Source organism: Bacillus sp. CGMCC 1.16541 (assembly GCF_003184905.1).
Classification (GTDB): Bacteria; Bacillota; Bacilli; order Bacillales; family Bacillaceae_H; genus Priestia.
This window is the reverse complement of sequence record NZ_QFRU01000011.1, coordinates 57672-115342: the sequence shown is the minus strand read 5'-3', so window position 1 is coordinate 115342 and position 57671 is coordinate 57672. Positions and strand designations below refer to the sequence as shown.

Genomic DNA, 57671 nt, shown 5'->3' with positions numbered 1-57671 from the left:
AAAAAGAATTTACGTTTACTAACGGTAAAGTTTGATGAAGCCCCAACCAAAGAAGCCTTCCTTACATCTGTTAAAGGTGGTGTGTTGATACAAGACGAAGATGTCTTTGGCTTTGAAGAGGCAAACATTACGGTTCCAACAAAGCGTGAGCCAACAGAAGAAGAGTGGGCGAACTTAAAGTTAGCTTGGCGCGTTGTGAAAAACGTGAAGTCAAATGCCATTGTGCTAACAAAAGATAACATGACCATTGGCGTTGGAGCAGGGCAGATGAACCGGGTAGGAGCAGCAAAGCTTGCGATTGAACAAGCGGGTGAAAAAGCACAAGGTTCAGCATTAGGGTCTGATGCATTCTTCCCAATGGACGATACGGTTGAAGCAGCAGCAAAGGCAGGTGTGACTGCGATTATTCAACCAGGTGGGTCTATTCGTGATGAAGACTCAATTAAAAAGGCAGATGAATACGGGATTACAATGGTATTTACAGGGATGAGACACTTTAAGCATTGATGAGGTGATAGGTGTGAATATATTAGTCATTGGAAAAGGTGGAAGAGAGCATACAATTGCTTGGAAAGCAGCGCAAAGTACATTGGTGAAGAACGTATTTGTCGCTCCTGGTAACGTTGGTATGACTAGTATTGCAACGTGTGTAGAAATTGAGGAGCACGAGCAAGAAAAACTTATTCGCTTTGCGAAAGAAAACAAAGTTGGCTTAACAATTGTAGGACCAGAAGTTCCATTAATGGAAGGAATTGTTGATGCTTTTGAGCGTGAAGGACTCATGATCTTTGGTCCAAGAAAGCAAGCCGCAATGATTGAAGGAAGCAAAGCATTTGCAAAAGAACTAATGGATAAATTTCAGATTCCAACTGCTTCATATGAAACGTTTGAATCGTATGAAGAGGCCAAGGCATATGTTGAAGAAAAAGGCGCTCCAATTGTGATTAAAGCAGACGGCCTTGCTGCTGGAAAAGGTGTAACGGTTGCTCTCTCTGAAGAGGAAGCAATCGAGACTCTTCGTGACATGTTGGTCAATAAAAAGTTTAATGAAGCAAGCCAGCAAGTCGTGGTAGAAGAGTTTTTAGAGGGAGAAGAATTTTCGTTAATGGCTTTTGTACATGGAACGGACGTTTATCCAATGGTCATTGCACAAGACCATAAGCGTGCCTACGACGGAGATAAGGGACCGAACACCGGAGGGATGGGAGCTTATTCCCCTGTTCCTCAAATTAGTGAATATATTGTAGAACAAGCGATTGAGACCATCTTAAAACCAATGGCTAAAGGGCTCGTGCAAGAAGGATGCTCTTATACAGGAATTTTATATGCAGGATTAATTGCCACAAATGAAGGGCCGAAAGTGATTGAGTTTAACGCTCGTTTCGGGGACCCTGAGACACAAGTGGTATTACCACGCATGAAGAGTGACTTAGTTGAAGTATTGCTAAATATTTTAACTAATCGCTCTGTGAACATTGAGTGGGCAGAGGAAGCGGTTGTTGGGGTGGTAGTAGCATCAGCTGGCTATCCAAATGACTATAAAAAATATGCGCCGATTAAAGGGTTAGAAAATGTAAGTGCTGATACACTTGTTTTTCATGCTGGAACGGAGTTAAGAGACCATCAGTATGTATCAAATGGTGGGCGTGTGTTGCTTTTTGCTCAAATAGCACCTACAATTGAGCAAGCACAAAAGAGTGTGTATGAGCAGCTCTCTCTTATTGATACAGAAGAAAACTTTTTTTATCGATATGACATTGGAACAAAAGCGTTCGTCAATACTGTTAAGTAAGCAAAAGCCTCATGCTACCACTGGCATGAGGCTTTCGTTTTAGGTGAGAGTAATAATCTCAACAGGACCATGGTCGTCGCAATGACCATCATGAACGTGGTGCAAACGTCCATTTACCAAGTAATCAAAGTGATCACCGTGAGGTACAAGTTCATGTCCACATTCTTCATCGTGATTGCAACCGCAGTTCATCGGTCGACATTGATCTGGGTTTGTTTCGTTTACTTCTAATTTGCACTCATCCCAGTGACCTTCATGTTCGTGATGTAAATGGCCGTTGTGAATATAGTCAATATGGCTTCCATGGCGGATTTTTGTATGTCCACAGGCGATACTATGTTGGTGTGAGTGATTTTTGTGTATGTCATGTTCCATAGCTAACAACTCCTCTACTTAACTAAGATGGATTATAAGTCATTTCTTCATGCTCAGTTGACCGATGTTGTTCATGTTGATACTTATCAAATGCAAATGTTAAAGGACAAAAACGAGTAATTCCTTCTGCGACTTTCATAGCTGCAAGTAGGGCCATCAATAAATAAGAGTCACGGTAAGGGCGTTTGACTAATTTAGCTGTTACCCAAGATAAGAGTGCAAAGCCGATCGTCATACGAACGAGTGCATTAATGATGCCGATGTTTGGTTTCATGTTTTATCACCTTTAATTAATAGAATTTTTACATAATCTTTAATGCTTTAAACTAGCTAATATGGTACGATTGTAGCAACAGGAAAATAAAAGGGGAGATGTTCATGCCTGAGCAACGTTATCGTTGGAAAAACAGACAAATACGTGAACAAATTGAGATACTAAATGGTCAAAAATCTCCAACTACTGTATTAACAAATGCTACTTATTTAAATTCGTATAGAAAAGCATGGATGAACGCCAACATTTGGATTGCTGAGGATCGAATTGTGTATGTAGGCGATGCAATGCCCGAGTTACTAGATGAAAAAGCCGATGTAATTGACTGCCACAATCAATTTTTAGTACCAGGCTACATTGAGCCTCATGTTCACCCATTTCAATTATATAATCCCCATACGTTTGCACAATATGCATCTGAACATGGAACCACTACACTAATCAATGATAATATGGTGCTTGCTTTACAACCAGAAAAAAAGAAAGCGTTTTCTTTCTTAGAATCGATGAAGAGCATTCCATCCACAATGTATTGGTGGAGTCGATTTGACGCTCAAACGGAGATTATCAATGAAGAAGCGGTATTTTCTCATCGAAATGTTACGTCGTGGATTGAACATGATGCCGTTTTACAAGGAGGAGAGCTAACTGGCTGGCCGAAGTTAATCGATGGAGACGATTTAATGCTTCATTGGATACAAGAAACGAAACGCATGGGTAAAAAAATAGAGGGTCACTTTCCAGGAGCTTCTGAGATGACATTGGCTAAAATGCTTTTATTTGGGGCGGACTGTGACCATGAGTCAATGAGTGGAGAAGATGCATTGCGTAGGCTTTCGCAAGGATATACCGTTTCGTTGCGCTATTCATCAATTCGACCAGACTTGCCATCTATTTTAAAAGAGTTAAAAGAATTGGGTATTGAGCATTATGATCGTTTTATGATGACAACAGATGGATCACCTCCTTCGTTTTACAAAGAAGGGGTATCGGATATGCTAATAAAAATTGCGATGGATCAAGGGGTTACGCCAATTGATGCTTACCATATGGCGAGTCATACGATTGCCAAGTATTACAACATGGAACACTTGCATGGAAGCATCGCGCCAGGTCGAATTGCCAATATAAATTTCTTGAAAGCCATTGACCACCCTACTCCTCAGTCTGTTTTAGCAAAAGGGAAATGGGTTTTAAAAAGTGGTGAGAAGCAAGTACACGCTGCTGAATCGTTTCCGTGGACCACACATGGATTTGCACCGCTGAGATTGGAGTGGGACTTAAAGATAGACGATTTACAGTTTTCAATGGCATTAGGAATGAAGATGATGAACTCTGTGATTATGAAGCCGTACTCGGTTAATCTAGATGTATCGGTTGATGAACTTTCAGATACTCATGATGAAAGCTTTTTAGTCTTAATGGACCGTCATGGGAAATGGCGAGTCAATACAATTTTGAAAGGGTTTACAAATGGAGTATCAGGGTTTGCGAGCTCGTATTCAAATACGGGAGATATTATTTTAATTGGAAAGAAAAAAGAAGACATGATGGCTGCTTTTAACCGAATGAAAGCGCTTGGTGGTGGTATTGTGTTAGTCGAAAACAATGAAGTTGTTTATGAAGTCCCAATGTTACTAAATGGAATTATGTCAGAAAAGCCTTTAGAGGAATTGATGGAGGAAGAATTGACCTTAACATCATTACTTCGTGAGCGAGGTTACAAGCATAATGATCCTATTTATTCTTTGTTATTCTTTTCATCTACCCACCTTCCTTATGTCCGAATTACACCAAGGGGAATTTATGACGTGATGAATAAAAAGGTACTCTTTCCGTCAATAATGCGTTAAAATATAAAAGAAAAAGGTTGGGTCAAGGCATGCGATTTCTTTTATTATGTTCGGTTGTTACGCTAGCACTCACAGGTTGTCAGAAGAAAGAGAGTATACCTGTTGAGGAGTCGTTAGAAGTAGTGGAAGAAGTAAAGGTAGATGAACCAACGAAAGAAAAGCAACAAGAAATATCACCGTTAACAGGTTTATCGACAGAATCAAAAGCAAATGAACGACCAGTAGCTGTGATGATTAATAATGATCCAAAAGCTCGTCCACAATCCGGCTTAAAAGAAGCAGATATTGTCTATGAGTTGCTAGCAGAAGGATCCATTACACGCTTTATGGCTATCTATCAAAGCGAAAAGCCAGAAGTGATCGGGCCTGTTCGAAGTGCGAGAGATTACTATGTTGAGCTCAGTAAAGGATATGATGCTTTTTACGTATGTCATGGCTGGAGTCCAGACGCGAAAGCCATGCTTGAAGCAGGAGAAGTCGATTCGTTAAATGGGTTATTTTATGATGGCACTCTCTTTAAACGTTCAAAGGACCGAAAAGCACCACACAACTCGTATATTACATACGAAAACATTAAAAAAGGTGCAAAAGAAAAAGGGTATTCGATGGAAGAGGAAATCAGCAGGCTATCATTTGTTGAAGAAGCATCCCTTTCAGGTATGGAAGCAACGGATGTAACTGTTAAACATATGAATACGGCTTTAGCAACAGTTGTGTACACCTATGATAAAGAAAAAGAGAAATACACTCGTTCTGATGGAAAAACAGATACAATTGATGCTGAGTCTCAGGACTTAATTTTAGTAGATAATGTACTTATTGTTGAGGCAAAGCATAAAATCGTTGATAATCAAGGTAGACGAGATATTGACTTAACATCGGGTGGTAAAGGCTATTTATTACAAAAGGGTGTAGCTCAAAAGGTTGAATGGAAAAACGTTGATGGGCGTCTTTTGCCATATCAAGACGAAACCGTTATCCCTTTTGTGAAAGGAAAAACATGGATTAATGTGATCTCTACTTCTCCTGGTGTCGACGAGGGAGTATTAATAGAAAGTTAACAAGAAGGAGTATGAACTATGCAAATTGATAAACTTCGCGGTAAAGAACTAAATCAATTATTCGAAGCGATTTTGTCTTTAAAAGATGTAGAAGAATGCTATCGATTTTTTGATGATTTATGTACAGTCAATGAAATTCAATCATTAGCACAACGCTTAGAAGTAGCCAGAATGTTAAGAGAAGGGTTTACGTACCATAAAATTGAAACGGAAACAGGTGCCAGTACAGCAACTATTTCACGTGTAAAGCGTTGCTTGAACTATGGAAGCGATGCGTATCAATTAGTATTAGAGCGTTTAGATACAGATAAATAAAAGAGACGAAGCCGAGCAGCTTCGTCTCTTTTTCATTAAAATTGTGTTGCTTCTTCAATGAATGCTTTTAATTCACTGATTGGCATACGCTTTTGTTCCATTGTGTCGCGGTCACGTACCGTTACTTGCTTATCTTCTAATGAATCAAAGTCAAATGTGATACAGAATGGTGTACCGATTTCATCGTGACGGCGGTAACGTTTTCCGATCGAACCAGCATCATCATAATCAACCATAAAGTATTTTGCTAGGTCGCCGAATACTTCTTTTGCTTCTTCAGAAAGCTTTTTAGAAAGTGGTAATACAGCTGCTTTAAATGGTGCTAAAGCAGGGTGTAAGTGCATCACTGTACGAGATGTACCGTCTTCTAAAGCTTCTTCTTCATATGCATCAATCATGTACGCCAGGGTTACACGGTCTGCACCTAATGATGGCTCGATGCAATAAGGAACGTAACGCTCGTTTGTTTCTTGATCAATGTATTGGAAGTCTTCACCAGAGTGCTCCATATGTTGCTTTAAGTCGTAGTCTGTACGTGAAGCAACACCCCAAAGCTCACCCCATCCAAATGGAAATTTGTATTCAAAGTCAGTTGTTGCGTTACTGTAGTGAGATAACTCATCATCAGAATGGTCACGAAGACGAATGTTTTCTTCGTTCATGCCAAGAGAAAGTAACCACTTGTTACATGTTTCTTTCCAGTATTCAAACCACTCAAGCTCTTGACCTGGTTTACAGAAGAATTCAAGTTCCATTTGTTCAAACTCACGCGTACGGAACGTAAAGTTACCAGGTGTAATTTCATTACGGAAACTTTTACCAACCTGAGCGATACCGAAAGGAAGCTTTTTACGCATTGAACGTTGCACGTTTTTAAAGTTAACAAAAATACCCTGAGCTGTTTCAGGACGAAGGTGAATTTCGTTCGTTGATGATTCTGTTACACCTTGGTGTGTTTTAAACATTAAGTTAAATTGACGGATTTCCGTGAAGTCGGCAGAACCACAATCAGGACAAACGATGTTGTGTTCTTTAATTAAGTTTTCCATTTCAGAGAATGGCAGACCGTCCACAACCATTTCGATGCCTTTTTCTTCTAACTTCGCTTCAATTAGTTTATCAGCACGGTGACGCGCCTTACACTTTTTACAGTCAATCATTGGATCATTGAAGTTTCCGATATGTCCAGAAGCTTCCCATGTTTTTGGGTTCATTAAAATCGCTGCGTCTAATCCAACGTTGTATGGAGATTCTTGAACGAATTTTTTCCACCATGCTTTTTTAATGTTGTTTTTTAATTCAACACCTAGTGGACCGTAATCCCAAGTATTTGCTAGACCACCGTAAATTTCTGAACCTTGAAATACAAATCCACGATGTTTCGCATGTGATACAATTTGATCCATTGTTTTTGCCATGTTTATTCCTCCTATTAATAAGGGTTTTATACAATAAAAAATCTCTCGTCCCTGAACATAGATTACGCTATGTTCAGGGACGAGAGATGAATTCCCGCGGTTCCACCCTGATTGGTACAAAGAATGTACCCACCTTGATCGATATATACTCCAGATTGCCGTTTCTCTAAACCTTTCTCTAGGCTCTCACTATTCCTAGATCGCTATTGTTGTGAAGAGGGTTTAGATACTATTGATCTTTCACTGTATAGATATAAATTTTGTAGCTATATATTAGCATAACCATCGAGAGGAAACAATAACCTTGTTGGTATTGTCGTGAAATTGGGTTTCTTTTTCAGAGAAAAAGATAGGTTTTACTTTCGTCTGTGTGGACGAGTTTTGTTATAATGTACAAATGGAATAACGAATGGAGGACAACACTATGTACGATATTAAAGAGTGGAAACACGTCTTTAAATTAGATCCTAATAAAGAAATAACAGACGAAGAGCTTGAGCAAATTTGTGAATCTGGAACGGATGCCGTTATCGTTGGCGGTTCAGATGGTGTCACATTAGATAATGTATTAAGCTTGCTCGTTCGTATTCGTCGTTATACAGTACCTTGTGCGTTAGAAGTATCAACGATTGATTCTGTTACGCCAGGTTTTGACTTTTATTTTATCCCAACGGTTCTTAATAGTAAAAGTTCAAAGTGGATTGTCGAGTTACATCATGAAGCGATGAAAGAATACGGAGAGATTATGAACTGGGATGAAATTTTTGTAGAAGGCTATTGCATTTTAAATAAAGAGTGTAAAGCGGCAAGTGTCACAGAAGCAAACACAGAATTAGAAAGAGACGATGTGGTCGCTTATGCACAAATGGCAGAGAAGATGTTTCGTTTACCGATTTTCTATTTAGAGTATAGTGGTACATATGGTGATCCTGCAGTAGTAAGTGATGTGAAAGATGTACTAGAAGAAACACAATTGTTTTATGGCGGCGGGATTGAAACGCTTGAACAAGCAAGAGAAATGGCCGAGTTTGCCGATACCATTGTTGTTGGTAACGCATTGTATACCAATTTAAGTGAGGCATTAAAAACGGTAGATGCAATTAAGCGATAAATAAGATAAAATAAGAATATATGTTCGTACAAGGCGGTGGTTTTTTGAATTTTTTAAGTGAGAAGTTGTTAACTGGTTTAAATCCTCAACAACAAGAAGCGGTAAAAGCAACAGATGGTCCACTTTTAATTATGGCAGGAGCAGGAAGTGGAAAAACGCGTGTGCTTACTCACCGAATTGCGTATTTAATGGCAGAAAAAGAAGTAGCACCTTGGAATATTTTGGCAATTACCTTTACAAATAAGGCCGCTCGTGAAATGAAAGAGCGTGTTGCTAAAATTGTGGGTGGAGCAGCGGATGAGATTTGGATTTCGACGTTTCACTCCATGTGTGTACGTATTTTAAGAAGAGACATTGATCGTATCGGGTATAACCGTAATTTTACGATTTTAGACACAACTGATCAGTTATCAGTATTAAAAAGCATTTTAAAAGACAAAAACATTGATCCAAAGAAATTTGACCCTCGCTCTCTATTAGGGACGATTAGTTCGGCTAAGAATGAATTAAAGAATGCAGAAGACTTTTCTAAAACAGCAGCAGGTCCATATGAAGACATTGTCAGTGATGTGTATAAAGAGTATGAAAAGCGTTTAAAGAAAAATCAAGCGTTAGATTTTGACGATTTAATTATGTCGACAATCTTATTGTTTAAACGTGTGCCAGAAGTACTTGAGTATTATCAACGCAAGTTTCAATACATTCATGTAGATGAGTATCAAGATACGAACCATGCTCAATATATGCTCGTTCGTTTGTTAGCAGCTCGTTTTCAGAATGTTTGTGTCGTTGGTGATTCTGATCAATCGATTTATCGTTGGCGTGGCGCTGACATTACAAATATTTTATCGTTTGAAAAAGATTATCCGTCTGCGACGATTATTTTGCTTGAGCAAAACTATCGTTCCACCAAAAATATTTTAGCGGCGGCAAATGAAGTGATTTCAAACAACATGAACCGTAAAGCAAAAAATTTATGGACAGAAAACAATGAAGGACAAAAGCTTTATCAGTATGAAGCAAATAGCGAACATGAGGAAGCTCACTTTGTAGCGCGTAAAATTAAAGAAGCGGTGGAAAGTGGAAAGCGTAAATATAGTCAATTTGCCATTTTATATCGTACGAACGCTCAATCTCGTGTGATGGAGGAAGTTCTTTTAAAATCAAATATTAACTATACGATTGTGGGCGGTATTAAGTTCTATGATCGTAAAGAGATTAAAGATCTTCTTGCTTACTTACGTTTAATTGCCAACCAAGATGATGACATTAGCTTAGCGCGTATTGTGAACGTGCCAAAGCGTGGTGTGGGGGCAACATCTGTTGATAAATTGGCAAATTACGCGACGACACATGATATTTCTATGTTTAAAGCACTTCGTGAAGTAGAGATGACAGGTGTAAGTGGAAAAGCCATTAGTGCATTAAAAGATTTTGAGGCGATGATTGCGAATATCGCACAAATGCAAGACTACTTATCAGTAACAGAGCTTGTGGAGCAAGTATTAGAGCGTACAGGTTACCGTGAAGCATTAAAAGCCGAAAAAACGATTGAAGCACAAAGCCGATTAGAAAACATTGATGAGTTTTTATCGGTGACACAAGAGTTTGAAAAAAGCAGTGAAGATAAAAGTTTAGTTGCCTTTTTAACAGATTTAGCGCTTGTTGCGGATATTGACAAGCTTGAAGAAGACGAAGAGGAAGCAGAGCAAGTTGTATTAATGACATTGCACTCAGCCAAAGGACTAGAGTTTCCGGTTGTTTTCTTGATTGGAATGGAAGAAAGCGTATTTCCACATAGCCGCTCTTTATTTGAAGAAGAAGAGATGGAAGAGGAGCGTCGCTTAGCATACGTAGGGATTACACGTGCAGAAGAAGAGTTGTACTTATTAAATGCACAAATGCGAACACTATTTGGTAAAACAAATATCAATCCGAAATCACGTTTTATTGGCGAAATTCCAAGTGAGCTTATTGAGTCTCTAAACGAAAAGAAACCATCTCCAATGAACAGTGGTGCAGCTACTTCACCATTTGCAAAGCGTCGTCAAGCGGCTGTTGCGCGTCCAAATCTTGTATCCACAGGTGGGGAAGCAATTGGTTGGAATGTTGGAGACAAAGCAGAGCATAAAAAGTGGGGGATTGGAACGGTTGTGAGTGTAAAAGGTGATGGAGATTCAAAAGAACTTGATATTGCGTTCCCAAGTCCAGTTGGGGTTAAGAGGTTATTAGCAAAATTTGCACCGGTGACAAAAGTATAGTGGTGAAAAGGAGTCAAAATAATGGATCTTGAAACAATTAAATCACGCGTTCATGAGTTGCAAGAGCAACTTACTCGTTACAACCATGAATATTATGTTCTTGATAACCCAAGTGTTCCGGATGCTGAGTACGATCGTCTTATGAAAGAGTTAATTGACTTGGAGACGCAGTATCCACAGTTTCGTACGACGGATTCTCCTTCACAGCGTGTGGGAGGGACAATTTTAGATGCCTTCCAAAAAGTAGAGCATAAAACACCGATGTTAAGCTTAGGAAATGCGTTCGATGAGCAAGACTTACGTGATTTTGATCGTCGCATCCGTCAAGCTGTTGGAGAGAATTATTCGTATGTATGTGAGCTGAAAATTGATGGGTTAGCAGTATCTCTTCGTTATGAAGATGGCTATTTTGTACAAGGAGCCACACGTGGTGACGGGACAATTGGTGAAGACATCACAGAAAATTTAAAAACGATTCGCTCTATTCCATTACGTATTAGTGAGTCTTTATCGATTGAAGTGCGAGGCGAGGCCTATATGCCTAAGCATTCATTCGAGTCATTAAATAAGGCAAAAGAAGAACGAGGAGAAATGCTATTTGCGAACCCTCGTAATGCAGCAGCAGGTTCACTGCGTCAGCTTGATCCAAAAATTGCTGCGACTCGTAACCTGTCCATTTATGTCTATTCTATTGCTGATGCCGGAAGTACAGGTGTAGAATCGCACAGTGAAGGTCTTAATCTGCTTGATACACTTGGATTTAAAACGAACAATGAACGTAGAACGTGTGAGACGATTGAAGAGGTATTAGCTTACATTCAAGAGTGGCAAGTGAAGCGTCCAGATTTAGCCTATGATATTGATGGAATTGTCATTAAGGTTGATTCTTTTGATCAGCAAGAGGAACTTGGTACGACTGTGAAGAGTCCAAGATGGGCTATTGCATATAAGTTTCCTGCAGAAGAAGTAGTCACGAAACTTCTTGATATTGAATTAAGTGTAGGTCGCACGGGTGTTTTAACACCTACAGCCATTTTAGAGCCTGTCCAAGTAGCTGGTACGACGGTGCAACGTGCTTCACTGCATAACGAAGATTTAATTCGTGAAAAAGACATTCATATCGGGGATTACGTGGTGATCAAAAAAGCGGGAGATATTATCCCTGAAGTTGTAAACGTCATAACAGAAAAGCGAACAGGTGACGAGAAAGAATTTAATATGCCGACTCATTGTCCAGAGTGTGAAAGTGAATTAGTTCGCTTAGAAGATGAAGTGGCGCTACGTTGTATTAATCCGAGTTGTCCAGCCCAAATTCGTGAAGGACTCATTCATTTTGTATCACGTAATGCCATGAACATTGATGGACTAGGTGAAAAGGTTATTACTCAATTGTTTAAAGAAAAGTTGATTGAAGATGTAGCAGATCTTTATACGTTAACGAAAGAGCAACTCATTCAACTAGAGCGGATGGGTGAAAAGTCAGCTGATAATTTAGTTCATGCAATTAGCCAATCAAAAGAAAATTCACTAGAAAAGCTTTTATTTGGACTTGGAATTCGTCACGTTGGGGCAAAAGCCGCAAAAACATTGGCCCAGCACTTTGAGACCATGGACAAGTTAAAAGAAGCTACGTATGATGAGTTAGTGGCAATTAACGAAATTGGGGATAAGATGGCCGATTCAGTTGTGACCTATTTTTCACAAGAAGAAGTCATGACTTTACTAGGAGAGTTGTCTCAATACGGTGTGAATATGGCTTATAAAGGCCCTAAGTTAGTAACAGTGTCTGATAGTAATTCCTATTTTGCTGGAAAAACGGTTGTTTTAACAGGGAAGTTAGAGCAATTGTCGCGTAATGATGCAAAGGCACAGATTGAAGCTTTAGGTGGAAAAGTAACAGGCAGTGTGAGCAAGAAAACGGATCTCGTCGTTGCTGGGGAAGATGCAGGGTCAAAGCTTACGAAAGCACAAGAGCTAGAAATTGACGTATGGGACGAAGAAAGACTGCTTGAAGAATTAAATAAATAAGAGGTGTATATCGGTTGAAAAAAGTATTGTTACTTTCTCTTATTGTCGTGTTAGTGACCTCGGCATGTGCACCTAGCTTTTCAAAAGAGGAAGAAGTTGTACAGCAAACAGATAAAAATGCAGAAAAAGCGATTATTCCGAAGTTTAGTATTTCGGAAGAGTATTATCGTACGATTCTTCCTTTTAAGCCGGGAGAGGCAAGAGGCTTAGTGGTTGGAAATATGAATAACCGTCTTGATATTCAAGAATTTGAATCTGGATTAATGCGCATGGCACAATCCGACTTTTCACCAGATAAATATTTGTTCCAAGAAGGTCAATATTTAGATGCAACAACGATTCGTTCATGGTTAAGTCATAAGCAAACGGATGAACAATTTGCAGCAACAAAGAAGAAAAATGCAAAAGCAAAGAATGAAGGGTTAAATCCAGTCGTGGTGAAAGCGGGCTCGTTGACAGAGCAAAACGAGAAGAGTCCAAAATACTTAGGGCATATCTTAGAGCAAAACTATTTAATTAAAGATAGTGATGACAAGGTACAACTTGGCGGTGTCATGATTGGATTAGCGATGAATTCAGTTCACTATTACAATCAAGAGCAAGGTTATCCACGTGAAGTGGCGATTGAGCAAGAAGTACTTGAAAAAGAAGGAAAAGAAATGGCAGATGAGATCATTAGCCGTATGCGCCAAATGGATGAATTGAAGGATGTACCTATTACGGTTGCACTGTTTAAACAAATGCCAAAGTCTTCGATTACCCCAGGCAACTTCTTTGCATTAGGGAAAGCAGGCAAAGGTGATTCGAAAGTTGGGAAATGGGAAAAGGTTGATGAGAAATATTATTTATTCCCATCTCAAAAAGCAACAGCTGATCACCGTGACGATGCTATGAAGTTCAATGAGTTTAAAGCACGTATTGAAGATTACTTCCCTAACTTTACAAGCGTCATTGGAAAAGGATTTTATAAAGATGGTCAACTGCAACAACTTTCTATTGAAATTCCGATTCAGTTTTACGGTCGAGGTGAGGTTGTTGGATTCACCCAATATGTGACGGGATTGATGCTTGATCACTTCCCTCCATACATTGAAACGAAGGTATACATTAATTCAGTCGGTGGTCAAGAGGCTGTTATTGTTCGAGAGCGAGACAGTGAAAAGCCATTTGTTCATATTTATGAATAATTGCATAGGGAAAGTATGACCTAGGTAAGCGATGGTTAGATATTATTCTAAATCGATTATTATGATAAACCTTGTTAAAGCAATGGTTTTCGTAATAATCGATTTTTTTTGTATAAACCCTTATGGTTTATTAGATTCACAAGAATACGATAAAGTTGGATAATTATAATATAGGTATTATAAAAATGTTTCTTGAATAATTTTTTTTACACAAAAAACTATTTTAATGTTTGAAGAAGTCTGTATATTCGGTTAAAATAAAAATTGTGAAATGTATACGCTTTAATAGGGAAGGGGAGGCTTACAACATGGTAACACCTTACAAACACGAACCATTTACAGACTATTCTACAAAGGAAAACCAAGAAGCTTATCAAGAAGGTTTAGCTTTAGTAGAAAGTTATCTTGGACAAGATTATGATTTAGTAATTGGTGGAGAGCGAATCTCGACTGAAGATAAAATTGTATCAGTTAACCCAGCGAACAAAGAAGAGGTGATTGGTCGCGTATCAAAAGCGAGCCAAGAGCTGGCTGAAAAAGCGATGCAAGTCGCAGATGAAACGTTCAAGACATGGCGTAAAGTAAAGCCGGAAGTAAGAGCAGATATCTTATTCCGTGCTGCTGCAATTATTCGTCGTCGTAAACATGAGTTCTCGGCGTTATTAACAAAAGAAGCAGGTAAGCCATGGAACGAAGCAGATGCAGATACAGCGGAAACAATTGATTTCCTTGAGTATTATGCTCGTCAAATGCTAAAAATCAAAGATGGTATGCCAGTTGAAAGTCGTCCTGGTGAGTATAACCGTTTTAACTACATACCACTAGGAGTAGGAATTGTTATTTCTCCATGGAATTTCCCATTTGCGATTATGGCTGGTACAACTGTAGCGGCAATCGTAACGGGTAATACCGTGTTATTAAAGCCAGCTTCAACAACACCAATCGTTGCAGCTAAGTTTGTTGAAGTAATGGAAGAAGCAGGTCTTCCTAAAGGGGTATTAAACTTCGTTCCAGGTAGCGGTGCTGAAGTTGGAGATTACTTAGTTGACCATCCACGTACACGCTTCATTTCATTCACTGGATCTCGTGATGTAGGTGTGCGTATTTATGAGCGTGCATCAAAAGTGAATGAAGGCCAAATTTGGTTAAAGCGTGTCATTGCTGAAATGGGTGGAAAAGACACAATTGTTGTTGATAAAGAAGGCGATTTAGAATTAGCAGCACGTTCAATCGTCGCATCTGCTTTTGGTTTCTCAGGTCAAAAATGTTCAGCTTGTTCACGTGCAGTCGTTTTAGAAGATGTGTATGACCAAGTATTGAATCGCGTAGTAGAATTAACAAATGAATTAACAATTGGAAACCCAGTAGATCGTTCAAACTACATGGGCCCTGTTATCGATCAAAGCGCTTATAATAAAATCATGGAATATATTGAAATCGGCAAGCAAGAAGGTAAGTTAGTTGCGGGCGGTGAAGGTGATGATTCAACAGGGTACTTCATCAAGCCAACTGTATTTGCTGACTTAACACCAGATGCTCGTCTGATGAAAGAAGAGATATTCGGACCAGTTGTTGCATTTACAAAAGCAAAAGATTTTGATCATGCAATTGAAATTGCAAACAACACAGACTATGGTTTAACAGGTGCAGTTATTACAAATAACCGCGACCATATTGAAAAAGCACGTGAAGATTTCCACGTAGGAAACTTGTACTTTAACCGTGGTTGCACAGGCGCAATTGTTGGCTACCAACCATTCGGTGGATTTAACATGTCAGGTACAGACTCTAAAGCAGGTGGACCGGACTACTTACTTCTTCATATGCAAGCAAAAACAACATCTGAAACGCTTTAATGCCAGAAGAAGCTGAGATAAAAGGGGGTAAAAACCTCCCTTTTTGGCTCAGCTTATAACATCCCTTGCTGTTACAGTCTAATCTTACAATGGATAGACAGGCAAGGGATGTTGCATGTAAATCTACTTTTTAGGTTTATTGACGGATGTTTATTTAAAGCGATTAAGGGAGAGAGAGTTCAAAGAGAGCTAAATGGCTTGCTTTGAGGCTCTCTTTTTTAGGTTTTCATGACTATATTTATATCTTTTAAGTGTTTGCTTAGCAAAGTGAAAGGCATCTTTTTCAATTAGTCGTTGTTCATAAGGTAAGTGTTTGTCGACTTCAAAACGGTCTTTGAATTCAGGAATGTTTTCTTGCATGACGTGACGAAGTTCGTGAAAGATGGTTTCTAGCAACGGTAAGTAGTCGTCAAAACGAAAGATAAAGATTATACCTACTTCTCTCCAATAGATGCCTGAAGCGAGTTGTAAATACTCAGCTTCTTCTTCTCCTAACTCACTTACAATCTTATTCGCCTCGCACGAATCACAAAACACGATGGGGGTATGAATCTCTTCATCCATACATTGAAATACCGTTTGTTTTAACGTGGATACATCCCATTGAAACTCTTTATCTAATACATACCAAGAATCTGCTTGTTGATAGATGGTTCGTTTATTTAATGTTTGATTAATTTTCATACGGTTCCTCCTGTACAGGCATCCGCCTGCTTACTAGCAGTGTCGGATTTTTTGGTGTTTCCCATACATAAGAACTAATTAAACATGCTTTAATCCCATTCGATAAACGTCTCTCTAACATTCTGTTGAACTTTTACGTGTCTTATATCGATTCCAACAAAGAGTGGTAGTTAAGGTTCTCTATAGTAAGAATATTTACATATGCATTTATTTATGCATAGTGAGGGGGAGATGAGCCACGGACTTGATTGTGTCATCAATGTTATTTCTTCTATTCACTATGCCACTAGTCATTGTATCGTTTACAGGCTAAATTATGTATGATAACGCTTGCTTTGATTGTTGTTATCAGTTTAGTAACAAAAGCACCTAATCAAGAGAGGTTACAAGAGTTTGGTAAAATGGAAAATGGTATAAAATAGAATTGTCTACCTCTTGCCCTGCCTGCACTGACAGGGTGTTTTTAATTTTAGATAACTCCTATTACAAATGTTGCTTGATGCTACTGTTCTTTGGTATTATCAGTATATTGCAATGGGACGAATACTCGGAGGTGAAAGAAAATGTCAAGAATTTCTGTTGATCAAGTAAAACACGTTGCACATTTAGCAAGATTAGCGGTAACAGAAGAAGAAGCTCAAATGTTTGCGAAGCAATTAGATGCAATCATTACATACGCTGAACAATTAGATGAATTAGATACATCGAATGTAAAACCAACATCACACGTATTAGATATGAAGAATATTATGCGTGAAGACAAGCCTGGTAAAGGTCTTACAATCGAAGAAGTAACAAAGAACGCACCAGATCACAAAGATGGTTACGTTCGTGTACCATCCATTTTAGAGTAAGGAAGGAGGCTTTACGATGTCATTATTTGATCGTAAAATTTCTGAGCTGCATAAGCTTTTACATAGTAAAGAAGTTCGCGTACAAGACCTAGTAGATGAGTCGTACAAGCGTATTAACGAGGTAGATGATAAAGTAGGCGCATTTTTAGCACTAAACGAAGATAAAGCGCGCGCTTACGCAAAAGAATTAGATGAAGCGTTACAATCGAAAGATGAGTTTGGCTTATTATTCGGGATGCCAATTGGTGTGAAAGATAACATCGTAACAAAAGACTTAACAACAACATGCTCAAGTAAAATTCTAGCAAACTTTGATCCAATTTATGATGCGACTGTTGTGAAAAAGCTTCAAAATGCTGAAGCAATCACAATTGGTAAATTAAATATGGATGAATTTGCGATGGGGTCTTCCACTGAAAACTCAGGTTTACAGTTAACGCGCAATCCATGGAATCTTGATCATGTGCCAGGTGGGTCTAGTGGTGGTTCAGCAGCGGCTGTTGCAGCAGGTGAAGTGCCATTCTCATTAGGTTCAGATACAGGTGGTTCGATTCGTCAACCAGCTGCTTATTGTGGAGTTGTGGGATTAAAACCTACATATGGCCGTGTATCACGTTTTGGTTTAGTTGCATTCGCTTCTTCTTTAGACCAAATTGGACCGATTACACGCTCTGTTGAAGATAATGCGTATTTACTTCAAACGATTGCTGGGTTAGACGAAATGGATTCAACATCAGCAAACGTAGAGGTGCCAGATTACGTTTCTGCATTAACAGGCGATGTAAAAGGATTAAAAATTGGGGTTCCTAAAGAGTATCTAGGCGAAGGTGTAGACGAGGAAGTACGTCAATCAGTATTAGATGCATTAAAAGTGTTAGAAGGCTTAGGCGCAACTTGGGAAGAAGTATCTCTTCCACACTCTAAGTATGCACTTGCTACTTATTACTTACTATCTTCTTCAGAAGCATCTGCAAACCTTTCGCGTTTTGATGGTGTACGTTACGGTTACCGTACGGACAACGCTGAAAACTTAATTGAGATGTACAAACAAACACGTAGCGAAGGCTTCGGAGATGAAGTGAAACGCCGTATTATGCTTGGTACGTTCTCATTAAGCTCTGGTTACTACGATGCTTACTATAAAAAAGCACAACAAGTACGTACGCTAATTAAGAAAGACTTTGAAGACGTATTTGAAAAATATGATGTCATTATTGGACCAACAACACCAACACCAGCGTTCAAGATTGGTGAGAATACGAAAGATCCATTAACGATGTATGCAAATGATATTTTAACAATCCCTGTCAACCTTGCTGGTGTACCAGGTATCTCTGTACCTTGTGGGTTATCAAACGGATTACCATTAGGTCTACAAATCATCGGGAAGCACTTTGATGAAAGTACAATTTATCGTGTTGCTCATGCATTTGAACAAGCAACTGAGCATCATAAAGCGAAACCAGCACTGTAAGGGGTGAGATAAAAATGAACTTTGAAACGATTATTGGTCTTGAGGTGCACGTGGAACTGAAGACACAATCAAAAATTTTCTCTGCTAGTCCGAATGCATTCGGAGCAAATCCAAATACAAATACAAGCGTCATTGATTTAGGTTATCCAGGAGTTCTTCCTGTCCTAAACAAACAAGCGGTTGAGTTTGCGATGAAGGCGGCAATGGCATTAAATTGTGAAATCGCAACAGATACAAAGTTTGACCGTAAAAACTATTTTTATCCAGATAATCCAAAAGCCTATCAAATCTCTCAATTTGATAAACCAATTGGAGAGAACGGTTGGATCGAAGTTGAAGTAAATGGTAAAACAAAACGTATCAGAATTAACCGCCTGCATTTAGAAGAAGATGCAGGTAAATTAACGCATACAGGTGACGGCTACTCATTAGTTGACTTTAACCGTCAGGGAACACCTCTTATTGAGATTGTATCTGAAGCAGATATGCGTTCTCCTGAAGAAGCGTATGCGTACTTAGAGAAATTAAAATCAATCATTCAATATACAGGCGTATCAGATTGTAAGATGGAAGAAGGTTCTTTACGTTGTGATGCGAATATTTCTTTACGTCCATATGGTCAAGAGAAATTCGGTACAAAAGCGGAATTAAAGAACTTAAACTCATTTAACTTTGTACGTCGTGGTTTAGAGCACGAAGAAAAAAGACAAGCACAAGTTCTTCTTTCAGGTGGAGAAATTCTACAAGAAACACGCCGTTTTGATGAGTCAACAGGGAACACAATCTTAATGCGTGTAAAAGAAGGATCTGATGATTATCGTTACTTCCCAGAGCCAGATTTACTTGCATTACACATTGATAGCGAGTGGAAAGAGCGTATCCGTGCTGAAATTCCTGAGCTTCCAGATGCTCGTAAAAAGCGCTATGTAGAAGAATTAGGTTTACCAGCGTACGATGCGATGGTACTAACACTGACAAAAGAAATGTCAGATTTCTTTGAAGCGACGATTGCAAAAGGCGCTGATGTGAAATTAGCATCGAACTGGTTAATGGGTGAAGTATCAGCTTACTTAAACGCAGAGCAGAAAGAGCTTGAAGATGTTGCGTTAACACCAGAAGGCTTAGCCGGCATGATTAAGTTAATTGAAGCGGGTACCATTTCTTCGAAGATTGCGAAGAAAGTATTTAAAGAATTAATTGAAAAAGGTGGAGACGCAGAGAAGATTGTCAAAGACAAAGGTCTTGTTCAAATCTCTGATGAAGCGACATTACGTAAGTTTGTAACAGATGCGCTTGATGCGAACCCTCAATCAATTGAAGACTTTAAAAATGGGAAAGACCGTGCAATTGGCTTCTTAGTTGGTCAAATTATGAAGGCGTCAAAAGGTCAAGCAAACCCACCGATGGTAAACAAGATTTTACTTGAGGAAATTAAACAACGTTAATGAACGAGTGCCCTCTTTATGATAAGAGGGTACTTTTTACGATATGATATTGGAAGAATTTTCTTTGCTAATTCGTAACAAGATGATGACGAAACGATTAAGTTTTAAATTTTAGGTGTGACATCATAGATGGATGATTGTATATTTGTGTTGTTTTCTTTATAATATGTTTTTGTTAGCCCTCTTTAAGTCGTGCTTACTTCGGTTTGGAGAGGGTATTGCTATTCTAAAAAAAAGAATTAATAAATAGGTTTGAAACAACATAGAGTATACGATACTAACAACTAGTGAAAAATTATCATTATTAGGATGATGACGATGAAAAGAGCAAGAATTATTTATAATCCGACGTCTGGTCGTGAGTTATTTAAAAAGCATTTGCCAGAAGTTTTACAGAAGCTAGAGAAAGCCGGTTATGAAACCTCTTGTCACGCTACAACGTGTGCTGGAGATGCAACTGAGGCGGCTAAAGCCGCCGTTGAGCGCCGATTTGATGTTGTAATCGCAGCTGGTGGAGACGGTACCATCAATGAAGTAATTAATGGAATTGCTGGACAAGACTACCGTCCGAAGCTTGGAATTATCCCGGTTGGTACGACGAATGATTTTGCTCGTGCCATTAATGTACCACGTACAATTGACGCGGCGTGTGATGTGATTGTCGGCGGTATTACGAAACCAATTGATTTAGGTTGTGTAACGAATGATGGCAATACTCATTATTTTATTAACATCGCAGGTGGCGGCCGCCTAACGGAGTTAACATATGAAGTGCCGAGTAAGTTAAAAACCATGTTAGGTCAACTCGCTTATTATTTAAAAGGGATGGAAATCTTACCTTCTATTAAACCAACTTCTGTTGAAATTGAATACGATGGAAAGTTTTTTGATGGTGAAATTATGTTGTTTTTAGTTTCCCTTACCAATTCAGTCGGTGGCTTTGAAAAGCTAGCACCAGATTCATCACTTGATGATGGAATGTTTGATTTAATTATTTTAAAGAAAGCTAACTTAGCTGACTTTATTCGTATTGCGACACTCGCTCTTCGTGGTGAGCATATCAACGATCCACATATCATCTATACGAAGGCAAATCGAGTGAAGGTAAATACGAAAGAGAAAATGCAGTTGAATTTAGATGGCGAGTTTGGCGGGTTATTGCCTGGGGAATTTGTCAATTTATATCGACATGTGGAGATTTTTGTACCAAAAGAAACAGCCGAATTAATGGAGAAAAATGAGATCGCCTAATCGCGGTCTTTTTTATGTGATGTTTTTGAAGGAAGATCACAATATGGTACAATCAGTTCACCATGTTTAAAAAAAGGATGTAATGAAATGAAGATAAATCAACCACCTGTAGAAAAAAATGAGTTTATTGATGTATATATTGAAGATTTAACGCATGACGGTGCTGGTGTCGCTAAAGTAGATGGATTTCCTTTGTTTATTCAAAATGCACTACCAGGTGAAAAAGCGAAAGTAAAAGTCATGAAAGTCAAAAAAGGATATGGATTTGCCCGTTTAATCGAACGAATAGAAGATAGCCCATATCGTGTAGAAGCGCCTTGTCCTGTTTATAAGCAATGTGGTGGCTGTCAGCTTCAGCATATGAACTATGAAGGTCAGCTTTTATTTAAGCAAAAGCAAATGAAAGAAGTGATGACACGCATCGGTCAGCTCAAAGACGTACTTGTTCATCCTGTGTTAGGGATGGAGGATCCTTGGCGTTATCGTAATAAAGCGCAAGTCCCTGTTGCAGAGCGTGAGGGTGGGCTTGTAGCTGGTTTTTACCAACAACGTAGTCATGACATTATCGATATGAATGAATGTCTCATTCAACAAGCTGAGAATGACAAAGTCGTACAAGAAGTAAAGGGCATACTTGAAAAGTATGGCGTACGTGCCTATGACGAGGCGAAACACCGTGGGGCTGTTCGTCATATTATGGCTCGTTACGGACTTGTGACTGGTGAAATTATGGTTGTCGTTGTGACAAGAACAGCGGAGCTTCCGCATAAAAATCAATTGATTGAAGAAATCACAACCGCAATCCCGGCTATTAAGTCGATTGTTCATAACATTAACCCTAAGAAGACAAACGTCATTTTAGGAGATGAAACGAATGTTATCTGGGGCGAAGAATATATTTATGATTATATTGGCGATGTAAAATTTGCGATTTCGGCTAAATCATTTTATCAAGTGAATCCTGAACAAACGAAAGTGCTTTATGACAAAGCACTCGAATACGCAAATTTAACAGGTGAAGAAACCGTTATTGATGCGTATTGTGGCATAGGGACAATTTCATTGTTCTTAGCGCAGCAGGCGAAGAAAGTGTACGGTGTAGAAATTGTGCCAGAAGCGATTGAAGATGCAAAGCGTAATGCAGTGTTAAATGGGATTGAAAATGCTGAGTTTGCCGTAGGGGAAGCAGAAGTCGTCATTCCAAACTGGTATAAAGAAGGGATTACAGCAGATGTGATGGTCGTGGACCCACCACGTAAAGGCTGTGATGAAGCACTTTTAAACACGATTATTGAGATGAAACCAAAGCGTGTTGTGTACGTATCTTGTGGACCAGCAACATTAGCTCGCGACTTAAAAGTGTTAGAAGAAGGGGGCTATAAGACGGTTGAAATTCAACCTGTTGATATGTTCCCTCATACGACGCATTGTGAAGCGATCGCAAAGTTAGTGCTAAAAGATAGTGAATAAGATTCTGGTAGAAAGGGTTGATCTAGATGTACGTAACGATTACGGAACTTGCAGAATATCTATCTTTACCAGAATCTTATCTTGAAACATTGATTCAACAGAAAAAAATTCGCGCAGTGCATGACGGAGATCAATATTTAGTTAACAAAGAGCAGTTCAACACGCATTTAGAGCAAGTAGAGAAGTATCGAAAGCTCATTGAAGAAATCTTAAGTGAGCCCATTCCGGACGATATTGATGTGAAAGATGAAGACTAGGGTATAAAGTAAGAGAAAAAACCTCTGCATCTCATCCGTTGGACGGTATGCAGAGGTTTTTGTATTACAGGGTATTAAGCCACTTCTGATTCTTTTGAGTGAACTTTTTTCATGAATTCATTTACATCAGCAGGTACTTGACGATCAAGTTTCGATACGATGTAAACAGATAAGAATCCAATTGGTACCGTGATTAAACCTGGTACTCTAAACTGTAGAAATTCAGGTAACGTCGTAGGTAAGAAAATCATGTACATTGAGCTAAGTAGACCGATGACCAATCCGGCAATAGCTCCTTTTTCTGTCATGCCTCTCCACCAAATACCTAAAATAAAGATTGGTGTAAACGTACTTGCTGCTACGGTAAAGGCAAGTGCCACTAAATGACCGATTGAAGCTTCTTTTACCATTAGACCAAGAACGCCGTATAAAACACCTAGTATAACGATTGCTATTTTTCCAGCGACAACACGTTCTTTTTCAGTAATGTTTTTACGTAAGAACGTTGCATATAAATCATGTGCTAAAGCACCAGAGCTTGCAATGAATAGTCCTGAAAGGTTTGAGAATACAGCTGCGAAAGCACCTGCGATAACAAGACCTAGTAACCATTCTCCACCTAAAGCTTGCGCAGTAGAAGGAACAACCATGTTGTTACCACCTGAAACTAAATCTTTCATAACAGCACCTTCAGCTGTTCCGCTTAAGAAGATAGAGCGACCTACTACACCAAGGTATACTGCGAATAAAAAGAAAACGCTTGCAATTCCAATCGCCATAAGAGCTGACTTACGAGCTGCTTTTGCGCTTGGATTTGTGTAGAAACGAAGAAGGATGTGTGGAAGACCAATCGTTCCTAATGAAAGACCGATTGTCATCGAAATAGTTTGCCAAAACGATGGGAAGTAGTTCCCTGTACCTGTCCATGTGTCACCGTCAAATGCTACATCTTTTCCATCTGCTGCGTACTGACCTGTACCCGTGATCACACCTTTGAATTCATTAATTGATGCTAAGATCTCTTGATAGTGTAGGCCACCATAAATTGCAGCTCCTACCATCAGAACGAATGCACCAAGACGAATCCATAATTCAAGTGCTTGGTTGAGAGTTGTTCCTTTCATCCCACCAACACCAACATAGAAAATCATAACTGAACATGTAAAGATAATTCCGAATTCATAGCTTGTTCCAAAGAACATGCTTAAGATCTGTGCAGCTCCTAGAAGCTGTGGTGCTGCATAGAAACCAGAGATCGCTAATACAACGGCAACCGCTGCAAGTCGAGCACGTTTACTATGGAAGCGATAAGCGAGGAAGTCGGCTACTGTGTAAGCGCCAAATCGACGAAGTGGACCCGCCACGAAAATCGCAAGTAATGTTAAACCGATTGAGAAACAGAATGCGTAATAAGCGCCATCGTATCCGAGTTGATACGTCAAACCTGCAATACCTAGGAAAGTAGCAGCACTTAAATAATCCCCGCCAATTGCTGAACCGTTCGTAAACCAACCGAAGCTACGACCACCTACGAAATAGTCAGAAGCAGTTGTATTTCGCTTTGTTAAATACGTAATATAAACGATTGTTCCCATTAATAAAATCGTTAGTAGCATTTTTGGTTCAAGTAGCGTTTCTAACATTAGTTAATGCTCCTTTCCTGCGGAGGTGAAGAAAGTTCCGTTTGGCTTTGGTATTTTTTTAAGCGCTTTTCATAGAGTGACGTGTGGATATAAGCGATGATAAAAGCCATGGCCATTGCCACAATACTCGTAAAGAACCAAGTAATTGTCATGCCTCCCCACATATCTGAAAACATAAAATCACTTGCAAACCAGTTTAAGATAGGAATAGTCAAGATAAAGACATAATAGAAGATTGTGAGCTTAAAACCTGTGCTAAATTCACTTTTCATAATTTCACTTGTTTCGGAATCGAGTGGTTCTAGGTCACGCACATCGATTGTCCCTGATTCCACATATTCATATTCTTTGTATTCAGCAGCCATTCATTTTCCCCCTTTGTATCCCTTTAAGCGTTGCCGTTTCTCTTAATTCCTCCTTTCTTACGGCTAAGCTCTATACTATAAAATTGATTGTACGTTATAATGGAAAGAGATACCTTACAGAAAATTATCAGAAATGTATAAATATTTAACCTACTCTTGTATCTTTCTCTTCTAGGAGACGGAATAAGAATAGGAAAAGCTTTAGGGGAGCTTGAAAGTTAGGCAAGGGGGGATCGAGGGTGTATGGTGTGAGTTTGTTGATAGAAGATCAAAGAGAACATAATCAGTTAGCAGATTGGTTGTTAACAGAATATCAAGAGTTATGTGTGTTACGAGAGAGAGAAGATGAGAAGCAGATACATATTATCATTGTCGAAGTGCGTAAGTTGTTTGATTGGGTGCACGTGTATCGTCTGCGTAAGAAGTATAAAGAGTGTAAGATTATCACATTGTTAGACGCTTCTTTGTTAGCGACAGCACCTTTAGCCGTTGAGTGTAAACTCGATTATTTAGCTGTGAAACCTGTTAAAAGAAGTTTGTTTCTTCGACATATAAAACGAGCACTTGGAGAACTAGCTAGTGAACAAAAGGCGCTGTTAAACTATGGTGAGATCTATGAACAACTGCGGCCAAATCAAGATTCAAATCATCATACATTGCCGTTTCAGGAAGCTTTTTTTCGTCGTTTATTAAGGGGAGATGTCACGATGGAAGAAGAGCTCATTCAAGCTCGTTCGTTTCTCCCAGGTGAAGCGGTACCGAATGTCGTTTGTTTCGTCCAAGGTTTTGTACGTGATCCAGAGCGAAAACAGCAAGAGGGATGGCAAGCGTCCATGCTTATTCAAGAATTATTTAGAAAGCGCTTTAATCAGTGTGGCAAATATTTATCGTTTCTTTCTTATCGAAAGCACATTCTCATGCTGTTACAAGTTCCTGAAGGATGTGGTTCGCTGAATCATTGGAAAGAAGGGGAACAAATTATTTTACGTATTATCGACGAATTAGTGCAACAGTATGGCATTTACTTATATATCGGTGTAGGAGCAGTTTACCGAGAGCCATTGTCTTTGAATCACTCTTACCGAGAAGCTCGAAAAGCCAGACGTACACCACCTTATAAGCGAATTGATTTTCGGTATTATGAAGATATTCCAAAAGATACACAAATTCAAATGTGTATTGACTATATTTCTGAACACTGTACAGAAGATTTGGCGATTAAACAAGTAGCCGATCATATTAACTTAAGCGTTCCGTACTTTAGCCGCTTTTTTAAAAGAGAGACAGGCTTGAATTTTGTGGAGTATGTGACGTTTGTTCGTCTTCAGCGAGCAGTGTGGATGTTACGGCATACGGATTATACAATCGAACGGATTGCGGAAGAATTAGGGTTTAACACACCAAATTATTTTAGCGGTACGTTTAAGAAATACGTGGGGTTATCACCGAGGGAGTATCGTGGGACGGAAGAGATTATTTTCGTATAAAAGCACGTACTTCTTTATAAATGAATATGCAACATTGGTTAGTTATCAAAGTAACGAATGTTGCATGAATAGGTGTGTAACGGTCTAGAAAGATGGCTTCTCATCTTTAATAGGAAAGGATAAGTAAATGGTTGTTCCATTTCCAACTCTTGCTTGAACGTCGGTATGTCCATGATGGAGTTGAAAAAGTGTTACGTATTTGGACGAACTTCTCACTTAATGGAAAGGTAAGGTTGAAGAAATCACCAACGATTGAAAACTCGAATCCTACAATATCTTCTTAATGACACCCTCTCTACATCATTTGTAAACGAATCGTGTAGAGAGGTTTTTTTATGGGTTTCTAGACTTGAAGCTGTTCGTTCGATGTTCCTAGAAATCTTAGGAACCTTGAGCTGGGCATTAATTATTAAATAAATACAGCCGGTAACAAAGGTCTAACAGAAGGAAATTGAAACGGAAATGAAATTTTCTAACGGTGTATTTCTGTTAAAATAATAAGAAAGACAAAAGGATTTTGACCCATGTGTGGTACGGAGGTTTTAAGAGAATGGACTCATTCGTTTCTTGCCTTACATGGTATATGATGTAGTTTGACTTATTGAATCGGTTACCTTTTCACTAACGAGAATGTTTACATAGATATGGAGGGCGCTTATGACAATGAAACAACCGTTAATTAGAAAGTCATATTATGAAGATTTTATCGGAGAGACAGACTCTCGTCACCCAATTCGAATTGTAGGAGATTTATTTGTAGAGGAACAACTGAAAGAAATGTATGATTTATCTCCGATTCGTTTTGCACAAGGAGAGATTTATTTTCATCACCGAGATTACGAAGCGGCAATTTTTAAATGGGAGCAAATTCAAGGAGAGCTTCAACAATGGGCGCGTAAAAACATTGCCGATGCTTATTATGAAATGAATCAGTTATCCATTGCGGAAGAAATTTATACGTCGATTGATACTGAGTGTGAAACATTAACGTCTGAAGTCGCACTTCAGTTATTCTCACTTTATTTAGAGGAAAGTAAGTTTGATAGCGCTCATCAAGTTATCAAAGATGCAGTTTCATTTAATCCTGATTATCCGAATGTGACCGAGATTGCGCGTACGTTTTATGAGGAACAAGACGATTACGATCATGCACTTGATTTAGCCGTAAACGAGTCGATTCGTACAGCATCAACAGGGTGGTTTGAAGTGTTGCACCGTTACGTAGAAGAAAGATATATCCTTCATGTGACACCAGATTATTTTGAACAAGTGTTACAGACATTGTACGCAGTGAGTCAAGAAGACTTTGAAAAGCTCGTTGTTTCTTTATGGAACCATTATCGAAATCAAGCGTTATACATGGATTGGATTCGAACAGTCAATGGTGTGTTCTTACGTGTTGATTTGGAACAAGCAGATCAATGGAAAGAGGTTCCTTATCTATTCGAAGAAACGTATTGTTCGTTAATTGAAGGACGCTATTTCATTAAAGAGTTACAAGATCTCGTACCAGACCTACTAGCAAACTGGTTACGAACAACAAGAAAAGCAGAGTCTCTGTTTGCATCAGCAGCTGTATTAGCATGGACAGAGCTTTATCCTTCATCAATTCCAGAAGCGGTTGTTAGTGATGCAGGCAGCTTTATTTTCTATTCGGAGAACAATGTGGATGGACTTGATTATTGTTTAGATTTATTTGAATCGATTATAAGTTGGACGAAGCGAAATGGTTTAGAAGTAGATTACAAATCAATTTGGTGGGTTGATAAAGTAACGGATGTGAAAACGAATCACCTTTTAGTGGCTGGTTCAGAAGGTGTAGGAAAATCATCGTTTATCAACTCCGTTTTAGATGAAGATCGACTAGGTGATGTCGTTTGTCCAGTCGTTGTATCAGATGCAGATGTTCTGGATATTCGAAAAGTAAGCAAGCTTGAATCAAGATCATTAGTTGATTTATCAGAGCTTGAAGATACAGGTGGAATGAGTCGACAACTTGATCGTAACGAACCATTTGTTGAGTTGAATTTACCATGCGACTTTTTAGCGAAAACAAACTGTTCATTCATTGATACCCCAGGATTCAATGGGAAAGGGGAAGTGTCAAACTATTTACCAGTTGCAGATGGACTGTTATTTATGCTGGATGCAAATGAACCATTTACAGATAAAGAGCGTGATATTTTAGTTGAAATGAAGGATCGATACAAAGAGTTACCAATTCATTTTATTCTCAATAAGATGGATGTGTATCGAAATGAAGTGGAAGCTGTCCAAATGTTAGAAGATACACAAGGGCGTGTGAACGAATATTTTCCAAGTGCGAAAGTGTTCCCTTACTCATCTCTTTATTCAGTGAGAGAACAGCTGCAAGAGTTAACAGAGTTTGTTCAATCAGGGTTTAATACGATCACACCGCATTCAAAACAAGAGCGTGCGCTAAAAATGTTATTCTTTATCCGTAAAACGTTGACAGCTCTATTAGAAAAGCGCGTAGAGATGGAAAATTATTTAGTCGATTCAATTAAGTGGAATGAAGATATGTTAGTAAGACTAAACGGTTTTATTCACAATTTCACAGACTTAGAAAAAGAAAAAGCGGAAGCAATTGTCCAGTCATATCGTAAAATTAAAGAAAGTCTTAAAGTGGAACTGACAAAAGACATTCCGATGCTTTTACGTGAATGTTCAAATGTGATTACAGAAGACAGTGATTTCCGTCAAATTCATGTCGTGCTTAACGATAAAATGAATGAAAAAATTCATCAGCATTTGCAAGCAAAGGTGTTGCCAGTGTTTGCAAGTGAGATGGCTGAGTGGATTGATTATTCAAATGAAGAATTAGAGCAAGGTCAAACGTATTTAGAAGAAATGGCCGAAACGTTTAACGACTTATACGAAGAAACAAGAATGAGATTGCATTGTGATTTTAAAGTGCTTGATGATTGGCGTCGTGATGTGAATCGTATGACAACGAGAATTCAGATAGATGAAGAAAACATTATGCTTCGCTTTAAACCAACACAATTTATTTTAAAAAGTGCAGGGAAATTGTTTGGGGCAATTTCACAAAATAAGTCGTTACTGCAAAACAATTATAAAAAGTATATTGAAAGTGAAACATACGAGGATGTGACAGCCTCAATCATTAATAAGTTTTTCCTTCAGTTTGATTTATTTGAGAAGTCATTAGAAATTGATATTAATGTCTTCTTTAAAGAACCGTTTGTTAAGTTACAAGACTTAGTAGCGGAAACGGAAACAGAAATTGCGCAGCATCAAGAGCAATTAGATGAGATGCGAGCGAATCCAGAAGCTTATTATGATCCATTAACACTGTTCGAATTGCGAGCACGTCAATACGAGTTAATGGCAAGAGCTCACGAAGATAGCCATACAGCAAGTATATAAGTTCGCTGTTTATGTAAAAAAATAACTCTTTCTTTTCAAAAAATGCGCCGAAGTAGTGACAGGCGCATTTTTTTGTTGGTATGATGACAGATAGGGTGTACGAATAGGTTTGTTTGTTAAGGACATAATGGGTTTATTCGTTTTTATTGCAAGTGCGAAAGAGTTCTTAATGGAGAGATGATCGATGGTGAGTAACCAAAATCAAACATATGAAATTATTGAAGTGTGTTTACTAGCAGGTAAGATTATGTTAGAAAGTGGAGCTGAAACAGGACGAGTAGAAGATACGATGACACGAATTGCGGCTTCATTTGGGATTAATGATGCGCATAGTTATGTCACACCTACAGGAATTGTCTTTTCAGCTAATGGGATGGCTCCGGCGAAGTTAATTCGTATTTCAGAGCGTACAACAGACTTGCGTAAAGTAACACTTGTAAATAGCATTTCTCGTAATATTAGTGGTGGACAAGTTTCATTACAAGAAGCACACCAGTTATTAGAAGAGATTAAAGACCGTAATCTTATGTTTCCGATATGGGTACAGATTGCAGCTGCCTCTATTTCGAGCGGTTGTTTTCTCATTATGTTTGATGGATTATGGCAAGACTTTATTCCAGCGATGATTGCAGGAGGGATTGGTTTTTCATGTCTTCTCTACCTTCATTACATCGTTCAAATTAAATTTTTTGCTGAATTCTCAGCATCACTAGTCATTGGCTTTTTATCGTTTTTATTTATTCAAGTCGGAATTGGTCATGAATTAGATAAGATTATTATTGGCTCCGTGATGCCGCTTGTTCCGGGTTTGCTTATTACAAATGCAGTACGAGATTTAATGTCTGGTCATTTAGTGTCAGGAATCTCTAAGGGAGCGGAAGCTTTTTTAACCGCTTCTGCAATTGGCTCCGGCATTGCCGTTGTACTTTCGTTTTTTAATTGAAAGGAGTATGTATGATAGTTGAGCAAATGGTGACGAGTTTTATTGCGTCTGGTGCGTTTGGGGTTATTTTTAATGCACCGAAGCAGTCTTTGCTAAAGTGTGGGTTAGCTGGTATGGGTGGTTGGCTCATTTATACATTGTTTGTTTATAATGGCTTTGACAGTGTACTTGCGACATTAATTGCCTCTATATTTGTAGCGATTGTGAGTCAAATGTTTGCGAAAATCTATAAAACGCCCATCATCATCTTTAATGTAGCAGGTATTATTCCATTGGTTCCTGGTGGATTGGCTTATGATGCGATGAGGAATTTTGTGGAAAATGATTATAATCAAGCTGTTCAATTGGCTGCCAAGGCATTAATGATCTCCGGTTCGATTGCGATGGGGTTAGTGTTCTCCGAGGTCATTAACCAGATCATTCGAAAGTCAAAATCATAGTCTGCTTAGAGAAGTAAGAGTGAGAATGTAGACGATAGGACAGGTTAAGGGGAATAAGTATGAAATGGTTTAAATCAAGCATTTTTTGGCGAATTTATCTCATTAATGTCGCCATTATTTTAAGTTTGCTGGCGTTAATGTTTATCGTATCTCGCGTTATTTTACCTGATATTTCACGTGATCAATTTCATGAGATAACAGATGAAACGGTGTTACGGCTAAAGGATCAAATTTCGTTTGTCGTCGAAGACATACAAGGGTTGTCTACGTATATTCAATCAAATGATGCTTTCAAATCTGATGAACCAGCTGTGCTGAATGAACAGTTACGAGAGATAGCGACGATATCTCCGTATATTGATAGCGGAACGATTGTCGATAGCAAAGGTTACATTCGAAGTTTTTATCCAAACGATTTGAGAGAGATGAAAGATTATAATTTAAGTAGTCGAGGGTATGTGAAAGAAGCGACAGCGAAGAAGAAGCCTCATTTAAGTGATGTCATCTCTGCGGATACGGGACGATACATCCTTGTCCTATCTGTCCCTATTTTACAGGGAGATGGAGAGGTTCAAAAGGTTGTGAATTTGACGCTACGCATTGAACAAAACTCAAACTTTCAATCGATCTTCCAATCGTTTGATATTGGTAGTGATGGTTATACATTCATTGTTGATCGTCAAGGTCGGGTGATTTCTCATCCTGTACGTAGTCGAATTGGTGAGGATGTAACCGAAAGTGAAGTGGTTCAAAAACTGATGAACAAAGAGTCGGGTTATTTACGAACGAAGAACATTGAGAATATCCCGATGCTTGCCTCTTATGAGTACATCCCTGTGTTAGATTGGGGAGTGGTGGCCCAAGTTCCTGTCGCAGCAGTCTACGAGCCATATGAGACATTTCAAAAGTCGTTATGGACAATCTCGCTCATTACATTTATTTTGCTGTCTATTTTAACCGCGTTGTATGCAAAGCAAATTTTACGGCCGCTTCGAACGTTATATATCGCCGTGGATCAGGTAGCAAAAGGTGATTTGTATCGAACGATTGACCAAGTAGACAACACAGAAATTGGTGTTGTGTCGAGTCGCTTTAATGAAATGGTTCATTACGTGAGAGAATCTAAAATTGGCTTGCAGTTAAAAGAAGAACAGCTTAATGAACAGAAGGAGTTCTTAAGAAAAGTAATGGATGTGAATCCAAGTTATATTTATGCCATTGATCCTGAACGTCGTTTTACACTTGTGAATGAGTCTTTTGCTAGATTACTAGGTGTAAGTGTAGAAGAGTTATTAGGAAAGAGTATGGATGAGGTGCTATTCTCCGTTGAGAAAGACCACTGTTGTGAACAAGAAGGGCGCTGTGAGCATGAGACGAAATTCCAAGACAAAGATGGACTTATTCGTTGGCTTGAAACAACTGAAGTTCCTTTTTACTCTGTTCAGTACGGAGAAAATCAAACGCTGTTTGTGTCAACGGATGTGACGGATCGTAAGGAAGCAGAAGAGCTTTTGCGTAGGTCTGAAAAGCTAGCTGTAGTCGGAGAATTAGCGGCTGGTGTTGCTCATGAAATTCGAAATCCACTCACATCAATTAAAGGGTTTATTCACTTATTAAAAGAAGAGAGCGGTGAGCGTCAACATTACTTTGACATTATGGAGTCAGAGTTAGAGCGAATTAACGCGATTGTGGATGAATTTTTAGTATTAGGAAAGCCACAAGCGATGGATTTTCATCAAAAGGATGTATCCATTCTGTTAAAAGATGTGATGACACTCTTTAATACGCAAGCCATTTTGAATAATGTGTCGCTTCTATCAACGATTGAAGAGGATTTGCCACTTATTCGATGTGATGAAAATCAATTAAAACAAGTGTTTATTAACATTTTAAAGAATGCGATTGAAGCGATGCCAAATGGTGGAGATATTCACGTTTGTGCGAAAAAGCAAAAAAGCGGAGTCATTGTTCAATTTGTAGATCAAGGTTTGGGCATTTCACCAGAACGATTAGCAAGACTTGGGGAACCTTTTTATAGTACAAAAGAAAAGGGAACAGGATTAGGGCTAATGGTCAGCTTTAAAATTATTGAATCGCATAACGGAAAAGTGAACATCGAGAGCGAATTGAATAAAGGGACGACGGTCGAGCTGTTTTTTCCGAAAGTCTAATATGAACGTAGCGGCTGAGCCAAACTGGGGTGTTATTTACCTTTTTTTGGTTCAGTTCTTTTTTTGTGTTAAGATTCAAATTATTTAAAAAATAACCCAAAAGCGCTATGATAGAAACAAGTTTGATAAGTGAAGGTTTATGTTATGTGCCACTCTAGATAGAGACACAATTGGAGGAAGAGAGTAAATGAGCATTTTTTCATTTTTAAAGCCATATCGTCTTCCAATGGCGGTTGCGCTTTTCTTTATGTTAACAGAGCTTGTTGTGGAGCTAATTCATCCACTATTAATGGCAAAAGTCATTGATGAAGGCATTATGCAAAATGACTTAAGCATGGTCATTAAGTGGGGAGTAATCATGATTGGAATGTCACTTCTCGCATTTGCATCAGGTATTTTAAATTCATTTTATGCTTCTCACGTCAGTCAGAGTTACGGATATGATGTGCGAAAAGGATTGTTTTCAAGAATTCAATCGTTTTCTTTTTCAAACTTAAGTCACTTTCCGACGTCGTCTTTAATCACAAGAATGACAAATGATGTAACGCAAACGCAAAATACGGTTTTTATGAGTTTACGAATTATGCTACGAGCGCCGTTGTTGGTTGTGGGTGGTGTAATCATGGCTTTTGTCGTAAATGCCAAACTAGCGCTTATTTTAGTGACAGTCATTCCAGTTTTGTTACTCTTTTTAATGTGGATGATGAAAAAAGGAAGAGTGTTATTTCAGTTTGTTCAACAAAGGCTAGACAGTGTCAACAGTATCATGAAAGAAAATCTATCAGGGATGCGTATTGTGAAAGCATTTTTGCGACGTGATTATGAAGTGACTCGATTTACAAAAGCAAATGAACAACTGATGAATCAGACGGTCAAAGCATTAAAGTTAATGGAAGTAACGCTACCTCTTTTATTACTTGTGATGAATATGAGTATTTTAGTCGTACTTTGGGTGGGAAGCTTTGAAGTGGGCAATGGCGACGCACAAGTGGGCGAAGTGGTGGCAATTATTAATTATGCCTTTCGTATAACATCTGCTTTCTCGATTTTCTCTTTTATCATTATGGCTTTTTCACGTGCAAGAGCTTCTGCTAGTCGCATTCGTGAAGTGCTGGAAACAGAAGTGGATCTCACTGACCGTGTGGAGAGCAATTCTTTTTCTGTTCAAAAAGGGGAGGTTACGTTTAATAATGTTTCTTTTCACTACCCAGGTACAGACATTTCTGTGTTAAAAAACGTTTCTTTTTCTGTCAAACAAGGAGAGACTGTTGCCATTTTAGGGGCTACGGGTTCGGGTAAATCATCTTTGTTTCAGCTTATCCCGCGCTTGTATGATGCAACGAGCGGAGAAGTGCGAATTGATGGAAAGAACGTAGAAGATGTAAAAGCAGAAGACCTTCGAAAAAGTATCGGCTTTGTTCCACAAGAAGCGCTTTTATTTACAGGGACGATTAAAGAAAATCTAGCTTGGGGAAAAGAAGATGCTTCGTTTGAAGAAATGTTGCAAGCAACAAAGGATGCCCAAATTCATGATACGATTGAAAAGTTGCCTCGGAAATATGAAACAAAAATCGGCCAACGAGGTGTAAATCTTTCTGGTGGTCAAAAGCAACGTCTATCGATTGCAAGAGCACTTATTCGAAAGCCAAGCATTTTGTTATTAGATGATAGTACTAGCGCGTTAGATTTAAAAACAGAGGCAAAATTGCTACAAGCGTTAAAAACGTATACATGCACCACACTCATTATTACGCAAAAAGTAAGCACAGCAAAGGAAGCGGATAAGATTTTACTTTTAGAAGATGGGGAACTCACCAATGAAGGTACACATGAAGAGTTAGTCAATGCATCTCCGCTTTATCAAAAAATTGTTCAATCTCAATTTGGAGAGGATGGCTTGAAGTATGCTCAAGGAGCTAAGTAGACCTTTTCAATATAAGAAAGAAATCGTTCGTGATTTAGTGCAATCAAATGAGCACTCCGCTCGTAAGAAAATAAAAGCAAAAAACGGATTTCAGACGGTAAAACGAATCTGGACGTATTTGTCGTTTAACCGAAAGAAGTTAAGTTTCGTGATGATAGCCGTTGTGATTAGTTCAGGGTTAGGGCTTTTAGGGCCATTTTTAATTGGGCGAGGAATTGATGCGTACATTTTGACAAAAAGTAGTGACGGATTAGGTGAGCTACTTTTGGCGTTAGCTGGCATTTATGTTGTTTATTCCATTTCGTTGTTTGTACAAAATAGTTGGATGATCGAAATTGCCCAACGAACCGTTTATAAAATGAGAACGCAGTTATTTCAACATCTTCATGAACTTCCGATTCCGTTTTTTGATCAGCGTCAACATGGAGAACTGATGAGTCGAGTGACGAATGATATTGAGAATGTGAGTTCAACCTTAAATAGTTCTGTGATCCAAATTTTCTCTAGTGTATTAACACTCGTTGGAACGGTATCGGTAATGTTGTGGTTGAGTCCACTTTTAACGCTTGTCACACTGATCATTGTGCCAATCATGGTATTTGGGATGAAATGGATTACCAAGCGAACGGGAAAGTTGTTTAAAGAACAACAACGGAACTTGGGAGAGTTAAATGGATTTATCGAAGAAACCATTTCTGGTCAACAAATTGTGAAGACATTTTCGCAAGAGAAAAAAGTGATGGCTGAATTAATGGAGAAAAATGACCGCTTAAAAGGAGCGGGATTTTGGGCGCAAACGTACTCTGGATTTATTCCGAAGTTAATGAACGTTTTAAACAATTTAAGTTTTGCGGTCATTGCAGGAGTTGGTGGGGTATTAGCTTTACATAACATTGTTTCAATTGGCGTCATTGTCATATTTGCTGAGTACGCAAGGCAATTTACGCGGCCGCTCAATGACCTTGCGAATCAGTTCAATACGTTGCTTTCGGCCGTGGCGGGAGCAGAGCGTGTATTTGAAGTACTGGATGAACAAGAGGAAGTAAGTGACGAAAAAGAAGCGGTTGAAATTGACTCTGTAAAAGGAGAAGTGGTGTTTTCGCAAGTTTCGTTTTCATATGATGACGATGACATGACGATTCGTAATGTAAACTTTCACGCTTCTGCTGGCCAAACCGTTGCCCTTGTCGGGCCGACTGGTGCTGGTAAAACAACCATAATTAACTTACTATCACGATTTTATGATCCGAGTGAAGGTGATATTTCCATTGATGGTTATAAAATAACCAATGTGAAGCGATCGAGTCTTCGTCGGCATATGGGCTTTGTGTTACAAGAACCTTTTCTGTTTCAAGGAACGGTGCGAGAGAACATTCGATATGGAAGGTTAGATGCGACTGATGAAGAAGTAGAGGCGGCCGCTCGAATGGCTAATGCCCATTCGTTTATTGCGAAGTTGTCAGATGGCTATGATACGGTATTAAAGCAAGATGGCAGTGGAATTAGTCAAGGGCAAAAGCAGTTGCTTTCAATTGCGAGAGCCATCCTCGCTGATCCGTCCATTCTCATTTTAGATGAGGCCACAAGTAGCATTGATACGGTGACGGAAGTGCATATTCAAGAAGCACTGCAGCGGTTGATGGAAGGACGAACAAGTTTTGTGATTGCTCACCGGTTAAATACGATTCAACAGGCAGATCAAATCATTGTGTTAGTAGATGGAGAAGTCAGTCAAAAAGGGTCGCACGAGGAGTTACTTAAGAAAAGTGGATTTTATGCCGACCTTTATCGTAGTCAGTTAACGAGCTAATATGAAATAATGGGATGTGGGAGGGATTAAAGATGGAACATAATGAACTAATAAGAAGTGAAGTATTAGAAAGTGTACGTCATCTTTCAAATGAACAGTTAAACAAGAAGGTAGAAGAAGGGTCTTGGACGATTATGCAGGTGTTAGATCACCTCTACTTAATGGAGAAGACGATTGTTGGGACGATGACAAAAGTGTTAGCGCAAGGGCCTGAACAGCCGACGGATGAAAAGCCTATTCATTTAACACCAGATCGTTCACGTAAAGTACCTGCACCTGATTACGTTGATCCATCTGATGAGTACATGACACTTGAAGAAGTCAAAAAGAAGCTCCATGAGTCTCGTGAAGCTTTACATGCGTTTGTTGCACAACATGAGGAAGAAGAATTGAAGAAAAAATCATTTTCACACCCTGTATTCGGGTTGTTGCATTTAAAACAATGGTGTGATTTTATTGGTTATCATGAAAAGCGCCATTTAGAGCAAATTGAAGAGTTAAAAGCGAAGCTATAAAAAAGCGAGGCAGGAATGAGTCTGCCTCGCTTTTATCATTGTTTATGAGTAACTTGCACCTGTCGCAAGTGTAAAAATAAAATTTATTATATATGAAAAATAAACTGCCGCGGTTCTTTTTCCACCTGGTCGTTTTTACTAACCTAAACGATATAAGCCCTACCTCTCTTACATCCTTACGGCTCCGAAGCCGATCCAGTGTGAATAAGTTTTTCATGATAAAAACTTCAGTAGAATGCCAGTAATGATTTACCCTTGCATTTTACGTTTTGTCAAGTTACTTCTTTGGCGAAGTGAGAAAGATAAATATATCATGATTAAAAATAAAAGTCAACTTCTTTTTAATGAAAATAATGAAGCTACGTTTCTTGCTGTTAAAGACACATACGTTTCGGCGTTAGCTAGAGCTTCTTCTAATGGCATCGCGCCTGGTACAATGCTAAAGACAGCATCAATGCCATGCTCTCGTACGACATCGCTATCGGTTGAGATGGAGCCTGCAATACCAATCACAGGAATGTTATAAGCTTTCGCTGCTTTGGCGACGCCAATGGGGGTTTTCCCAAAAATCGTTTGGCTATCGATGCGGCCTTCACCCGTAATGACAAGTGATGCACCTTGCACATGTTCATGAAACGCCGTTGCTTCTAAGACGATATCAATACCTCGTTTTAACTGAGAAGAAAGGAAGGTCAAGAGTCCAAAACCGAGTCCTCCCGCAGCTCCTGCACCTGGTATGTTTCGAGTAGATCGATTCAGCACTCGTTCGGTGATTGTAGCAAAGTGAGTTAAGTTTGCATCGAGCGTTGTGACCATTTCTGCGCTTGCCCCTTTTTGAGGACCGAAAACAGCGGAAGCACCATGCGTTCCGGTTAGTGGGTTTTCCACATCGCATGCAACGTCAATCTGAACATTTTGCAGACGGGCATCAATGGTTGATAAATCAATTGTATGAAGTTTGTGCAATTCCCCGCCTCCAAAACCAATTTGATGCCCGTTCTTATCAAGAAGCTTGCCACCAAGTGCTTGAATCATACCAGCGCCGCCGTCATTGGTGGCGCTACCTCCGATTCCAACAATGAGGTGTGTGATGTTAGTATCAAGCGCTGCTTTAATGAGCTCTCCGGTTCCCCACGTCGTTGTCACAAGCGGGTTTCGCTTATGAGAAGGGATGACATGGAGGCCTGACGCGGCCGCCATCTCAATGACGGCTGTTTTGCCGTCGCCTAGCAGTCCGAAGAAGGCCGTGACCTTGTCTCCAAGAGGACCTGTTACTTCTTGTTCAATGATTCGCCCATTTGTCGCGTCGACGAGAGATTGAACAGTTCCTTCCCCACCGTCTGCCATCGGAATTTTTATGTACTGAGCGTCAGGCAATACTTCTTTAAAGCCTGCTTCGATGGCATTGGCTGCTTCTAATGCTGTAAGGCTTTCTTTATATGAGTCAGGTGCAATGACAATTTTCATCTTTAATTCCTCCGTTACACAAATAGTTGAAAGACGCCAAATAGTAGAGTTGATACAATGGCGATTGTTAATCCGACTAACGATTCAAACGGCATAAGCTTTAGACGTTCTTTCATTCCCATGTTCACACTTCCGGCTGTTGCGTGGAAGAAGCTTCCGTGTGGGAGGTGATCAAGGACGGTTGCGCCTGAATGAATCATTGCTGCTCCTGCTAGAGCAGGAATTCCTAGTTCTAAAATGACTGATGAAAAGACACTGCTAGCGACAACTGTTCCAGCGGTTGTTGATGCGGTAGCCGCTGACATGAATGCACCTGAAATGGGTGCTAGCAAATAAGGAGGTAGCCCAGATTGAGTTAATCCGTTAATGATGACATCTTTTAGCGTCGAATTGGCAACAATGCCGGCTAATGTACCTGTACCTAAAAGCATAATGGCGACACCTGACATTTTACTTAACCCGAACGTTGCGTATTCATTGATTTGTTTTCCACGTTTCATCGCAAGCGCACCAACGATTCCCCCGATTGGTAAAGCGACCATCGGATCAATTTCAATACCAAACAATGGGCGGAGTGCTAATAATAAAATTGTCACAAGAGGTGCAATGATGGCTGGTAAAAAGAGTGGGTGCGTACCTGCTACATTATTTTTTATGTCTAATGCTTCCACATGTGAGCCTTTGTTGATTAATTTTTTCGCAATGATATATGTTATCGCTAATCCGCATAAGCCAGGGATGATGCCTGCTGCCATGAGTGATGTCAGTGGAACATCAAAGGCATCAGCTGCAGCAATGGTGTTTGGATTAGGCGACATCACATTTCCGGCTTTTCCTCCACCAATCATCGCGATTAAAATCGCAGTTTTTGATAGCTTTGCACGTTGAGCAATCGCTAATGCAATCGGTGCTACAGTGATGACCGCCACATCGACGAAAACGCCGACAGCAGTTAAGATCATCGTCGCAACGGCAAGTGCAAGTAACGCCCTTGTTTCTTCAATTTTTTGGACAATTGTTTCGGCAATCGTGGAGGCTGCTCCAGATTGAATGAGCACACCCGCTAATATCCCTGCCGCTAAAATACGAAGAACAGCGGGAATGATTCCTTTTGTTCCTTCAATCATGAGTGTAACTGTTTCAGCTAAATTCACACCGCCAATGAGGCCACCAGCTAATGCACCCACAATCATGCCGTATGCCGGTGGAACGCATTTTAAAATAAGAATAATGGCAATGACAAGAGCACTAATAGCTCCTAAAGCGCTTACTTCTATGTTCATTATGTACCTTCCCCCTTCCTATCTTATTGTAACAGACAGGTAGAATGTGTGAGGCAACATAGAATCGTTAAGGAGATGTTATACTATGCATGGAGGTGTTTATATGCGTTTAGAAGGTAAGAAAGTCATTGCGCTTGTGAGTGCAGACTTTGAAGATTTAGAACTTTGGTATCCTGTTTTACGTTTAAGGGAAGAAGGAGCGACCGTTCATTTAGTTGGTGAAAATGCAAATGAAATGTACCTTGGTAAATATGGGGTTCCGGCCCAGTCTGATTTATCATTTAAAGATATCAATCCAGCCGATTATGACGGTATTCTTGTACCAGGAGGCTGGGCGCCAGATAAGTTAAGAAGGTATCCAGAAGTGTTAGATATGGTTCGCCACATGGACGAGCATGAAAAACCAATTGGCCAAATTTGCCACGCGGGCTGGGTATTAATTTCAGCACGTATTTTAGAAGGAAGAAAAGTGACAAGTACGCCAGGGATTAAAGATGATATGGAAAATGCAGGTGCAACGTGGTACGACGAGCCAGTTGTTGTTGATGGTCACATTGTTTCAAGTCGTCGCCCACCTGACTTACCACCGTACGGAAAAGCATTTGCAGATGCATTAGCAGGTGAGTAGATAGAAGTTGAAACACCCTTTGTCTAGGAAATAGGCAAAGGGTGTTTTTTTATGAGCATGATGGTTACTTTTTAAATAAATGGCTAATAAATACTACTCTGTTGAAAGTACAAGCTATAACGTTTCGATTTTTACCATGATTCTTCCAAAATAAGATGATAAGTACCTATTTATTTGAAAATCCTGCATATTGTATCATAAATAGAGTAGTAGAATAAGAATTTGTGGGCTGTACCTGCTCGGCGCAGTAAAGGTGGGTGAATAAGTGATGGATGGTCTATTAATGCAATATACAAATTCGTTACGTTCGTATGAAGAAGATTTGATGAAATTAGAACAGTGTAAAACAGCGTTAGAAATAAAAGAGCAAGAGTTTCAAAGAGAGTTGGCTCTTGTGAAAAGTCCTCCTGTTTCGTTAGATAATTTTAGAGGAGAGTTAGCGACAGGTTTTTATACAATTCGTGATGTTGAATTATATGAAAGTTATCAAGAAATAACAACGAACCAATTTGCTTATAATTTTGAAGTGTTAGATAAACAAATTGTATCTTTAAAAGCGTCAATTGAAGCAACAAAGCAGTCAATTGTACTTAGACAAGCTATAGTCGAAAAGAAATTAACGTAAGAGATGAGGTGATTGAGTGGGACAAGAAATCCGAGTCCAGTATGATGAGGTGCGTGAGGTACTACAGCAATTACAAGCTGTGACACAATCTCTAGATGTAGCTTTGCCAAACAACGTAAGTAGTCAAAATGTGTTAGAAACAATGAATTCGTTACATGAAATAAATGAAGCGTTGGGGCATATGTTAGTGGCTTATCAAACGTTGGTCTTGAAAAGTGTAGAAAGGACGTCAAATTCTGTTGATCAATTACAAGAGACAGACAATTTACTTGCAAAAGCGATAAAATAAAGCAGTCGAAGGAGGAGGCTAGGTGGGGAAAGTATTAGATGCCAGCGCCTTACATACAGTCATTCGTGAAACAACGAACAAACTAATGGTCCAGCAGAGCACGATGAAACAAATTGAAGAAAGTGTTCAAAAGATTGCTGACCTTGGTACGTCTTTTGATGGAAAAGGAGGACGAGCCATACAATCTTTTTATCAAGAGTGTCACAAACCTTTTCTTACTTTCTATCAACTTTTTGTTCAATATTATATGAATCAATTAATGATGATACAAGCCACACTCATTTCGTTTGAAAGTGACCAACAAGAATCATTCGTCAAACCTTCTTAGAACATGATTATAAACAAAGTCTACAGCAAGGGAAGCAAAAAACGATAGCATTAACAGATGAAGCTAACAGCATTATAAACCAGGTAAGAGGAATTGTGTCTCTGCTAGAAATTGATGACAGCAAGGTGTTAAGTGAATTCGACAATGCGGAAAAACAGCTAGATGATGCCGTCACACAGCTTGAAGAATTTGATACGACGAGGTCGTCTGCACTTGTGGAAGTGTATGAGCACGTTAAAACGATGAGAGCACACATAGAGTTTGTGCAAGGGATGATTAGTAACGGCGCTAAAACTTTACACGTATATCCAACAGGTGTTGTGAAACAGTCCGCTGCTTGGCAGAATATGAACAAACAAACGGTACAGCATGCTTACTTTTCAAGTCAATATCCAGCTCATTTCGCGAATATGACGGTGCCAAGTCAGTACGCGAGTATGTATGATTTGTATTATGGTAGCCAATACACTGTAGAAAAAAAGAGGCTTCAAAAACGAAAACCCAAGACAAAGAGATTAAGAAAGAGCTAGAAGACAAACTAGGATCAGATGGTTTAGGAAACTTAGGATTAGAAGCTTATCATAAAGAGGGAGCAATTGGGCTTTCAGGGTCTGCTTCAGTTATTGACACTGAAAAAATGAATAATAATGACTCTTTTGTAGAACAACAACTGCTTTCAGGAGAGGTAAAAGGGCATATTCCATATCAATATAATGCTTTAGAAAATTCAATTTTGCATGGGCAATTAATTGGAGGGAAAGCAGAGGCTGTTGTGTCAAAAAGTGCGTTTTCACATGAGAAGTCTCCTCTTAAAGGAGACTTCATTGCAGGGCAAGCAGAAGCAAAAGCCAATATTGAAAACTACACAGCCAGTTTAGGTGCGGAAGCGACGGCCGCGAAGATAGAACTTAAACTTGAACCACTTAACTTTTTTGGATATGAACCATTAGAGGAATGGTTTGGCTTTGAATATGATCCTTATGTCGGCTTAGACATTATGCTTGGAACTGTCGGAGTTGGTGCATCAATCGGGATGGAAACAGGAGCAAAAGTAGGTGCGGGAATTGGTCTCGGAGGAAAGGTAGGATTAGAGAAAGACGAAGAATAAAGCTTTTATGAAAAATATAAAGTGTTGAGGTAACAAAAATGGAGTTAAAACAAGAATTACAAAAAGTGTTAAGAAGAGGATTAATGCTGTATGCCATTATTATGAGTATAGCAATCACTATATTGTTAGCGGTCATGATACTCGTTTTTTCTCAAGATGAATTAAACTCAGTGAAAAGTGCCCTTGTAGGCGCAGGTGGATTTTTCTACGGCACATCTCTTATCGCTTTATTTGTTCGTGCGAAGTTTACGAAAAAGAGTGAGAAGTAAAGGAGGATGACTGGAATGTCTGATTTAAAGAATGAGTGTATGCTACCGATTGGCACGGTTGTGAAGTTGAAAGATGTACGTAAGCTTGTGATGATTTATGGGCGCTTTCAAAAGCAAGCTTCAACAGGTACTATCTTTGATTATGTTTCTGTTCCGTATCCAGAAGGAAACATTACTGATGAGTATAATCTCTTTTTTAATCGCAATATGATTGAATCCATTGAACATATGGGAATGCAGTCTTCTGTTGAAGATGAAATGAGAGAGAAAGTTGAAGAGGATTTGAAACACTATAAAAAGTAAGGGATGTTGTATAAGTGAAAAAGATGTATGCGTTAGTAGGTGTTGCCTTTTTAAGTGTCGGATTATTAGTAGGGTGTTCGTCCAACCCTTCCGCAGGTGAGAACGAATTAACAAATTCACAAGAAAAACAAGAAGAAAACCTTGTCGACGTTGATACGACAAAGTTACTCCCAATTGGCACAGTTGTGAAGTTGAAAAGCTTTAAAAAGCCAGTGATGATTTACGGGCATCATCAAATACAAGGTTCAACGAACAAACAATATGATTACGTTTCAGCACCGTACCCAGAAGGGAACATTTCCTCTGATTACAATCTTTTTTTTAGCCGAGATCAAATTAAAGAAGTGTTACATCTAGGGTATGAAACAGAAGAGGGTAAAGTACATTTAGAGAAAATCGAAGAGTCACCAGGTAGCATAAATGAAGAAGATATTTTTAGCGAGTAATTAAACCCAAACATCGCATCGTTTAGATCACAGAAAAGAAATGAGGTATTTTGTTGGCTAGCCAAAATACAAGACGCTTTATGCGTATCGCTTTGTTAGTTGTTCCGCTCTTTTTTGCGGTTTGTGCGACGATTTCCACAACAACGGTCTTTATCGTTGAAGGTGCGAAGGGGAATTTACCATCACTTTGGGTGTTTTTCATAATTGTCGTACCGTTTTATGTATTTGTATGGATTTGTTTACGAATTAGAAAAAAGTTGCAGTAACAAGAAAATCATGTCATAAAAGAGCTAGTGAGCAACTAGCTCTTTTGTTGTAGAGAGGAGAGGGAAGAGATGAGATTAGAAGGGAAAACAGCGCTTGTGACAGGTGGTTCACGAGGGCTAGGAAAAACGATGAGCCTGGCGCTTGCGAAAGAAGGTGCAACGGTAATCGTTAATTATGTACATAGTGAAGAAGCGGCGAAGCAAGTAGTTGAAGAAATTGAAGCGCAACGTGGAAAAGCATTTGCCATTCAAGCGGATGTGACCGATGAAGACAGCGTGAAGTTTCTCATTCAGGAAATCTATCATTTGTCGGGAAATAATGTGGATGTGTTAGTGAATAATGCAACAGGGCCGCAGCCAGAACTTTCTATTGAACAGTCAACGTGGCAAGACTATGAAGATCAGCTTCTCTATTTTGTGAAAGCTCCACTTCTATTATTAAAAGAAGTGTTACCAGCGATGAAAGAGAAAGGACGAGGATCTATTATTAATATTGGGAGTGAAGTGGTTCAAACAGGGAATGCACACTTTTCTAACTACGTCACGGCCAAGTCGGCCATGCTTGGCATGACACGATCGTGGGCGAGTGAATTAGGATCTTTTGGCATCCGCGTTAACCTTGTGAATCCTGGGTTTACACCGGTAGAACGTCATCAACATGTCGCTGCAGATGCGATTGAGGAGTATCGAAAACAAGTACCTTTACAGCGAATGGGTACACCTGAAGATATTGCGAACGCCGTTGTTTATTTAGCATCAGAGGAGTCTAGTTTTGTAACAGGACAAAGTCTATCTATAAACGGTGGTCATACATTTAGCATATAAGACAAGTAGACAGGTGTTAGGTTTTATCACCTGTCTTTTTCGATTTACTCGTTCGCTTCCTCCTTTTTTCATGGGAAATCCTCAAAAAGAGGTTGAATATAGGAAGTTAGAAAGATTTTGTAAGCGTTACCGATGATTTGTCGATGATTTTATGTCAGGAAAGATAACACTTCATGTTGTCTTATGAAGCATGTTGATTTATAATTCTTAACAGATAGAAAATTCAGAATATAAAAGGGGGATATTGTGTGGAACAACTGGTGGGAAAGTTGAATGAGATTTTGTGGAGTCAGCCAATTATTTATGCTTGTCTTGTGATTGGGTTATTATTTACGATTTTAACGCGTTTTTTACAAGTCAGGCATATTAAAGACATGGTTACACTTATGTTTAAAGGGAAGAGTTCAGAAGCTGGTGTATCATCGTTTCAGGCATTATCAATTGCATTATCAGGTCGTGTAGGAACAGGTAACATTGCTGGAACAGCGACTGCTATTGCATTTGGTGGACCAGGTGCAGTATTTTGGATGTGGACAATCGCATTTATCGGGGCATCAAGTGCTTTTATCGAGTCGACATTAGCCCAAATTTATAAAGTAAAACAAGATGGTCAATATCGCGGGGGACCCGCTTATTACATTGAAAAAGGAATTGGGTGGAAATGGTATGGTACGCTATTTGCAATTGCAGCGTTACTTGCAATGAGCTTACTTATGCCAGGGATCCAATCAAACTCCATTGCATTAGGGTTAGAAAATGCATTCAGTATTAGCCCGACCGTTACGGCTTCTATTTTAGTTGTATTATTAGGAATTATTATCTTTGGTGGAGTAAAGCGTATCGCAACAGTAGCTCAATATGCTGTACCGTTCATGGCACTTGGTTATATTTTATTATCATTAGTTATTGTAGCAGTGAACATCACCGAATTACCTGGTGTTTTAGCACTTATTTTTAAAAGCGCATTTGCATTAGATTCAGCATTCGGTGGAATTGTCGGATTGGCGATTTCATGGGGAGTAAAACGTGGGATTTATTCAAATGAAGCAGGTCAAGGGACAGGGCCTCACGCAGCGGCGGCGGCCGAAGTATCTCACCCAGCGAAACAAGGGTTAGTGCAAGCATTCTCTGTTTACATTGATACGTTATTAGTTTGTTCAGCAACAGCATTCATGATTTTATTTACAGGGATGTACAATACGCAAGCACCAGATGGTACATTCATTGTCAATAACCTAGGTGATGTAGCGGCGGGTCCAGCTTATACACAAGCTGCGATTGAGTCAGTCATTCCTGGTTTTGGAGCAGGATTTGTGGCTGTTGCATTATTCTTCTTTGCTTTCACAACGATTATGGCTTACTACTACATCGCAGAAACCAATATTGCGTATTTAACAAGAGGTAGAAGCAATAAATGGCCGATGGTGGCGTTAAAGGTTGTGTTATTAGGCGCAACATTCTACGGAGCAGTTAAAACAGCTGACCTTGCGTGGGCGTTAGGTGATGTAGGACTCGGTTTGATGGTTTGGTTGAACTTAATTGCTATCCTGATCTTAGCGAAGCCAGCACTTGTGACATTAAAAGATTATGAGCAACAAAAGAAACAAGGCGTTGATCCTGTGTTTGACCCGGTGAAACTTGGTATTAAAAATGCAGACTACTGGGTGAATGACTACAAGTATCAAGATGATACACCTTCAAAAGTGAAGAAAAGTGATAACACGTTTACAAGCTAATAAATAAGATAGGTAGACCATCATACGTACCCTTTTGAAAGGGAGTATGGTGGTCTCTTTTTGTGTTTAAAAGAATGGACTGACATAATACCGGCTCAGACAAGGGTTATCGGCTAAGCTGTTAATGCCCGTCTCATACATCTCAGCCATGTGATTATTTGTGATCGATCCTGTTTGAATGGTGAATGAGATGGCGGCCGGCACATGCTCGTAATACCATGTTTTACTTGTAAATGGGTAGCGGAAGACAGGTGGAGGTACTTCGGTGACGACGTCTTCTGTATTGGCAAACCGCTTGCTTTCGCGTACATGTAAGCAATAACTTGTCACAAAGGTAGGATCGCCAACGCGTGGGCTGCCGTAGTTGTACATCGTTACTTGCTGAAAGGGTCCATTCACTGACACGTCAAGGGCGTGAAGCGTTGCAAGGGCACCGCCTAAGCTATGGCCAGTAATGTAGAGTGGTTTGGATGATGAAAGAGAGCGATAAGCATTAAACACCTCGCTCCGTAGAGAATGATAAATGGCTAAAAATCCACCATGTACATAGCCACAACTTGATGCATACGGAAAAGGAAGCTGAAACGCAGACGCGTCAGCCAACCAATCTAAATCCGATTGGGTGCCACGAAAAGCAATGACGACCTCGTTTTCGCTTTCTATGATAAAGCCAAACCATTCACGTTTACCAAATGCTTTTCCTTTGAAGGCCTTTACTAATGAGAAGCCTGTGGGAACGTTTACGAGTCCATCATGTTGATATTGTAAATATGTTTCAGCCGACAGTTGCAGTAAAAACAAGGCAAGCTGTTTATCATAACAAGGAAGAGAACGGTACATAGGTTGAGCACCTCATTTCATGACATTATTCCTACTAACGTATGAAGGGACGCCTAGATGTGTGCCCTGTTATCTAAAATAGGCGAGAAAACCCCCATCTTCAAGGAATGTGGAGGGCGAAGCACAATGAGTAAGTGGGGGTAGTTCAAGAATCTAAAAATGTCACATGATTGAAAGAGGTGTCACGTGACATTTTTAAAACTTATTATGAAGAGTGTAAGAGGTATAGATCATGCTCGGTTTTGTAGATCGACTCTCACAACGCGAAGAAAAAGATGTTACAAGTAGGAATTAATACTTTGGAAAATTTGCGCGTGACGTTGCTCGTCGTTTGCTGCGCGTAAAAAGCGATTTTGAATCATTGGATTCGGCACACGACTGGCGATGCTTTGGTAAAAGGGAACGGTTTCTGCTTCGTCTTTAATGGACTCACGTACCCCTTTTTTAAACGATTTTGGTAAGTCCACATCTAATGAAATTTTAGGATAGTCACCTGTCAATTCAGTATAAGATCGTGCGAAGCTTGAAAAGTGCCGGATTTCATCTTGGCGCACACCAAGCACGGCTTGACGGAACTGCTCATTTGGCGCTAATTTGGCAAGTTGTGTGTAATATTGAATTGCTGCAAACTCATCGTTAATGGCTTTTGTCATGTCTTTTAATAGCTGTTCGGTTTGACGATTGTCTATTTCATAGTGATTGTATGGAGTGGTTTGGTTGTACTCATACATAGTGAAATAGCCTCCTTTTTAAAAACTTTATGGTCATCATATGCAGGAGTAGGCATAAACGTACGCCTAAATATGAAAAGAAGTTTAGAGTGAGGAGGTAGAGGGAATAGATAATTCTACAACGAACAAGTAAGAGGGACATGTATGATTACGATTTTAGCGAAAACCAAAGATAATCGAATAATCGAACTTGCCACACTACAGCAAGCACGTAGCGAAGAGTTGAGTTGGTATTGGGTTCATTTTGAAGATCCGACAAACGAAGAGCGCACAGTGCTCACAGATCAGTTTTCATTTCACCCGCTTGCGGTAGAAGATTGTTTTAATCAAGGTCAGCGAGCGAAATTAGAAGTGTACGATGATTACTATTTTATGGTGTTCAACGCATTAGATCAGAAAGAACTAGAGAAAATGGAAGTTCACGCTTTCATTGGTAATGGCTTTCTTGTGACGTATCAAGTGGATGCTGTGCACAATGTAAAGACAGTATGGAATAAAGTGAAAAGTGGAATAAAAAAGCCTCAAGATTCATGGGGAATTGTGTACGAGCTATTAGATAGCTGCGTGGATGATTATTTTCCCCCGATTTATGAAGTGGAAGACCGAATTGATGTGGTGGAAGAAAATGAAGCGGAAGAGCCTATGGATGAATTGATGAAAGGCTTATATGAGATTCGTAGTGATCTTTCTCGCATGAGACGAGTGCTCCATCCAATGCGTGATTTACTTTACCGCATTTTATCGCTTAGTGCGTTAAAAGAAAAAGAACAAATTCGGTACTTTACTGATATTTATGACCATTTATTAAACATGATTGAAATTGTGAATGGTAATCGAGAGTTATCGAACGACATTCGTGAAAGCTATATGTCCATTAACTCCGACCGTATGAATTCCATTATGTTTACGTTAACAGTGATGTCTTCGATTTTCTTACCGCTTACGTTTATTGCGGGATTATATGGTATGAACTTTTCTTACATGCCAGAGTTAACAGGTAAGTATAATTACTTTATTGTGCTGGGCATTATGGGTGTAATGGTTGTAGGAATGATTTTTGCTTTTTACAAAATGGGCTGGTTCAAATTCCGAAAAGGACCAAAGTTATAAAAGAAGAAGCCTGTCATTTGATCTTTGAACAAGATTGAACGAACAGGCTTCTTTTGGTGAAAAGGAAACGTCTAATGGAACGCGTTGTTGTCATGAGAGAGAGCAATGGTGTATCATAATTGAAGTCTGACTAATGAGCATAATAACGTTTATCATAAAGATCAATTTTAAAGGAGAATTCCATGAGTGATTTCATTTCAACATTAAAGCCTTTTTTACAAGAGGCATGGCAGAAGGCTGCGTTTGAAGAACCAACTGTCATTCAATCGAAAACGATTCCGATGATTTTAGAGAAACAAGACGTGATTGCCCAATCTCCAACAGGAACGGGGAAAACACTGGCTTATTTACTACCATTGTTAAACGAAATTGACGTAGAAAAGAAGCATGTACAAGCGGTTGTGTTAGCTTCGTCACATGAGTTAGTGATGCAAATTCACGGCGAGATTCAGACATGGGCGCAAGGAAGCGGCATTGTGAGTGCATCGTTTATTGGTGGAGCGAATATGAAGCGCCAACTGGAAAAATTAAAGAAGCGTCCACAAATTATCGCAGGTACACCTGGTCGTGTTCAAGAACTAATTAAATCCAAGAAATTAAAAATGCATGAAGTAAAAACAGTTGTCATTGATGAAGGGGATCAACTGTTAGTTCCGGAACACATGAATACCGTTGACCACATTATTAAATCAACCTTAAATGACCGTCAGTTATTGTTGTTCTCGGCAACATTACCTGAACATACAGAGAAGTTGGCAAAAGAGATGATGAAAGATGCAACAGTCGTTCAAGTGAGTAACGATGAGCTACCGACACCGAAAGTGGACCATATTTATTTCGTATGTGAGTTACGTGACAAAGTGGACCTTGTGAGACGTCTAGCGAAAATGGATTCGTTTAGAGGGTTAGGATTTGTGAAAGGCATTGAAACGTTGTCTGCGTTTGAACAAAAGCTAAAGTATGAAGATGTGTCACTTGGTGTGTTGCATAGTGAGACGAAAAAAGATGACCGTAAAAAAGCAATGCGCGCTTTCCGTGATGGAAAGTATCCGTTGTTACTAGCAACAGATGTAGCGGCTCGTGGTTTAGATATTAAAGGATTAACGCATGTCGTTCACGTGGATATGCCACAAGACATTGATCAGTACATTCATCGTTCCGGTCGTACAGGACGAGCAGGTGCATCCGGTACTGTTATTTCAATTGTGACAGAGCGTGAAGAGCGTGTATTAAAACAATACGCACGCGAATTAAACGTTCCACTTGCCAAAAAGACATTATACATGGGTCAAATTGTTGATGATCAAGAACGTAAAGAATTACGAACAACTGAAAAACAGAAACAAAAAAGACGTACGATGAAAAAACGTTAACGTGAAAGGGTGAGAAACAGGTTTGTTGTCCTAGTTCCTCACCCTTTTTGTTATATCAAAATAATTATTCCTGGAGTTTTTCGTACTCTTCTTTTGTTAACTCTTCGCCGTTTTTACCTGAGAAGCGCAATCCCCAACCAGTAATGGTCACGATAAACATGACAATTAATAAAAACCAAGCCTGAAACACATAGGGAAACACTTCTGTTGGGCCCACAATTGGGATAAAATCGTATTCCTTTGCTGCACCTTTAATGGTCGACCAGGCGAGTAGAACGCCTCCGCTCCACGGGAAAATGTAGCCGAGAGAAGAGGAAACGGTATCTAATAAATTAGCGCGTCGATATGGATGAATGTTAAACTCTTTGCCTAGATTGCGAATGAATGGACCGGCTGTAATCTCTGCTGCTGTATTAATAGTGATAAAGACATTTAAGAAAGCCACAATCGCAAACATAGACATTTCTGCTCTTCGGACAACACCGTTAATGATTTTTAAAAAGAACGATTTAATAATGTCCATTGTTCCGGCTACATCCAACAAATGAGCAGCTGCTAAAATAAACAGGATAAGAATCGCCATATTAAAATAGCCACTAATTCCGCTCATCAGTGCCCCACCTACAACGGGATCTCCAGCTTTGTTTTTCGAGAAGTTAATAATCTCAGAAAAAGGTGTTCCAATTAAAATCATCACAACAATCGATGAGACAATTCCCCACGTTAATGAGGTAAGAAGATGTCGTCCTGTTAGTGCGAGCACCAAGACCAGCAAGAAAGGTATTAACATAAACAATCCTGCCGGAGAAACTTTCTCTTGAAGTTCTGCTAACACTTGTTGATTCCCAAACCCTTCACCACCGCCACCAAGAATGACAAACATAATAAGAGCGGGAATTGCTGCGGCGATTGAATATTTAAAACGTGAACGCACCACACCAGGTACATCTGCTTCTTGGGTTGTAGCGGAAATGATAGTCGTATCAGAAACAGGAGCCAAGTTGTCACCAAAGACTGCTCCGCTTAAAATCGAAGCAAGTAAAATGACAGGATCTGCTCCTAAAATAATGCCTGCGGGAAACATGAGAATACCAAATGTCGCAACTGTTCCGAACCCTGTTCCGACCGCTGTTGAAAACAAAGCTGATAGTAAAAAGGTTAAACCAACAATGAGTCCACCTTTTAAATTGGTCTGAAATCCCACCCAAATGAGTCCTTCTACAAGCCCTCCAGCTGCTAGAAGCTTCGCGAACATACCTGCCCAAAACCAAGCGATAACGGCAATAACTCCGATTGGTTGAGCCATTCCAGCAAACAGTGCTTGTGCGTAGTTTTTCCACTTAGACTTACAAAAGAAAAGCCCCACTGCAATTCCAATGACAATTCCGAGAACAAGTGCTTCTTCTGTAACTAGCTGCATTACACTTAATGTAATGGCCCAAATAATGAAAAAAACAAGGGGGATCGTAGCGATGAATGGTCCTCCGTAAAAGTGAAGAGTTTTAATTTCGTGTTCACCGATCGCTTCATTTGCCGCTTGATTTTGTTTCTTCTTCTCTGATTTTTTCAAAGGTGGTTCCCCCTCTAGCCGATTTATCACGAGACGTTCAAAATGGTTAAGTCGTCTTTTAGTATGAATAAAGGGAATTGGTTTTATGCAGGAGGAGCAAGAGAGAGGAGGATATTATAGTAGAAAAATAAAAGAGCTGAATTGAAAGAGACAAAAGTGCTCTCATTCAGTTCAGCTCAAAAACATGCTGTGTTGCATGTTAATCTTTGTTTTACGAACAGAGTTCATTTTATTTATTCAGAAATTATTTCCAGTTTTCGTTGATGAACTCGTCACGACCAGAGGCGGCGCGGTCTTCTTTGTAATGTTTTGGATTCTTTTTATGATAATCTTGGTGATACTCTTCTGCTGGATAGAACGGTGTAGCAGGTAAAACCTCCGTCACGATTGGCTGTTTAAAGCGTCCGCTTGCCGCTAGTTCTGCTTTCGTTTTCTCAGCAGCTTCTTTTTGTTTGTCGTTGTGATAAAAAATCGCAGCGCGGTATTGAGGGCCACGATCTTGGAATTGACCTTCTGCATCGGTTGGATCAATTTGTGGCCAATATAGCTCAAGTAGCTTTTCATACGGAAATACGTCAGGATCAAACGTAATTTGAACAACTTCATAATGACCTGTTGTCCCTGTTTTGACTTGCTCATACGTAGGGTTTTCAACATGACCGCCTGAATAACCTGATACAATTCCGTGAATACCGTCTAGCTCTTCAAATGGCGTCACCATACACCAGAAGCATCCACCAGCAAATGTTGCTTTTTCCATCCTTCATCCCTCTTTTACTGATTAATTATGAGTTATTATAACAGAAGGCCTTAAAACAGTTAAATAATAAGAATTGAGTGGAAAAGAAGTTATATTGAAATAAAAATAAAGGGAATGGATAAATTATCATTGTGTCTTTTCGGTGTAACGTGCAGAGACCTGTTCAAAAAAATGATAAAATAAGCTTTATATAATAAAAAGATTGATAATAGTAGAGGGAGATTACGTTGGATAAATACGAAATAGATGTATCATCTGCATTACAGGACAATGTAATATTAGAGCATTATGGGTTAAATGAGCTTAATTTTGAAACGGTAAGTAGTTACCGTGGGCGATTTGCAGCGGATAAACCTAACCACCCTTGGAACGGACTAGAGACGAAAGAGTTTCTTTATAAAATAGGGGCGTGGGGGAAGGTGCGTAATACTAGTAAAGAAGGGCTAACACTGGCTGGATTACTCATGTTTAGTGAAGAAAGAGTGATTACAGAAGTGTTACCACAATACTTTTTAGAGTACCGAGAGTGTTCGGATTCCGAACAAGACGAGTGGACGACGCGGTTTACTTCTCAAGATGGAACGTGGTCTGGCAATGTGTATGATTTTTATTTTCGTGTCATGGCGCATGAACGTGAACAAATGGACGAGAATGGATCAATCGCTTCCTCTTTTCATGAAGCACTTATGAATGCAATTGTTCATTGTGATTACAATGGAGAAGGTGGCGTTGTGATTGAAAAGAACTCAGCAGCGTATCGCTTCTCTAATCCAGGTCTTTTACGGATTAATCACGATCAAGCATTTGAAGCGACCATTAGTAACTTACGAAACCCTATTTTATTTAAATTGTTCGGCTTTATTCATCTTTGTAAGCGTGCAGGTTCTGGTTTGAAAATAATATCCACAACTTATACACATAATCATGATACTCAACCGGAACTTATTCAAGATTCACAAATGCAACGTACACAACTAGAGCTACCTATCGTGTCTTCTCAAGAAGGACAACACCATCGTTTTTGGAAAGACACTCTCGAAGAAATCGCCATTACAGACATGGGAAATAATGTCGACACTGTCGATTTTAATCAAAAAAAGACAGAGATTTATGTCGAACAGAACTCCGTTAATAAAAGTGAAGACTCCTATAATAATGAGGTTTACTCCAGTAACAACAATAATAAGTCCTATAATAACCAAATTAAGTCCGCTATTGATGAAGTTAACTTATATAATAACGATGAAAATCCCTATAAAAAACAGAATTACTCCTATAATAATGAGGTTAACTCCGATAATAAAAAACATAACTCCTATAATAGTAAGGGTTATTTAGAAGAAGAAAACAAACAGAAGGATTCATTAAAAACCGACATAATAGAAGATCATTCCTCCGTTGATGAGGTACTTTGGAAGACTGCTCAATTGGCTCGTGAGAAAAAGCGATTAAAGCCCAGTATGATGGAAGACATCTTAGTGCGGCTTTGTGAGCAAAAGCCACTCATGTTAAAAGAGTTAGCGGATTTAGTCGCGAGAACGCCTGATGGTTTACGAAACAATTATCTTGCGAAGTTATTAGATGAAGGAAGAGTGTCGTTGAAATATCCTGATCAGCCAAATCATCCGAAACAAGCTTACTTAGTGAAGGCATAAAAAAACAAGGTCAGTCGAATTTATCGATTGGCCTTGTTAAACTTCTTATTCAACGACATCACAGGGCTTTCCGTAACGAAGCACGGTGTAAATCGCTTTTCCATCGCTCATATGCTTGTCAGAATATTGAACAGGTAAGAGCGAAAAGAAAGCAAAGTAAAAGGAAAAATAGCCAAACTGATAAAAAAACAAATGCGGCGCTAGAATATCATGCATAATGAGCATGTTGATAATGAATACAGACATCATGTTAAAAATGGAGCCCCCTGCATAGATGCATGCATGGGTAAAGCGTGTGTTCACCTTTAGGTTAGAGTAATTGCAAAATGAGTCGAGAAAGTAAATCTTTTTTACTTCTAGTGGACCAAGTTTAACGAGTGTGCTACCTCGTCCTAGTGTGAGAGAGATGTTTCCACCGAATAAAGCAGCAAAAGCCATGTGTCCAGTTTGGTGGATCAGGGAGACAATCGGTAAAATAAGAAAGAAACCCCAGAAAAATGTTTGTAAATCTTCTGCATTGAACATGATGACGCCTCCTGTTTAAAAGTGATGGCATGTGAGCAGGTTTAAATAATGTAAGATAAAAGTTTGCACGTTATATTAAACTTTTTTAAATAAGTTCATAGTACGTTTTTTTCCTCTATTTTTCGTCTTAAACGCTTTATTTGTTTTCCATTTAAAGGAACATCGGCTATACTAGATATACATGAACAAAAGACGCAAGAGCCATGAATGACGGTTACGCATTCATGTTTTTTTCTGTCTAGATTATGAAGGGGTGAAGGGATGGTTGCGATGAAACACCCAGATTATGAAACAGAGAATGAATGGTTAACGTTTGCGAAGCAGTACATGGAGATTGTCATTCAAGCGTCAGAGTCAAGTGAAGATCAGTTTAAACAACATTTAAAACAAGCACTAGATGGCATTGATTTTAAAGATAGTAGTTTTAGTTACATGAACATGTTAACGAACTCAAACCTTTTAAAAAGAACGAGTGACGAAGTGAAAAAGTTAAAGAGATTTCGAAACAAACCCTATTTTGCGCGAATCGATTTTCGTCGTGATGAGACAGGTGAAAAAGAAGAACTATATTTCGGGAAAGTGTCCCTTTTTGATAAAGAAACACAAAAGCCAATTATTGTAGATTGGCGCTCTCCGATTGCGAATCTGTACTATGATGGTCGATTAGGTGATGTAGCGTATGAGGCAGAAGGCGATGAATACAAGGGTCATCTTTCACTAAAGCGTCAATTTATTATTGAAGATGGACAGCTAGAAGAGATTCGCGATGTAGACCTCACGACAACAGATGAACTGTTACAGCAATCGCTATCTGGTAATGCAAGTAACCGATTAACCGATATTGTGTCGACAATTCAAGAAGAACAAAACAGCATCATTCGTGCAGATTTAAACAAACCAATTATCGTGCAAGGAGCAGCAGGGAGTGGAAAGACGACCATTGCACTTCACAGGATTTCATATTTTATTTATACATACGCCGAGCACTTTCTTCCGCAGCAACTCATGGTACTCGCACCGAACCGTCTGTTTATTGATTACATTTCAGACGTGTTGCCGGAGCTTGGTGTGGACAATATTCTGCAGACGACGTTTGTTGATTATGTGAAAAAGTGTTTAGGTAAACCTGTGAAACTAAAGCATTCAGATGAAAAGCTGCTGGCATTCTTAAATAAAGAGTATGAAAATCCGAATCAAATGCAGTGGCTTTCTTCGTTTAAAGGATCACTTCCGTTCCGTGATATGGTTGACCGTTATTTAGAGGATGTTTTACAAACATTGCTACCGAAAGACGACTTTTTCGTGGCGAACTTTCGTTTATACAAAGCAAAGAAGATTCATCATTTGCTGTGTGAAGAATATGCGTATTTACCTTATTACAAGCGGATTGATAAGGTGAAGCGAGTGCTTCAAAATTATGTACGCACAGAAAAGAAAGAGATGATCAAGCGAGTGACTGCTTTTTACGATCAAAAACTTGAAAAAGCACTGTTTCAATATGATGAATCCCCTCAGCGGAAAGCTTATGTGTCGAAAGCGTTAGATAAAAAGGAAGAAGCGTTAAAGAACATTCAATCCGGTGTGAAAACAGCAGTGACCGCCTACATAAAAAAGCTTCCTCATCATGATGTGTTCTACTATTATAAGCAGCTTGTGACGAGTGAAAAACTTATGAAAAAGTACGCGGGTGACGTACTGACGAATGAGCAAGTCGCATTTTTTTGTCAGTATCAAACGGAACTGCACGAAGAAAAGATGTATGAAGTAGAAGATTTAGCCCCTTTATTGTACTTGCAAGGGAAACTTTATGGCATTAAAGAAGAGCTACAAGTAAAAAATGTGGTAGTGGATGAAGCGCA

Annotated in this window: 51 protein-coding genes and 1 pseudogene (2 of these 52 cut by a window edge); 39 read left to right on the top strand and 13 right to left on the bottom strand. The window is 39.3% G+C overall.

The features are described 5' to 3' along the window. Positions 1–507 carry the 3' end of a bifunctional phosphoribosylaminoimidazolecarboxamide formyltransferase/IMP cyclohydrolase gene (gene purH, locus DIS06_RS12505; RefSeq protein WP_110113616.1) on the top strand. It extends 1032 nt beyond the left edge of the window, so 507 of the gene's 1539 nt are visible here — the last part of the coding sequence; its start codon lies off the left edge, out of view; the stop codon is at positions 505–507. A 13-nt stretch (positions 508–520) separates the two neighbouring features. Further along, entirely contained in the window at positions 521–1792 is a 1272-nt protein-coding gene (purD, locus tag DIS06_RS12500; RefSeq protein WP_110113615.1) for a phosphoribosylamine--glycine ligase, read from the top strand. Positions 1793–1831: 39 nt separating this feature from the next. On the opposite strand, the gene DIS06_RS12495 is transcribed toward purD, so the two are convergent. Both DIS06_RS12495 and DIS06_RS12490 read right to left on the bottom strand, forming a co-directional pair. Then, positions 1832–2167, bottom strand: a complete 336-nt coding sequence (locus DIS06_RS12495; protein WP_110113614.1) for a hypothetical protein — start codon at positions 2165–2167, stop codon at positions 1832–1834. A gap of 22 nt (positions 2168–2189) precedes the next feature. Next, the gene (locus tag DIS06_RS12490; protein ID WP_110113613.1) at positions 2190–2441 is read right to left on the bottom strand and encodes a YgaP family membrane protein; all 252 of its coding nucleotides are present in this window, start codon (positions 2439–2441) and stop codon (positions 2190–2192) included. Between the two features lie 104 nt (positions 2442–2545). Between DIS06_RS12490 and DIS06_RS12485 the strand changes: the two genes are divergently transcribed. Genes DIS06_RS12485 through DIS06_RS12475 form a run of 3 tightly spaced genes read left to right on the top strand, consistent with a single transcriptional unit; the run spans position 2546 to position 5670 of the window. Further along, entirely contained in the window at positions 2546–4294 is a 1749-nt protein-coding gene (locus DIS06_RS12485) for an adenine deaminase C-terminal domain-containing protein (RefSeq protein ID WP_110113612.1), read from the top strand. Between the two features lie 29 nt (positions 4295–4323). Then, entirely contained in the window at positions 4324–5355 is a 1032-nt protein-coding gene (locus DIS06_RS12480) for a DUF3048 domain-containing protein (protein ID WP_110113611.1), read from the top strand. 18 nt (positions 5356–5373) lie between these two features. Beyond that, positions 5374–5670 carry a YerC/YecD family TrpR-related protein gene (locus DIS06_RS12475; protein ID WP_110113610.1) on the top strand — a complete coding sequence of 99 codons (297 nt, stop codon included), beginning with the start codon at positions 5374–5376 and terminating at the stop codon, positions 5668–5670. Positions 5671–5705: 35 nt separating this feature from the next. On the opposite strand, the gene DIS06_RS12470 is transcribed toward DIS06_RS12475, so the two are convergent. Next, positions 5706–7088, bottom strand: coding sequence for a glycine--tRNA ligase (locus DIS06_RS12470; RefSeq protein ID WP_110113609.1), 1383 nt, complete (start codon positions 7086–7088; stop codon positions 5706–5708). Positions 7089–7512: 424 nt separating this feature from the next. Here DIS06_RS12470 and pcrB point away from each other — a divergent pair, with 424 nt between their 5' ends. From pcrB to pruA, 5 genes are all read left to right on the top strand, one after another. Further along, positions 7513–8199, top strand: coding sequence for a heptaprenylglyceryl phosphate synthase (gene pcrB / locus DIS06_RS12465; protein ID WP_110113608.1), 687 nt, complete (start codon positions 7513–7515; stop codon positions 8197–8199). A 44-nt stretch (positions 8200–8243) separates the two neighbouring features. After that, on the top strand, positions 8244–10460 hold the full coding sequence (gene pcrA / locus DIS06_RS12460; protein ID WP_343287503.1) for a DNA helicase PcrA: 2217 nt from the start codon (positions 8244–8246) through the stop codon (positions 10458–10460). Between the two features lie 21 nt (positions 10461–10481). Then, entirely contained in the window at positions 10482–12488 is a 2007-nt protein-coding gene (gene ligA / locus DIS06_RS12455) for an NAD-dependent DNA ligase LigA (protein ID WP_110113606.1), read from the top strand. Between the two features lie 14 nt (positions 12489–12502). Next, positions 12503–13675, top strand: a complete 1173-nt coding sequence (locus tag DIS06_RS12450) for a CamS family sex pheromone protein (protein ID WP_110113605.1) — start codon at positions 12503–12505, stop codon at positions 13673–13675. A 308-nt stretch (positions 13676–13983) separates the two neighbouring features. Further along, positions 13984–15531, top strand: coding sequence for an L-glutamate gamma-semialdehyde dehydrogenase (gene pruA, locus DIS06_RS12445; RefSeq protein WP_110113604.1), 1548 nt, complete (start codon positions 13984–13986; stop codon positions 15529–15531). A gap of 189 nt (positions 15532–15720) precedes the next feature. Here pruA and DIS06_RS12440 read toward each other — a convergent pair whose 3' ends face one another. Further along, positions 15721–16215 (bottom strand): DUF3920 family protein, encoded by a 495-nt coding sequence (locus tag DIS06_RS12440; protein WP_110113603.1) that lies wholly within the window; start codon positions 16213–16215, stop codon positions 15721–15723. A 563-nt stretch (positions 16216–16778) separates the two neighbouring features. Here DIS06_RS12440 and gatC point away from each other — a divergent pair. The 6 genes from gatC to DIS06_RS12410 all read left to right on the top strand — a co-directional run bounded on the left by gatC (position 16779) and on the right by DIS06_RS12410 (position 22966). After that, positions 16779–17069 carry an Asp-tRNA(Asn)/Glu-tRNA(Gln) amidotransferase subunit GatC gene (gatC, locus tag DIS06_RS12435; RefSeq protein WP_110113602.1) on the top strand — a complete coding sequence of 97 codons (291 nt, stop codon included), beginning with the start codon at positions 16779–16781 and terminating at the stop codon, positions 17067–17069. A gap of 16 nt (positions 17070–17085) precedes the next feature. Continuing rightward, positions 17086–18543: an Asp-tRNA(Asn)/Glu-tRNA(Gln) amidotransferase subunit GatA gene (gatA, locus tag DIS06_RS12430; protein WP_110113601.1), complete on the top strand. Its 1458-nt coding sequence runs from the start codon at positions 17086–17088 to the stop codon at positions 18541–18543. Between the two features lie 14 nt (positions 18544–18557). Then, complete coding sequence (gatB, locus tag DIS06_RS12425) at positions 18558–19988, top strand: Asp-tRNA(Asn)/Glu-tRNA(Gln) amidotransferase subunit GatB (protein ID WP_110113600.1); 1431 nt, start codon at positions 18558–18560, stop codon at positions 19986–19988. Between the two features lie 318 nt (positions 19989–20306). Further along, on the top strand, positions 20307–21239 hold the full coding sequence (locus tag DIS06_RS12420) for a diacylglycerol kinase (protein WP_110113599.1): 933 nt from the start codon (positions 20307–20309) through the stop codon (positions 21237–21239). An 87-nt stretch (positions 21240–21326) separates the two neighbouring features. Next, the gene (gene rlmD / locus DIS06_RS12415; RefSeq protein WP_110113598.1) at positions 21327–22709 is read left to right on the top strand and encodes a 23S rRNA (uracil(1939)-C(5))-methyltransferase RlmD; all 1383 of its coding nucleotides are present in this window, start codon (positions 21327–21329) and stop codon (positions 22707–22709) included. 26 nt (positions 22710–22735) lie between these two features. Further along, positions 22736–22966 carry an excisionase family DNA-binding protein gene (locus tag DIS06_RS12410; RefSeq protein ID WP_110113597.1) on the top strand — a complete coding sequence of 77 codons (231 nt, stop codon included), beginning with the start codon at positions 22736–22738 and terminating at the stop codon, positions 22964–22966. Between the two features lie 74 nt (positions 22967–23040). On the opposite strand, the gene DIS06_RS12405 is transcribed toward DIS06_RS12410, so the two are convergent. After that, on the bottom strand, positions 23041–24609 hold the full coding sequence (locus tag DIS06_RS12405; protein ID WP_110113596.1) for a sodium/solute symporter: 1569 nt from the start codon (positions 24607–24609) through the stop codon (positions 23041–23043). After that, on the bottom strand, positions 24609–24974 hold the full coding sequence (locus DIS06_RS12400; RefSeq protein WP_110113595.1) for a hypothetical protein: 366 nt from the start codon (positions 24972–24974) through the stop codon (positions 24609–24611). Before DIS06_RS12400 ends, DIS06_RS12405 begins: the two co-directional genes overlap by 1 nt. Positions 24975–25213: 239 nt before the next feature. Between DIS06_RS12400 and DIS06_RS12395 the strand changes: the two genes are divergently transcribed. The 8 genes from DIS06_RS12395 (at position 25214) to DIS06_RS12360 (ending at position 37675) form a co-directional block, all read left to right on the top strand. Continuing rightward, positions 25214–26461, top strand: a complete 1248-nt coding sequence (locus DIS06_RS12395; RefSeq protein ID WP_110113594.1) for a helix-turn-helix domain-containing protein — start codon at positions 25214–25216, stop codon at positions 26459–26461. 657 nt (positions 26462–27118) lie between these two features. Further along, on the top strand, positions 27119–29872 hold the full coding sequence (locus DIS06_RS12390) for a GTPase domain-containing protein (RefSeq protein WP_110113593.1): 2754 nt from the start codon (positions 27119–27121) through the stop codon (positions 29870–29872). 184 nt (positions 29873–30056) lie between these two features. Next, complete coding sequence (locus DIS06_RS12385) at positions 30057–30815, top strand: threonine/serine exporter family protein (protein ID WP_110113592.1); 759 nt, start codon at positions 30057–30059, stop codon at positions 30813–30815. Positions 30816–30826: 11 nt separating this feature from the next. Then, a complete protein-coding gene (locus DIS06_RS12380; RefSeq protein WP_110113591.1) occupies positions 30827–31255 on the top strand; it encodes a threonine/serine exporter family protein in 429 nt (142 codons plus the stop codon). Positions 31256–31314: 59 nt separating this feature from the next. Beyond that, on the top strand, positions 31315–33426 hold the full coding sequence (locus DIS06_RS12375) for a PAS domain-containing sensor histidine kinase (protein WP_110113590.1): 2112 nt from the start codon (positions 31315–31317) through the stop codon (positions 33424–33426). Between the two features lie 187 nt (positions 33427–33613). Further along, a complete protein-coding gene (locus DIS06_RS12370) occupies positions 33614–35350 on the top strand; it encodes an ABC transporter ATP-binding protein (RefSeq protein WP_110113589.1) in 1737 nt (578 codons plus the stop codon). Beyond that, a complete protein-coding gene (locus tag DIS06_RS12365; protein WP_110113588.1) occupies positions 35331–37160 on the top strand; it encodes an ABC transporter ATP-binding protein in 1830 nt (609 codons plus the stop codon). The genes DIS06_RS12370 and DIS06_RS12365 overlap by 20 nt, the downstream gene beginning before the upstream one ends. A 32-nt stretch (positions 37161–37192) precedes the next feature. Continuing rightward, positions 37193–37675, top strand: a complete 483-nt coding sequence (locus tag DIS06_RS12360; RefSeq protein WP_110113587.1) for a DinB family protein — start codon at positions 37193–37195, stop codon at positions 37673–37675. A 330-nt stretch (positions 37676–38005) separates the two neighbouring features. Here DIS06_RS12360 and DIS06_RS12355 read toward each other — a convergent pair whose 3' ends face one another. Together DIS06_RS12355 and DIS06_RS12350 are read right to left on the bottom strand one after the other, a co-directional pair. Beyond that, the gene (locus DIS06_RS12355) at positions 38006–39142 is read right to left on the bottom strand and encodes a glycerate kinase (protein WP_110113586.1); all 1137 of its coding nucleotides are present in this window, start codon (positions 39140–39142) and stop codon (positions 38006–38008) included. A gap of 14 nt (positions 39143–39156) precedes the next feature. Beyond that, positions 39157–40425: a GntP family permease gene (locus DIS06_RS12350; protein WP_110113585.1), complete on the bottom strand. Its 1269-nt coding sequence runs from the start codon at positions 40423–40425 to the stop codon at positions 39157–39159. A gap of 103 nt (positions 40426–40528) precedes the next feature. Here DIS06_RS12350 and DIS06_RS12345 point away from each other — a divergent pair, with 103 nt between their 5' ends. From DIS06_RS12345 to DIS06_RS12290, 11 genes and pseudogenes are all read left to right on the top strand, one after another. Then, a complete protein-coding gene (locus DIS06_RS12345) occupies positions 40529–41053 on the top strand; it encodes a type 1 glutamine amidotransferase domain-containing protein (RefSeq protein ID WP_110113634.1) in 525 nt (174 codons plus the stop codon). Between the two features lie 265 nt (positions 41054–41318). Continuing rightward, positions 41319–41678: a hypothetical protein gene (locus DIS06_RS12340; RefSeq protein WP_110113584.1), complete on the top strand. Its 360-nt coding sequence runs from the start codon at positions 41319–41321 to the stop codon at positions 41676–41678. A 16-nt stretch (positions 41679–41694) separates the two neighbouring features. After that, positions 41695–41967 (top strand): DUF5344 family protein, encoded by a 273-nt coding sequence (locus DIS06_RS12335; RefSeq protein WP_110113583.1) that lies wholly within the window; start codon positions 41695–41697, stop codon positions 41965–41967. Positions 41968–42052: 85 nt separating this feature from the next. Then, positions 42053–42825: pseudogene (locus tag DIS06_RS12325) on the top strand (T7SS effector LXG polymorphic toxin). Between the two features lie 107 nt (positions 42826–42932). Beyond that, complete coding sequence (locus DIS06_RS12320; protein ID WP_110113580.1) at positions 42933–43403, top strand: hypothetical protein; 471 nt, start codon at positions 42933–42935, stop codon at positions 43401–43403. Positions 43404–43441: 38 nt separating this feature from the next. Next, positions 43442–43672, top strand: coding sequence for a hypothetical protein (locus tag DIS06_RS12315; protein ID WP_110113579.1), 231 nt, complete (start codon positions 43442–43444; stop codon positions 43670–43672). A 15-nt stretch (positions 43673–43687) separates the two neighbouring features. Beyond that, on the top strand, positions 43688–43975 hold the full coding sequence (locus DIS06_RS12310; protein ID WP_110113578.1) for a DUF4176 domain-containing protein: 288 nt from the start codon (positions 43688–43690) through the stop codon (positions 43973–43975). 23 nt (positions 43976–43998) lie between these two features. After that, on the top strand, positions 43999–44421 hold the full coding sequence (locus DIS06_RS20850; RefSeq protein WP_110113633.1) for a DUF4176 domain-containing protein: 423 nt from the start codon (positions 43999–44001) through the stop codon (positions 44419–44421). A gap of 53 nt (positions 44422–44474) precedes the next feature. After that, complete coding sequence (locus tag DIS06_RS12300; RefSeq protein ID WP_110113577.1) at positions 44475–44687, top strand: hypothetical protein; 213 nt, start codon at positions 44475–44477, stop codon at positions 44685–44687. Between the two features lie 69 nt (positions 44688–44756). Continuing rightward, a complete protein-coding gene (locus DIS06_RS12295) occupies positions 44757–45512 on the top strand; it encodes an SDR family NAD(P)-dependent oxidoreductase (protein ID WP_110113576.1) in 756 nt (251 codons plus the stop codon). A gap of 248 nt (positions 45513–45760) precedes the next feature. After that, positions 45761–47248, top strand: a complete 1488-nt coding sequence (locus tag DIS06_RS12290; protein ID WP_110113575.1) for an alanine/glycine:cation symporter family protein — start codon at positions 45761–45763, stop codon at positions 47246–47248. 66 nt (positions 47249–47314) lie between these two features. On the opposite strand, the gene DIS06_RS12285 is transcribed toward DIS06_RS12290, so the two are convergent. Both DIS06_RS12285 and DIS06_RS12280 read right to left on the bottom strand, forming a co-directional pair. Further along, positions 47315–48088 carry a lipase family protein gene (locus DIS06_RS12285; protein WP_110113574.1) on the bottom strand — a complete coding sequence of 258 codons (774 nt, stop codon included), beginning with the start codon at positions 48086–48088 and terminating at the stop codon, positions 47315–47317. A 278-nt stretch (positions 48089–48366) separates the two neighbouring features. Continuing rightward, positions 48367–48819, bottom strand: coding sequence for a ferritin-like domain-containing protein (locus DIS06_RS12280; protein WP_110113573.1), 453 nt, complete (start codon positions 48817–48819; stop codon positions 48367–48369). Between the two features lie 144 nt (positions 48820–48963). Between DIS06_RS12280 and corA the strand changes: the two genes are divergently transcribed. Continuing rightward, complete coding sequence (corA, locus tag DIS06_RS12275; RefSeq protein ID WP_110113572.1) at positions 48964–49929, top strand: magnesium/cobalt transporter CorA; 966 nt, start codon at positions 48964–48966, stop codon at positions 49927–49929. Between the two features lie 182 nt (positions 49930–50111). Beyond that, entirely contained in the window at positions 50112–51302 is a 1191-nt protein-coding gene (locus tag DIS06_RS12270; RefSeq protein ID WP_110113571.1) for a DEAD/DEAH box helicase, read from the top strand. Between the two features lie 64 nt (positions 51303–51366). Here the strand turns inward: DIS06_RS12270 and DIS06_RS12265 are convergent, their stop codons facing one another. Both DIS06_RS12265 and msrA read right to left on the bottom strand, forming a co-directional pair. Beyond that, on the bottom strand, positions 51367–52872 hold the full coding sequence (locus DIS06_RS12265; protein WP_110113570.1) for a Na+/H+ antiporter NhaC family protein: 1506 nt from the start codon (positions 52870–52872) through the stop codon (positions 51367–51369). Positions 52873–53116: 244 nt separating this feature from the next. After that, positions 53117–53632: a peptide-methionine (S)-S-oxide reductase MsrA gene (gene msrA / locus DIS06_RS12260; RefSeq protein ID WP_110113569.1), complete on the bottom strand. Its 516-nt coding sequence runs from the start codon at positions 53630–53632 to the stop codon at positions 53117–53119. Between the two features lie 227 nt (positions 53633–53859). On the opposite strand from msrA, the gene DIS06_RS12255 reads away from it, so the two are divergent. Then, positions 53860–55287 (top strand): ATP-binding protein, encoded by a 1428-nt coding sequence (locus tag DIS06_RS12255; protein ID WP_110113568.1) that lies wholly within the window; start codon positions 53860–53862, stop codon positions 55285–55287. Between the two features lie 45 nt (positions 55288–55332). On the opposite strand, the gene DIS06_RS12250 is transcribed toward DIS06_RS12255, so the two are convergent. After that, positions 55333–55812 carry a hypothetical protein gene (locus DIS06_RS12250; protein ID WP_110113567.1) on the bottom strand — a complete coding sequence of 160 codons (480 nt, stop codon included), beginning with the start codon at positions 55810–55812 and terminating at the stop codon, positions 55333–55335. 261 nt (positions 55813–56073) lie between these two features. Between DIS06_RS12250 and helD the strand changes: the two genes are divergently transcribed. Then, positions 56074–57671, top strand: partial view of an RNA polymerase recycling motor HelD gene (gene helD, locus DIS06_RS12245; RefSeq protein WP_110113566.1) — the 5' portion only. The gene runs 691 nt beyond the window's last position; 1598 of the gene's 2289 nt are visible here — the first part of the coding sequence; its start codon is at positions 56074–56076; its stop codon lies off the right edge, out of view.

Coding starts and splice junctions, on each gene's coding strand:
- DIS06_RS12495 (WP_110113614.1), bottom strand. CDS start 2,167: ATGGAACATGACATACACAAAAATCACTCACACCAACATAGTATCGCC.
- DIS06_RS12490 (WP_110113613.1), bottom strand. CDS start 2,441: ATGAAACCAAACATCGGCATCATTAATGCACTCGTTCGTATGACGATC.
- DIS06_RS12485 (WP_110113612.1), top strand. CDS start 2,546: ATGCCTGAGCAACGTTATCGTTGGAAAAACAGACAAATACGTGAACAA.
- DIS06_RS12480 (WP_110113611.1), top strand. CDS start 4,324: ATGCGATTTCTTTTATTATGTTCGGTTGTTACGCTAGCACTCACAGGT.
- DIS06_RS12475 (WP_110113610.1), top strand. CDS start 5,374: ATGCAAATTGATAAACTTCGCGGTAAAGAACTAAATCAATTATTCGAA.
- DIS06_RS12470 (WP_110113609.1), bottom strand. CDS start 7,088: ATGGCAAAAACAATGGATCAAATTGTATCACATGCGAAACATCGTGGA.
- pcrB (WP_110113608.1), top strand. CDS start 7,513: ATGTACGATATTAAAGAGTGGAAACACGTCTTTAAATTAGATCCTAAT.
- ligA (WP_110113606.1), top strand. CDS start 10,482: ATGGATCTTGAAACAATTAAATCACGCGTTCATGAGTTGCAAGAGCAA.
- pruA (WP_110113604.1), top strand. CDS start 13,984: ATGGTAACACCTTACAAACACGAACCATTTACAGACTATTCTACAAAG.
- DIS06_RS12440 (WP_110113603.1), bottom strand. CDS start 16,215: ATGAAAATTAATCAAACATTAAATAAACGAACCATCTATCAACAAGCA.
- gatC (WP_110113602.1), top strand. CDS start 16,779: ATGTCAAGAATTTCTGTTGATCAAGTAAAACACGTTGCACATTTAGCA.
- gatA (WP_110113601.1), top strand. CDS start 17,086: ATGTCATTATTTGATCGTAAAATTTCTGAGCTGCATAAGCTTTTACAT.
- gatB (WP_110113600.1), top strand. CDS start 18,558: ATGAACTTTGAAACGATTATTGGTCTTGAGGTGCACGTGGAACTGAAG.
- DIS06_RS12420 (WP_110113599.1), top strand. CDS start 20,307: ATGAAAAGAGCAAGAATTATTTATAATCCGACGTCTGGTCGTGAGTTA.
- rlmD (WP_110113598.1), top strand. CDS start 21,327: ATGAAGATAAATCAACCACCTGTAGAAAAAAATGAGTTTATTGATGTA.
- DIS06_RS12410 (WP_110113597.1), top strand. CDS start 22,736: ATGTACGTAACGATTACGGAACTTGCAGAATATCTATCTTTACCAGAA.
- DIS06_RS12405 (WP_110113596.1), bottom strand. CDS start 24,609: ATGTTAGAAACGCTACTTGAACCAAAAATGCTACTAACGATTTTATTA.
- DIS06_RS12400 (WP_110113595.1), bottom strand. CDS start 24,974: ATGGCTGCTGAATACAAAGAATATGAATATGTGGAATCAGGGACAATC.
- DIS06_RS12390 (WP_110113593.1), top strand. CDS start 27,119: ATGACAATGAAACAACCGTTAATTAGAAAGTCATATTATGAAGATTTT.
- DIS06_RS12385 (WP_110113592.1), top strand. CDS start 30,057: ATGGTGAGTAACCAAAATCAAACATATGAAATTATTGAAGTGTGTTTA.
- DIS06_RS12380 (WP_110113591.1), top strand. CDS start 30,827: ATGATAGTTGAGCAAATGGTGACGAGTTTTATTGCGTCTGGTGCGTTT.
- DIS06_RS12375 (WP_110113590.1), top strand. CDS start 31,315: ATGAAATGGTTTAAATCAAGCATTTTTTGGCGAATTTATCTCATTAAT.
- DIS06_RS12370 (WP_110113589.1), top strand. CDS start 33,614: ATGAGCATTTTTTCATTTTTAAAGCCATATCGTCTTCCAATGGCGGTT.
- DIS06_RS12365 (WP_110113588.1), top strand. CDS start 35,331: ATGCTCAAGGAGCTAAGTAGACCTTTTCAATATAAGAAAGAAATCGTT.
- DIS06_RS12360 (WP_110113587.1), top strand. CDS start 37,193: ATGGAACATAATGAACTAATAAGAAGTGAAGTATTAGAAAGTGTACGT.
- DIS06_RS12355 (WP_110113586.1), bottom strand. CDS start 39,142: ATGAAAATTGTCATTGCACCTGACTCATATAAAGAAAGCCTTACAGCA.
- DIS06_RS12350 (WP_110113585.1), bottom strand. CDS start 40,425: ATGAACATAGAAGTAAGCGCTTTAGGAGCTATTAGTGCTCTTGTCATT.
- DIS06_RS12345 (WP_110113634.1), top strand. CDS start 40,529: ATGCGTTTAGAAGGTAAGAAAGTCATTGCGCTTGTGAGTGCAGACTTT.
- DIS06_RS12320 (WP_110113580.1), top strand. CDS start 42,933: ATGAATAATAATGACTCTTTTGTAGAACAACAACTGCTTTCAGGAGAG.
- DIS06_RS12315 (WP_110113579.1), top strand. CDS start 43,442: ATGGAGTTAAAACAAGAATTACAAAAAGTGTTAAGAAGAGGATTAATG.
- DIS06_RS12310 (WP_110113578.1), top strand. CDS start 43,688: ATGTCTGATTTAAAGAATGAGTGTATGCTACCGATTGGCACGGTTGTG.
- DIS06_RS20850 (WP_110113633.1), top strand. CDS start 43,999: ATGTATGCGTTAGTAGGTGTTGCCTTTTTAAGTGTCGGATTATTAGTA.
- DIS06_RS12295 (WP_110113576.1), top strand. CDS start 44,757: ATGAGATTAGAAGGGAAAACAGCGCTTGTGACAGGTGGTTCACGAGGG.
- DIS06_RS12285 (WP_110113574.1), bottom strand. CDS start 48,088: ATGTACCGTTCTCTTCCTTGTTATGATAAACAGCTTGCCTTGTTTTTA.
- DIS06_RS12280 (WP_110113573.1), bottom strand. CDS start 48,819: ATGTATGAGTACAACCAAACCACTCCATACAATCACTATGAAATAGAC.
- corA (WP_110113572.1), top strand. CDS start 48,964: ATGATTACGATTTTAGCGAAAACCAAAGATAATCGAATAATCGAACTT.
- DIS06_RS12270 (WP_110113571.1), top strand. CDS start 50,112: ATGAGTGATTTCATTTCAACATTAAAGCCTTTTTTACAAGAGGCATGG.
- msrA (WP_110113569.1), bottom strand. CDS start 53,632: ATGGAAAAAGCAACATTTGCTGGTGGATGCTTCTGGTGTATGGTGACG.
- DIS06_RS12250 (WP_110113567.1), bottom strand. CDS start 55,812: ATGTTCAATGCAGAAGATTTACAAACATTTTTCTGGGGTTTCTTTCTT.